Origin of the sequence: Rothia sp. HMSC065D02, assembly GCF_001815285.1 — a bacterium.
GTDB classification, from domain to species: Bacteria; Actinomycetota; Actinomycetes; order Actinomycetales; family Micrococcaceae; genus Rothia; species Rothia dentocariosa.
The window spans coordinates 68,777-115,648 of the sequence record NZ_KV820076.1; the positions used below are offsets into that span (position 1 = coordinate 68,777).

Annotated in this window: 38 protein-coding genes and 1 pseudogene; 21 read left to right on the forward strand and 18 right to left on the reverse strand. The window is 53.4% G+C overall.

Translation table 11 applies throughout. From position 1 onward, the window contains the following. From HMPREF3016_RS02770 to HMPREF3016_RS02780, 3 genes and pseudogenes are all read left to right on the forward strand, one after another. Positions 1-1,074: pseudogene (locus HMPREF3016_RS02770) on the forward strand (1,4-beta-xylanase); the annotation flags it as partial. A gap of 1 nt (position 1,075) precedes the next feature. Beyond that, complete coding sequence (locus HMPREF3016_RS02775) at positions 1,076-2,431, forward strand: ABC transporter substrate-binding protein (RefSeq protein WP_070740006.1); 1,356 nt, start codon at positions 1,076-1,078, stop codon at positions 2,429-2,431. Between the two features lie 79 nt (positions 2,432-2,510). Then, complete coding sequence (locus HMPREF3016_RS02780; protein ID WP_070740009.1) at positions 2,511-6,842, forward strand: FtsK/SpoIIIE domain-containing protein; 4,332 nt, start codon at positions 2,511-2,513, stop codon at positions 6,840-6,842. A 79-nt stretch (positions 6,843-6,921) separates the two neighbouring features. Here HMPREF3016_RS02780 and HMPREF3016_RS02785 read toward each other — a convergent pair whose 3' ends face one another. From HMPREF3016_RS02785 to HMPREF3016_RS02830, 10 genes are all read right to left on the reverse strand, one after another. Further along, positions 6,922-7,593 carry a hypothetical protein gene (locus HMPREF3016_RS02785; protein ID WP_070740012.1) on the reverse strand — a complete coding sequence of 224 codons (672 nt, stop codon included), beginning with the start codon at positions 7,591-7,593 and terminating at the stop codon, positions 6,922-6,924. A 236-nt stretch (positions 7,594-7,829) separates the two neighbouring features. After that, the gene (locus tag HMPREF3016_RS02790) at positions 7,830-15,098 is read right to left on the reverse strand and encodes a DUF6531 domain-containing protein (protein ID WP_246828432.1); all 7,269 of its coding nucleotides are present in this window, start codon (positions 15,096-15,098) and stop codon (positions 7,830-7,832) included. 212 nt (positions 15,099-15,310) lie between these two features. Continuing rightward, the gene (locus tag HMPREF3016_RS02795) at positions 15,311-15,595 is read right to left on the reverse strand and encodes a pyrophosphorylase (protein ID WP_070740015.1); all 285 of its coding nucleotides are present in this window, start codon (positions 15,593-15,595) and stop codon (positions 15,311-15,313) included. Between the two features lie 566 nt (positions 15,596-16,161). Next, the gene (locus tag HMPREF3016_RS02800; RefSeq protein ID WP_070740018.1) at positions 16,162-16,806 is read right to left on the reverse strand and encodes a hypothetical protein; all 645 of its coding nucleotides are present in this window, start codon (positions 16,804-16,806) and stop codon (positions 16,162-16,164) included. A gap of 108 nt (positions 16,807-16,914) precedes the next feature. Then, positions 16,915-17,166, reverse strand: coding sequence for a hypothetical protein (locus HMPREF3016_RS02805; protein WP_070740021.1), 252 nt, complete (start codon positions 17,164-17,166; stop codon positions 16,915-16,917). 36 nt (positions 17,167-17,202) lie between these two features. After that, positions 17,203-17,820, reverse strand: coding sequence for a hypothetical protein (locus tag HMPREF3016_RS02810; protein ID WP_246828433.1), 618 nt, complete (start codon positions 17,818-17,820; stop codon positions 17,203-17,205). Positions 17,821-17,865: 45 nt separating this feature from the next. Then, the gene (locus tag HMPREF3016_RS02815) at positions 17,866-18,279 is read right to left on the reverse strand and encodes a hypothetical protein (RefSeq protein WP_070740027.1); all 414 of its coding nucleotides are present in this window, start codon (positions 18,277-18,279) and stop codon (positions 17,866-17,868) included. A gap of 106 nt (positions 18,280-18,385) precedes the next feature. Further along, on the reverse strand, positions 18,386-18,658 hold the full coding sequence (locus tag HMPREF3016_RS02820; protein WP_070740030.1) for a hypothetical protein: 273 nt from the start codon (positions 18,656-18,658) through the stop codon (positions 18,386-18,388). Positions 18,659-18,776: 118 nt separating this feature from the next. After that, entirely contained in the window at positions 18,777-18,932 is a 156-nt protein-coding gene (locus HMPREF3016_RS11245) for a hypothetical protein (protein ID WP_246828434.1), read from the reverse strand. A 372-nt stretch (positions 18,933-19,304) separates the two neighbouring features. Continuing rightward, positions 19,305-19,577, reverse strand: a complete 273-nt coding sequence (locus HMPREF3016_RS02830) for a hypothetical protein (protein WP_070740036.1) — start codon at positions 19,575-19,577, stop codon at positions 19,305-19,307. 406 nt (positions 19,578-19,983) lie between these two features. On the opposite strand from HMPREF3016_RS02830, the gene HMPREF3016_RS02835 reads away from it, so the two are divergent. From HMPREF3016_RS02835 to HMPREF3016_RS02885, 10 genes are all read left to right on the forward strand, one after another. After that, complete coding sequence (locus tag HMPREF3016_RS02835) at positions 19,984-20,268, forward strand: pyrophosphorylase (protein ID WP_070740039.1); 285 nt, start codon at positions 19,984-19,986, stop codon at positions 20,266-20,268. A 212-nt stretch (positions 20,269-20,480) separates the two neighbouring features. Then, positions 20,481-26,645 (forward strand): DUF6531 domain-containing protein, encoded by a 6,165-nt coding sequence (locus tag HMPREF3016_RS02840; protein WP_246828435.1) that lies wholly within the window; start codon positions 20,481-20,483, stop codon positions 26,643-26,645. Between the two features lie 120 nt (positions 26,646-26,765). Beyond that, positions 26,766-27,389: a hypothetical protein gene (locus HMPREF3016_RS02845; protein WP_070740043.1), complete on the forward strand. Its 624-nt coding sequence runs from the start codon at positions 26,766-26,768 to the stop codon at positions 27,387-27,389. Positions 27,390-27,395: 6 nt separating this feature from the next. Continuing rightward, positions 27,396-27,695 (forward strand): hypothetical protein, encoded by a 300-nt coding sequence (locus HMPREF3016_RS02850; RefSeq protein ID WP_080972566.1) that lies wholly within the window; start codon positions 27,396-27,398, stop codon positions 27,693-27,695. 131 nt (positions 27,696-27,826) lie between these two features. Further along, positions 27,827-28,432: a hypothetical protein gene (locus HMPREF3016_RS02855; protein ID WP_048751569.1), complete on the forward strand. Its 606-nt coding sequence runs from the start codon at positions 27,827-27,829 to the stop codon at positions 28,430-28,432. 741 nt (positions 28,433-29,173) lie between these two features. Then, the gene (locus tag HMPREF3016_RS11250) at positions 29,174-29,329 is read left to right on the forward strand and encodes a hypothetical protein (RefSeq protein ID WP_239664722.1); all 156 of its coding nucleotides are present in this window, start codon (positions 29,174-29,176) and stop codon (positions 29,327-29,329) included. A 35-nt stretch (positions 29,330-29,364) separates the two neighbouring features. Next, complete coding sequence (locus tag HMPREF3016_RS02870; RefSeq protein ID WP_246828436.1) at positions 29,365-29,982, forward strand: hypothetical protein; 618 nt, start codon at positions 29,365-29,367, stop codon at positions 29,980-29,982. A 42-nt stretch (positions 29,983-30,024) separates the two neighbouring features. Then, positions 30,025-30,279, forward strand: a complete 255-nt coding sequence (locus HMPREF3016_RS02875) for a hypothetical protein (RefSeq protein WP_048774533.1) — start codon at positions 30,025-30,027, stop codon at positions 30,277-30,279. 139 nt (positions 30,280-30,418) lie between these two features. Continuing rightward, the gene (locus HMPREF3016_RS02880) at positions 30,419-31,084 is read left to right on the forward strand and encodes a hypothetical protein (protein WP_246828437.1); all 666 of its coding nucleotides are present in this window, start codon (positions 30,419-30,421) and stop codon (positions 31,082-31,084) included. A 129-nt stretch (positions 31,085-31,213) separates the two neighbouring features. Beyond that, positions 31,214-31,924 (forward strand): DUF6318 family protein, encoded by a 711-nt coding sequence (locus HMPREF3016_RS02885; protein WP_048752498.1) that lies wholly within the window; start codon positions 31,214-31,216, stop codon positions 31,922-31,924. A 165-nt stretch (positions 31,925-32,089) separates the two neighbouring features. Here HMPREF3016_RS02885 and adhP read toward each other — a convergent pair whose 3' ends face one another. Continuing rightward, positions 32,090-33,118 (reverse strand): alcohol dehydrogenase AdhP, encoded by a 1,029-nt coding sequence (gene adhP / locus HMPREF3016_RS02890; RefSeq protein WP_048752496.1) that lies wholly within the window; start codon positions 33,116-33,118, stop codon positions 32,090-32,092. 384 nt (positions 33,119-33,502) lie between these two features. On the opposite strand from adhP, the gene HMPREF3016_RS02895 reads away from it, so the two are divergent. From HMPREF3016_RS02895 to HMPREF3016_RS02905, 3 genes are all read left to right on the forward strand, one after another. After that, the gene (locus HMPREF3016_RS02895) at positions 33,503-34,267 is read left to right on the forward strand and encodes a DUF6318 family protein (protein WP_239661991.1); all 765 of its coding nucleotides are present in this window, start codon (positions 33,503-33,505) and stop codon (positions 34,265-34,267) included. Between the two features lie 95 nt (positions 34,268-34,362). Then, the gene (locus tag HMPREF3016_RS02900) at positions 34,363-35,085 is read left to right on the forward strand and encodes a DUF6318 family protein (RefSeq protein WP_048754659.1); all 723 of its coding nucleotides are present in this window, start codon (positions 34,363-34,365) and stop codon (positions 35,083-35,085) included. Positions 35,086-35,386: 301 nt separating this feature from the next. Further along, complete coding sequence (locus HMPREF3016_RS02905) at positions 35,387-36,142, forward strand: DUF6318 family protein (protein ID WP_070740049.1); 756 nt, start codon at positions 35,387-35,389, stop codon at positions 36,140-36,142. A 202-nt stretch (positions 36,143-36,344) separates the two neighbouring features. Here HMPREF3016_RS02905 and HMPREF3016_RS02910 read toward each other — a convergent pair whose 3' ends face one another. From HMPREF3016_RS02910 to HMPREF3016_RS02940, 7 genes are all read right to left on the reverse strand, one after another. Continuing rightward, positions 36,345-36,926, reverse strand: coding sequence for a TerD family protein (locus tag HMPREF3016_RS02910; protein ID WP_070740052.1), 582 nt, complete (start codon positions 36,924-36,926; stop codon positions 36,345-36,347). Between the two features lie 131 nt (positions 36,927-37,057). After that, entirely contained in the window at positions 37,058-38,155 is a 1,098-nt protein-coding gene (locus tag HMPREF3016_RS02915; RefSeq protein WP_070535756.1) for a DUF475 domain-containing protein, read from the reverse strand. A gap of 43 nt (positions 38,156-38,198) precedes the next feature. Continuing rightward, the gene (locus HMPREF3016_RS02920) at positions 38,199-38,777 is read right to left on the reverse strand and encodes a TerD family protein (RefSeq protein WP_070535753.1); all 579 of its coding nucleotides are present in this window, start codon (positions 38,775-38,777) and stop codon (positions 38,199-38,201) included. 13 nt (positions 38,778-38,790) lie between these two features. Further along, the gene (locus HMPREF3016_RS02925; RefSeq protein WP_246828438.1) at positions 38,791-39,573 is read right to left on the reverse strand and encodes a hypothetical protein; all 783 of its coding nucleotides are present in this window, start codon (positions 39,571-39,573) and stop codon (positions 38,791-38,793) included. After that, positions 39,570-40,100, reverse strand: coding sequence for a TerD family protein (locus tag HMPREF3016_RS02930; RefSeq protein ID WP_070740056.1), 531 nt, complete (start codon positions 40,098-40,100; stop codon positions 39,570-39,572). Before HMPREF3016_RS02930 ends, HMPREF3016_RS02925 begins: the two co-directional genes overlap by 4 nt. Further along, the gene (locus HMPREF3016_RS02935) at positions 40,101-40,616 is read right to left on the reverse strand and encodes a hypothetical protein (RefSeq protein WP_070740057.1); all 516 of its coding nucleotides are present in this window, start codon (positions 40,614-40,616) and stop codon (positions 40,101-40,103) included. It lies immediately after the preceding gene. Positions 40,617-40,624: 8 nt separating this feature from the next. Continuing rightward, complete coding sequence (locus HMPREF3016_RS02940) at positions 40,625-41,863, reverse strand: toxic anion resistance protein (RefSeq protein WP_070740059.1); 1,239 nt, start codon at positions 41,861-41,863, stop codon at positions 40,625-40,627. 359 nt (positions 41,864-42,222) lie between these two features. On the opposite strand from HMPREF3016_RS02940, the gene HMPREF3016_RS02945 reads away from it, so the two are divergent. The 5 genes from HMPREF3016_RS02945 to HMPREF3016_RS02965 all read left to right on the forward strand — a co-directional run bounded on the left by HMPREF3016_RS02945 (position 42,223) and on the right by HMPREF3016_RS02965 (position 46,503). Further along, complete coding sequence (locus HMPREF3016_RS02945) at positions 42,223-42,876, forward strand: DUF6318 family protein (RefSeq protein ID WP_246828439.1); 654 nt, start codon at positions 42,223-42,225, stop codon at positions 42,874-42,876. A 195-nt stretch (positions 42,877-43,071) separates the two neighbouring features. After that, positions 43,072-43,824, forward strand: coding sequence for a DUF6318 family protein (locus tag HMPREF3016_RS02950; protein WP_070740069.1), 753 nt, complete (start codon positions 43,072-43,074; stop codon positions 43,822-43,824). A gap of 53 nt (positions 43,825-43,877) precedes the next feature. Next, complete coding sequence (locus HMPREF3016_RS02955; protein WP_246828440.1) at positions 43,878-44,582, forward strand: DUF6318 family protein; 705 nt, start codon at positions 43,878-43,880, stop codon at positions 44,580-44,582. A gap of 124 nt (positions 44,583-44,706) precedes the next feature. Next, positions 44,707-45,507 carry a DUF6318 family protein gene (locus HMPREF3016_RS02960; protein ID WP_070740074.1) on the forward strand — a complete coding sequence of 267 codons (801 nt, stop codon included), beginning with the start codon at positions 44,707-44,709 and terminating at the stop codon, positions 45,505-45,507. Between the two features lie 228 nt (positions 45,508-45,735). Continuing rightward, positions 45,736-46,503: a DUF6318 family protein gene (locus HMPREF3016_RS02965; RefSeq protein ID WP_070740076.1), complete on the forward strand. Its 768-nt coding sequence runs from the start codon at positions 45,736-45,738 to the stop codon at positions 46,501-46,503. The last annotated feature ends 369 nt before the right edge of the window (positions 46,504-46,872 follow it).

Sequence of the window (46,872 nt, forward strand, 5' to 3'; positions counted from 1 at the left end):
AACACCCCGAACAATAACCAAAACGGGAACAACGCTAACCAGGGCGGCACCCCCGTAGTCCCGGCGGCACACCGATTTGCTGCCGACAAGCTCCAGGCACCCGAAGGTTACGGGCAGGCTATGGACGAGCGCCTGAACAACCAGGCACGTGCTTGGGACGAGGTTATCAAGGAAACCGACCTGCAGAACCCGACCACCCCTCTGGCGCAGAACGCCAAGGGATTCTCCGACCAGGTGAACTCCCTGGACTCCGCGCTCAGCTCGGTTGAGAAGGCATATGCGGGCGAAGGTGACGACCAAAACCGTGATCGTGATGATCGCCAGAACGACCCGAACTCCCTGGATGAAAAGCTCAAGTCGCTGACCAGCGCATCCGACGAATTGGGTAAGAATCTGGATGAACTTTCCAACCAGCACTCCGAACTTTCGGAAGCTCTCAAGAATGCATTCAAGGACTCTGCTGACGAAACCAGTAAGAACATCAACAACCTGATTTCGCAGGAGATCCGCCAGGTATCGGCTCAGGGGTCGGCAGGTGCCGATTCCATTCAGAATTCCTTCACCAGCTCGATCTACGGGCTGGCGGAAGCTTCGAATGTAATCGTGCGCGATGCCGGTAACTCTCTGGAGGCGCAGCGCCGTGACATCGCCGGTAAGGTTGAGAACCTCAAGGCATCCTTGGACGGGGTCACCCAGAGCTCCCTGGAGCAGCTGGATGCGCGCACCGGAAACGCCAGCCGCGACCTGGCGGGTGCATCCGTGCTTCTTGCCGACGACCTCAACAAGGTTATCCTCGATTTGGGCGATAGCCGAGTCGATGGTTCGGGTCTGCTGGGCGCGTTGAAGACGAACGCCGCGAAAGCTGGCGCCGCCGACTTCCAGCTGGCGCTTGCCTCGCAGAACGCGCAGGGTTACACCAGCGTTCGTGCCGAGGATATTGCGGCCGTGCAGCTGCGGCAGGCACAGTTCAAGGCGTCCTTGGAGAAGCTCAAGTCCCTGCCCTCCTTCCACCTGCCTGACGGTGGTAAGGCCGAAGTGAAGGTGGTTTACACCTTCCACATTGGGGACATGTAGCGTGACCCCAGAGCCTCAGCTTGAGGAAGAACAAACCTCCCGAAGGGTACCCCTGACCATCATTGGCTGGGGTGCCCTTCTGGGGGTCTTGTTGTTGGTTATCGTGGTGGCAGCTCATCTGCTGCGACCGGATATTCGGCCCCTGCGCGCACCCGGTGATACCGAGGCGATAGCCCCCGTTGTTCCGCAGGAAATTACGCTGCCGAACAACAATAATCGCGACGCCAAGATCGGGATTATTATGACCTACGGCGAGGATGCGGAAGGCTCCGAATGGGTGCTCCCTGCCCAGGGTGCTGCGGTGGCCGCGCATCGTCTGGATCTTGGTAAAACCCCCGTTCAGCTGACGGTCGCTAACGATAAGGGAACCCCTGACGGGGCTCGTGATGCCGTCGAAAAACTCAAATCTGAGGGCGTTCAGGGGATTATTATTTCTTCCTCGGGTGAGCATATTAAGGGTGCGACGAGTGCGGCACGTGAGAGCAGCATCCCGGTGATTGAGGTCTACGACAGCGTAGATACCGGGCGCGGAGTCTGGAGCCTGGCCCCCAACCCCGAGCAGCTTTCGCAGGCGTATGTGCAGGCTTCGCAGCCGAGTACCCAGAGCATTGTGATAGCACCTAAGGATACTGAGGTGAAGATTCCGCAGGTTGCCGCCAAGCATGCGTACGACCGCGATACCGATGTGCGTGAGCTGGCGCAAGACGTCAAGAAAGAGTCCCAGAGCTACGGGACTTCGGCGAATATCTTCGTTTCGGGCTCGGCAATTCGCCAGGCCAAAATCGTCAAAGAGCTGCAATACGCCGGGGTGACGACTCAGATTCTTTTGAGCCCGCAAGCCGTATCGCCCATTTTCGCGCGAACCCTTGTGGCTGAGGGTGGCACGGTCTCGGCAAACCTGACGACCGTCGGGTACAACATGTCAGACTCTTTGGCTTTGCAGTCCGATGACCCCGGGCGGGGGCTCGCCGCCTTCCTCGAAGCGGTGCGTGTTATGGGTCAGGATTCATCCTACATGACCCTGCAGGATGACCAAGCCTTCAAATCCGCCGCCCCCTATGCGGATGCGCGCTCCCACAACGCGGTGCTGGCGTTCGCCTATGCGATCGATAAGGTGCACGAACGCAAGCCGGAGGCGGTCACTCGCGTGCTGGAAAGCATGAGGCTCGATGCCGCTCAGGCGATTGCGGGCGACGCGCTCGATTTCACTCATGAAAACCCAACGACTGCGTCCGTGCAGACACTCCATGCCACGGAGCAGAGTCTGGGGCTGCGGCCCGAGCCGAGCAACGATCAGGAACCGCGCATCGTCTGGTTTGCAGAGCGTGGAACTAGAACGGAAACCTACAATGAATAGCGATTGACTAGTATATATTCCAAATAAAGAATATAAGATGCCGTCTTGTACAGGGCTGTGAGATCGTCAAAGGAACAGTATGCGAATCCAAATATCCCTCGAATCTTTTCAGAAAAGTATCGAACTCGATTCGTGGCAGGAGAACACCACGCTGCGGCAGATCGTCTACACGGCGGGCGGCCCAGAGATAGCCGCTGACGACCCGCTCTATGTAGACTCCCAGCCTGTCACCGGTGACACCACGATGGATACCGTCGTGCTGCTCGAAGGCAGCACCATCGGATACGCCCCCACGCCGGTTGCCGAACCCATTCACGGATGGTCCATCACCGTCGCGGGTGGGTTGCATGCGGGGCGCATCCTGCCCCTGCCAAGCGGTCGCGCCCTTGTGGCGGGGCGTTCACCCCAAGCCGATGTAGTGCTGGAAACCGAGAGCGCATCCTGGGAACACTTCACCGCCACCCAGACCGACAACGGGGTACTCATCAAAGACTCGGGATCCACCAACGGAACCTTTGTGAACGGCGCAAAACTGGGCGAAGATGGGGTAGAAGTAGACGACGAAGCCGTCATCTACGCCGGGGGAGTGGCACTGCTTGTGCGCCCGCAGCTCACTGAAACCCTGGCACCGCGCGCAGGGTCGCTTCCCAACCTGACCCCCAGCCGCACGGCACCCTTCAACCGTCCGCCGCGCGCGGCTCTTATGCCCGAATCAGATACCGTCAAAATACCGAAGCGGAAGAACGTTACTAAACCCTCAAAATTCAGTATCGCCACGGTACTTGCGCCACTGATTTTCGCCGGTGCCATGGTCGCCATGATGCGCGAAATCCGTTACGCGCTTTTCGCGCTGCTCAGCCCGGTAGCGGCTATCGGCATGTGGCTGGAACAGAAAATGCGCTTCAAACGTGAGAAGCGAGAAGAAGAAAACCGGTTCGAGAAAGAACTCGACAAGGTTAAAACCAAGTTCGACGACATCTACGACTATGAGCGTCTGCGTCTGCAGGAACTCGCACCCGACCCTGCCAGCGTGGCGCGGCGCATCGAACTTCCCAGCGTGGAAGTATGGCAGCGTCGCTTTAAAGCCTCTGACTTTATGACGCTGCATGTGGGGTACGGCAACTACGCCTGGATTCCCAAGAACGATTTGACCTCAAGCCAGGAACCCGAGAAAGAAATTAAAACTCTTCTCGACTCATCCAAGCTCATGGGAGCCCCCATGGTCGCCGACCTGACCGACGCCGGTGTTATCGGCATCGTGGGTGATAGGGAAGGTGCCCTCGCCCTAGCGCGCAGCCTCGTGATGCAGTCCGTGACCCACTGCGGGCCCGCAGACCTCACCCTAGGCGTCTTCTTCGACCGCGGAAAAGAAGACGAATGGTCGTGGACCTCGTGGCTGCCGCATACCCGACAGAGCGGATCTTCCACGGGTGGCCGATGGATTTCGCAGGATTACGAGCACTCCAACGCTATGCTCAAAAACCTGCAGCAAAGCATCGACGGGTTACTAACCCCCGGCCTGATGCTGGTGATCGACTCTGAGGTACTCACTGAAGGCCGTGATGCCCCAGCCCGTAAACTCTTAGGGTACGGTCGGGGTGAAAACCCGCACCTCCAGTCCAGCCGCGATAAAGTAGTGCATAAAGTGTTCGGCATTGTGATTGCCTCGTCCGAAGAGCAGCTTCCCGCCTCCTGTACCGTAGTTGTTACAGTGGATGAAGACGCCGCCGCAACCTTCTACGAACCCGAAAAACGCCGTACCGTCAACGACGTTATTATCGGCGGCATCGACCTTGACTACGTCACAAAACTGGCGCGAATGCTCGCAGAATTCGACGATCCCGAACTCATCATCCCCGGTGCGGGTCTGCCCGGGCTGGTGCGCCTGCCCGAACTCACCGGCATCGGCACGCCGCCCACCGCCCAAAAGATTATTAACACCTGGCAGAAATCCACCGGATACAGCACCGAAATCGGCGTTGGCGACCAAGGCGTATACACCCTCGACCTCGTCAAAGACGGTCCGCACGGTCTCGTCGGCGGTACCACGGGTTCGGGTAAGAGTGAATTCCTGCGATCCCTCGTCGCCGGTCTGGCGGCCCATAACGACCCCACGCGCCTCAACTTTATTCTGATCGACTTCAAGGGCGGTGCGGCGTTCAAAGCCTGTGAACGGCTGCCGCACACCATCGGCACCATCAGTAACCTCGATGAACAGCTCGCAAACCGTGCGCTGATCAGTCTCGAAGCCGAAATGGAGAGGCGGCAGCGGCTCTTCGCCTCCGTGGGGGAAGGCGTCGACAACATCATCGAATACCACGCCACCAACCCGCCAGAGCCCATGCCGCGCCTGCTTCTCGTCATTGACGAGTTCGCCATGCTCGCCAAAGATTTCCCTGACGTGCTCACCTCACTCGTGAGTATCGGTGCCGTGGGCCGTACCCTCGGTGTGCACATGATCCTGGCAACCCAGCGACCTGCCGGCGTGGTGAACAATGACATCCTGGCGAACACCAACCTGCGTGTTGCGCTGCGCGTGCAGTCCAAAGAAGACTCCTCCAACGTAATTGAGGTGCCGGACGCCGCATCCATCGAGCGCTCGCAGATGGGCCGCGCCTACATAAAACTGGGGCAAACCGACATCACCCCCATTCAGACCGCGCTGGTAACCGGGTTCAGCGGTGTCGTCGAACGCGACCCCATCGAAATGCGGTCGACAAGCGTTTTCGGCATTCCGTCGGCACCGCGTGCACTGCCGAAACCGAAGAAGACCGATGCGAATGACCTCGACAACCTGATCGACGCCATCGTCGAAGCCAACCACGAGCAGCACTATGCCCCGCCGCGCAAAGTCTGGCCCGAAGCGCTCGGTGATAACCTGCCGCTGAACGGATTCGATAAACCCCTCTACGGAATTGACGAACCCGCACCCGCAGATAGTGATACTCCGATCGTGGGAACCGTTCAGGGCAGCACCGTCTTCTTCGGTCTTGCCGATATACCCGAAGACCAGGTTCAGGTACCTGCCGGATGGAATATCCAGGTAAGTAATATGCTCCTGGTCGGAACCCCCGGCAGCGGCACCAGTACCGGGTTAGCCTCCATGGCGTTCACCCTATGCCTCAACACGCCCCCGGATCAGCTCGACATGCTCATCCTTGACATGGGTGCAGGAACCTTAGCACCCTTGAAAGACCTGCCGCATGTGAGCGCCTATGTAGGCCCCGGCGAAGGCTCTAAAGAAAGGCAAACAAGGTTCCTGCGGCACCTCATGAACGAATTGGATCGCCGCCGCTCCAATCCGCGCGGTAACCGTGACCTCATTATCCTTGTAGATGGCTACGGTACCCTGCGCGACGAATTCATGGACTATACCGGAACCGACTACCTGGGTGCGTTCCACCGCGTTTACGCAGACGGCCAGGCGCTGGGCATGCACATCATTATGGCAACAAGCCGTCTCAAAGGCATTCCCTCCGCCGTTGATGATGTAACCCAGCAGCGCTGGCTCTTCCACCTCTCCGATTCCTACGACTACTCCAACTACAAGATCAAGGGACCGGACATTCCCGCATCGGTTCCCGGACGATGCGTCGACAGCGTAAGCATCAGGCAGATCCAGGTTGCACACCCGCAGATGAGCCTCGAAGACGCCGTTCAGCAAGTCGTGCAGCGCTGGGGCACGGTCGATAAACCCGATGTTATCGGACAGCTGCCCTCTCTCGTGCGCCTATCACAGCTGGGCGTTGAACCCTCCATCGGCGGCGAAAACTGGATTATTCCGGTGGGTATCGCCGAGCACAACCTCAAGCCTGTTGCACTGGAACTCTACGAAGGCGAACACGCGCTCATCGGCGGGTCACCGCGTTCCGGCAAATCAACCCTGCTTCAGGCTATCGCTGACTCCGTCATGAAACAGCGCGACCGCGGCGAAACGAACGCCCAAGTATGGGTTATGTGTACCAGGCGCTCGCCGCTGGCGCATCGTGATTTTGATCGGAAGGCAACCACCGCCCAGGATATTGCTTCGCTTGCTGCCGAATTGGAGATTATCGAGGAGCCGGTGCTCCTGTTGATTGACGATGCAGAGCGCATTGAAGACGCTGAAGAGGGCATCGCCAATATTATCAAGGCGGAATCTCCGTATATACGCATTATTGCAGCGGGCAAGCCTGGTGATTTGCGTACCATGTATTCGCACTGGACGAAGGCGGTACGTAAGTCGCGGACCGGTGTGCTTTTGCAGCCGCACATTGACTACGACGGCGATATGTTCTCGCTGAACCTGCCGCGGCGTTCCCCGGTGGCACTTACCACGGGTCGCGGTTATGTGGCGGTGGGAGGAGCCCTTGCGCTGGCACAGACGGTATGCCCCGACGACCTTGAAATTCAGTCAAAGATGGCATCGTAGCGCAGAGCGTTTTCTCAGAAAAGATCCCTCACGATATGTGTTATCGTGAGGGATCTTTTCTGTATTGGTCAGCATGTGCCTAGTTGAGTTTTGGTTCTATGTTTCCTGTGGCCATGCCGGTGATGCGGGGGTTTGCGGTGAGGAAGTCGATGACGCGGGGGTAGTGTTCGATGGCCCAGGTGATTTCTTGCATGTCTTGGGGGTTGTTGGGGTCTGCCCAGCGGTCTTGGGTGCAGCGGAAGTATAGGTGTGCGGGGATGGTGTATTCTTTCATGCCGCGTGGGGAGTAGGCGGCGATGGTGTAGCCTTTGTCGTTCCAGAGCCAGATGCTGTCGGGGTTGGTGCCGTCGTTGTCGGGACGGTTGGATTCTGGGGTGTATTGGTATTCGTTGATGGCGGTGATGGGGGTGGTGCGGAGTTTTCCGGTGAGTCCTCGGTAGGTGATGGTGTTGTCGGGGTTGAACCTGAGGTATTTGGTTTCGTAGTAGTACATACCAATCAAACCGAAAAGGACGGCCCCAACAGAAAAAACCACAAGGATTGTTTGGAATTCTGCAAGATGGGTGAGCATGTATATACTCATTCCGGTGAACACTGGGATGTAGATGCTCCAGACCCAGGGCTCGGAGCGGGGGAGCCTTTTGACGAGGGCTCCGCTGCGTTTGTCCCGGGCGCGGCGTATTTCGTCCCGGGTGATGTAGAAGATGATAAAGAGGAATGAGCAGATGAAATATATTAGGAATGCAGACATTATTTTTTATCTCATACATACGGGGCGACCACGAAGCATCACAACCACCTTAAGTTTTCGGTCTGTACACACCCACAATACAGGGTATATACAGACCGAAAACTCTATACATGGAATTCGTACCTTACGAACGAATATCCCAGGAAACTAACTTAGAACCGGTAACGGGTTAGACCACGTGAGTAAGGTACCTTTCCTCTATTTAGCTGGACCCTCTGCACGGTGCTTAGGACCATCTACTTCTTCTGATGCCGTGGAGTATTTGAGGTTTCGGCATCTTTATATCCGGTGGTCGGGTAGCCTTCTGCACGATGTGAAGTTGCTGGGGGATTTTTGGTTGCTTCGTCATGAGTGTTCTTAGCCAAAGAAGCACCATCCTTCCAACTAAAATCGGTAGCAGTCTTTTGAACGCTGCCGGACCAGCTCTTCTGGGCATCGCTTCCACCGTAATGGTTTCCTGCGGCGTCGCTTTTAACTTTATCCTGAACGATCTGGTCGAAAGGTTTAGTCACCATGTTGGATGCGCGAGTTCCTACTTCCTCCACACCAACTTTTAGCGCGGCACGTGTGTACGAATTCTCGGTGTTACCAAGATATGGCATTCGTTTAACAACATCACCTTTAAACTTTTCCTGTAAACCAGCTGTAGCGGCTCCACTCACCATGCCAGAAGTTCCCGTTGCCAGCGCTCCCTTGACCGTCCAATTCCCATTAGAGTTGGTCACGTAGTCTGTCACGTTTTGTACGCCGCCGCTTAGACCTCCGTTAAGAATTCCAGGGGCGTATTTCGAGCCAGCGAATTTAGTTACTGCATTAACTGAGCCGCTGGGAACCAGTTTTGAAGCCATGGCCTCCACCCTGGCGCCGGTGAAAACCTTCCCTGCCCCAGCTGTTAGGGCACCGGTAACGCCTCCCTTAAGAGCGCCCTTACCTGCTGCCCCCCAGTCAATACCGCTACCATCTGCTTTCATCTTCATGGAGCTTGCGGCTCCACCAGCTGCCCCAGCTAAAGCGCCAAGAGCTATGAGACCTACAGGACCTGTCACGAAGATACTAGCGACAGTCGCAACGGTGGCAACCACAGTGAGTGCCGTTTTCCAGTTTTCCATGCGTTGTTCGCGGGTGTATTTTTTGAACTCGTTCTGGCTGACGGGTTGTGTTCCCCAGGGGTCGATCATGCCGATAGGATCATGACCCAGGAAAGAGTACGAGTCCGCGAACCAGCCTGCACCCACGATGGGCGGCAGCGGGTCTTGGGAGAGGAATTTTTTCGACGAGGGGTCAAACACTCGTGCGCCCATCAGCGCAAGCCCGCCCACCGCGAGCGTGCCGGAGCCGGTGAATGATACACCTTCTGGCAGTCCCACGCTGGTAAGCAGCGCGGACGCACCCGAAATACCAGGAGCGCCGAGCGCGCTGGGCAGACCTTGGGTCTGCGGCGCAGCAGCACCGGTAGCACTTATGGTTCCTAAGCCGGGGGCGCTTAGGGCACCAAAACCGACCCCGGTGTTGGGTACCCCGGGGACGCTCCAGGGGTCAAACCCGCCCGGTACTCCCGCCTGAGAGAACCCGCCATCAGCGCCGGCAGCCGGGATGGCTCCGGCCCCCAGCAGATGCGGGGCAGAGGAGATCGGATCCCACAGCAGTGGCACCGTCACCTGATCGTTACCAGTGATCGCGGTGGCAACCCCGGTAGCGTCGGCGTGTATCCGAAGACGTGAGCACAGCCCTGGAACCTCGGCACCGAGAGCGTCGGTAGTTGTATCGCTGACGGTAGTCAGAGCACCGGTAATACCCCAGGTGTAGCTGCGTTCTTGGATAACACCATCCGAGGTGACGCTTTTCTGCCCGGTGCGTTGCCCGGCTGCGTTATAGGTGTAGGACACTTCGGTACTCACCCACGCGGCAGAAACACCCTCACCCACCGTGTAAGGTCGTTCAATCGTGGTGCAGTGCAGCAGCTGGTTGAGCCCGTTATAGATGAACTGACGCTCACCAAGCAGAGCCCTGCCCTGAGTGGTCTCATCCTCGGCGGTGCCATGGTGATAGAGGCGCTCGGCAACCATGAGTCCATCCTCATACACCCAGGTGAGTTCATACCCGTCAGCGCGAGCACCGGTCAGCTGTCCGGCCTCGTCGTAGGAGTACATCACCAACCCGGTCGCAGTGGAATCAAGCCCGATAATCCGACCGGTATGATCCCGGATCACCTGCACACCCTCAGCAGTGTTTTCATCACCCTGCTCGCTGGTGTGTTCATAGGAGGACACCAACCCGTCCTGATCGAAATCCCAGGTCGAGATCGTCTCACCGATCTGAGCACGCACCAGGTGCCCCATCACATCGTAGGAGAATTCCCCAATGACCGACTCGCGCTCACGCACGCCAGGGTCAGCGATTGAGGCGGTGTTGATTGAGCGGATCGGGTGTCCGGCACCATCAAGCACCCACTGGGAAGACCCGTAGGGGGTGAGCATCATCGTGCGGAACCCATCGGCATCATACGCATAGGTGAGCGTATACGAGTCTGTACTGGTGAACGTCTCCAGGGCCTCAGCCGTACCAGGCTCACTGGTATTCTCGGTCCCATCGACCTGGCGGGTGTACTCGACCAGGTTCCCGGTGGCATCAAAGACACGCCGGTACGTCACCGGAGCATCCCCGGTGTGATCCTTCATCCACGTGATCGTCGATCCCGGCAGCGCGGGTGTACCCGTGCCGTACTCAGCAGCTAAGGAGCCGTCGATGAGCGTGCGGGTCAGATCCCCCGTGCGGGCATCGTACTCGAAGGAGCGGGTACGAACCCCGTCATCCTCAGACAGCAGGCGCCCGGCGGCATCCCACGTATAGGTGGTGCGGATAGCCGGAGCCGTAACGGTGCTGTCCGGGTGAGGCTTCTTCGCAACCTCAAGGATGCGCCCGGCGGCATCGTACTCGTACTCGGTGATAGCCCCAGTCGGATCCGTCACCGAAGTCAGCAGCCCGTCCGCGTCGTAGACGAAGAATGTCCTATTTCCCAACCCGTCGGTAACCCGCACCAGCTGACCGAGCTCATTATAGGAGTAGCGGCGGGTACCAAAAGTGGAATCCTGCACCCGCACCAGCTGGTTGCACGCATCCCACGCATAGGTGGCAACGCGGCGGCCTGCTTGAACCTTGGTTAGACGCCCAGCGGCATCATAAGTCATCTTTTCCACAAGCCCGTCGGGGGTATGCCGCTCGATCACCTGCGAGGCAGCATCATACACCAGCGTCGTTACAGCCCACCGGGTTGGTTCCTCCCACGAGGACGCCCCGGTGACGGGATCGGTCACCCGCACAGGCTCATTGAGCCCCACGCTCTCGGTGACAAGACGACCGCAGGTATCGTAGGTGTAGGCGATAAAACGACCTGCAGGACTGATAATGCGGGTGACACGTCCGGCGGCGTCGCGCACATACTGCGTGAGCCCACCATTGGCGTCCAGGGCTTCAACGATATTCCCAGCAGCATCATACGTAAACATCTGCCGACCTGTTGGCTGTGAGGGGGCACCGGCAGTCTCAGCAGCGGCGATGGACTCAACAGAAGAGGATACTCCATGCGGGATGCCCGTCCCAGCAGTACCGGCAACCCCCGCACCGGCAGCACCAGCTCCCGTAGGCACCCCAGAAGCACCGTGTGAGGAGGACGCAGATGTGGTGGAGGCACCATCCTGCTGGCTGATTTCGGTCACGCGCCCGAGCACATCCACTTTGAAGAACGCCGACGAGAAAAGACCTTCACCGGTACCGGTAACGGACTCAACACCCTCATGCCGTTCGATTGACCGATGCGAAATAACTCCCGTCGCGTCGGTAACCTGAGTAATTTCCCCGGCGCGATCATACTCGAACTGCGTGATGGCACCGGTAGGATCGGTCAGACCGACCAACTGGGACAGGCCATCCCACGAGTACTCCCACACCCGGTTCCCGGCGGTGATCATCTTCACCAGGTTCCCGAAAGTATCGTACTCATGCCGGGTTGTGCCCCCGACCGCGTTCGTGACGGTCGCGATATCCCCACCGGCTGTATAGGTGAATGCGGTGGTATTTCCCGCCGGGTCGGTAACGGCCTCAGGCAGAGCACCGACTGAGGCATCACGGGCTTGGCCGCCCTGCTGATGTGCACGCACCATATATGGCGCACCGTCGCCGACCGGCTGCTGCGGGTAGGTGAGCGTCCAGCGTGCCCCCAGCGGGTTCGTGAAACTTGTCAGAACACCAGCGGCATTGTATTCAAGCGTGGTGGTAGCCCCCAGCGGGTTCGAGACGCTTGTGACCTGCCCGGCGGCATCGCGCGTGAAACGGATTGCCTCACCGGCAGGGTTGAGCATCGCCACAATATCGTGGTGTTCATCGTACTCAAAAGCCGTAAACACGCCGGTCGGATCGGTAATCTTCAGGATATCGCCCTCGGGAGAATACTCCCACGTTGTGGCTTCCCCGGCACCATCAAGAACAGCTACCGGGTTCGGATTCACTACTAAGGAGCTTTCCTCGTAGTGGTACGAGTTCACCGGCATAGGATCGCTGAGGTTTTTCACATCTCGAGCATCACGCACACTTACCGAGAGCAGCCGATCCTGCTCATCCCAGATGTACGTGTAATCGGCACCCTCAGGGGTACGCTCACGCTTAATATGGCCACGCGCATCGGAGGTGCGCACCAAGCGCGATCCGTCACGCTCGGTAATGCTGATCCGGTTGCTGAACCGGTCATAGCTCATCGACATGCGCGTACCGTCAGTCGCCGTGATGCTTACCAGGCGACCTTTCGAGTCGGAGACCCACAGGTTCTCATTCTCACCGGTACCAGCATCGGCAATAATCGTGGTCAGTGAGGGAGTATATGTATAAGAAATATCCCGCCCGTACTCGCTGATCTGCGCGATCACACGACCGGAATCATCGTAGGTGTTCGTGACCTCAAGATCGCCGCGCGAGTTAATCACCCGGTGAATCAAACCCCGCTCCGTATGCGTATACGTACGCGTTCCGGTACCGGTCGTTACTCCGGTGAGCAAACCAGATACCTGCACCGAGGCACTGGATTCAGCAGCTTCGGTATAGGAATAGGCAACGTTCTGCACCGGCTCTCCGGCACGCTCACCAATGGCGTTGTATGTGAATGCCGCCGCCGGGCGCACACCACCGGTTTCCTCGGCAGGCTCATAGTTCACATGAATACCGCGATGCGCCACCGGATGCACCAGATCCGTCACGGTACCATCCTCAGCCAGAATAAACACTGTCAGGCTGCTCAGGTGCCCCTGTCGGCGCGCCACCGGCGCACCAGAGGGCGCATAGAAATACGCCTCGTGCTGGTTATTGTGCGCCATCCACACAAACGGAACCTCAGGAACCACAGCAGAACCACCCGTGACTTTAGCCTGCTCGTAGGCGTGCACCTGCGCATCGCGCACCCGGGTAAACAGTTCATCCGTGGCGGGAACCTTCGTCAGCCACCACGGCTCCCGGGCGGCGCGGGCGAACCCTTCGCCTTCCCGATCAAAGAGTACTTCACGCCCGTCAGGCATAAACCACGAGGCCTGCTCGTCCCCAAAGCTCAGGTGGGTATCCAAGGTCGAGAACCAGCCAAGCCCGAACACGCCCGACGGTACCTCATCCGCATGGGTGACCGCCAGACTGTTATACATACGCGTTAGGGACAGCGTAGACTCACTCACCGTCCCAGCAAAGATAAGGTCGGTTTCCGGCTCGATAAAGTTACCTGTTGCCACGTTCACCGGATCATTCGCAAACCCGGACGACGGCACCTCACCAGAAACCTCGGCGTAGTTAACCTCAATGGGCTGAATATTGGGTTTCCCTTGCCCACGCGCCTGCATCTGTTGATCGAGGTAAGCGTTAGAAAGTGGGACTGGGTTTCCAGAGCGTGCTCCTGCATCCCGGAAATCTTGAGCGACCCCTGATAGCCATGTTGTAACTTGTTGGCTTTGCTGAATCCAGGTGTTAAGGCTACTGACGGTAGCGCTAATGTCTAATTGGCCGTGTTTGCAGGAACCTTGGTATGCAGCAAGAGCATTGGTAATGGCATTATATTTACCGGTTGCGTCAGATTCACAGGTTGTAGCGTTATCTGTGTATGTCTTTAGATTTTCTGGCATAGCTGAAGACATACCTTCACCATTGCCGATGATTACGGAGGTTGTGGGAGTATCAGCTGTGGTAGCAGGAGCAGCGGGAGCTGCCGGCTTGTCAGGGTTTTTCTCGTAGTCAGGTGAATCTTTGTCGTTCCACCAGTCTTGAACTCCCTGCCACCAGCTCTTATCGTCCCATTCGCGTGCCTTATCGCAGTTACGGTTCTCAACGTGCGCACACTCTTTGACGTAGTCTACGAGTTTCGCCGCATAACGCAGCATACTAGCGACATTCGTGGCGTTGGTTTTGAGTTGGTTATGAATGGTCGCGAAGTCTTCTGAATATTTACCGGTGAAATTTGTTGTTGCGGTATAAAAATCACCGGTTCGCTTGCTTTGTTGCGTTTCTAAATGCTCCGCTGCCGCGTCGAGGGCGCTGCGAAGTGTGTCGGAGTCAGCATCACTGAACTGCACTTTTTCTTTAACGTGCATTGTGGCATCACCATTTGCAGTGGGGGTGCCCCCAGCATTCTGCGCGGTAGTAGGCGCCGGGTCACCTGCATGGCACTGGAGATCCTGATTTGATGCTCCTCCAGCAGCTCCTGCCGCAGTGGCGGCACCTATGCTGGCTCCAGCCCCATTGAAACCGGAAAGCGGGGCTGAACCGGAAGCGTCTCCGCTAGATTGGGGATATCCCTCTGTTGAAGAGGAAGAGCCGTCAAAGGAGCTTGAGGACCCGCTCCCTTGGAAATCTCCAGAATACCCTTGAGTGGACGAAGAATCGTCAAAGGAACTTGAAGAGCCACTTCCCTGAAATCCCCCGGAGTCGCCTCCAGCAGAACTTGTGCTTCCTGTGGAGACGGGCGCACTGGCAGAACTCTGCGGCGCGGCGTTGCCTGATGTTTCCTCAATAGGAGTACCGCTGCCCCCATAAACGGCGTTGCTCGCGGTTGGTGGTGCGGCAGAGTCAGGGTGAGAACCTACAATAGGTGAAGACTGTGACGCCGTTCCACCAGAACCTTCGCTGGTTATAGGGCTGCTCGCTGTTGTTGATGCATCGGAGCCCTGCTGCGGGTTCGGGAAAGTATGCTGAGGCTGGTTTGCCCAGGGTTCTTGCTGTGCTAGATCTGGGCTGTGCTGGCCTGAAGGCGCGAAGGTATCTTGCTGCACGTTTCCGTTTGCAGACCCTCCGGAGGCATCACCAGAAATCGTGCCCGAGGCATGAGAATGTTGGTTTTGGAATGTATCACTGACTTTATGGTGGTCTCCCACGATTGGTGATGACTGCGAGGTAGTGCCAGAGGAAGGGGTATGTGGGTCATCGGGCGATATCCAATAACTCGGTGAGCTTGAACTGGGTATCGGTGAGGGAATAGGCATGGCAAAAACCTCGTCTCAAAAGAATATTTTTGTATCGGTGAAGAGTGAGTGAGTTTAACAGTAGAAAAGAAATAAAGAATGTACTTATGCAGATTTTCTGCAAAGTTTCATGGGATATAAAGCTTCCCCCGGCTATGAGACGGGTGTATACGTCTGTACCAGGGGAAGCTTTGTGTATGTGGGTGTGTGAAAACTTGGTTGTTTTCTGTGTCTTATGCGCCGCCGCCTGCTTGGAAGATGTCGGTAGCGATCTTCTGCAGCTGCTTGTTCAACTCAGTAAGATCCTGAGATGCTTTCTGCAGGGACTGGTGAGTGTGAGGCCAAGTCTCATTACGGAAGGTAGACGCTAGAGGACCGTCCCAGTTATTGGGATCAGAAAGCTGCTGGCCTTCGTTATTGAGAGCGTTGATCTGCTCGGTGAGTCCACCGTTGATGATGCTCTGAATTTTCTGGATGGCATCTTTGGCGGCTTGGGAACTAAGGACGCGATCGCTCATGGGCGTTTCCTTTCACGTGGTTGGGTTCCGCCTCTGTGCGGCGGGAACTCTACTGGGTAGTTTATGTTTGCTTTTTAGTGAGGGTCAAGGATATTAAAGCCTTGTTATTAAATTGTTATTTAAATAAAGCTATGTTCAAATATATAGTTGAACATAGTTATTATCATGAATTACAAGATAAGAATCAGCGTTCATTATTTTTGGGCACGCTAAAACCTTTGCATGCATAAATTTTCCTACGTGTCGTAACATTACAGCGTTCTCGGTAATATATAAATGTAAAATTTTCAAATATTATTTGCTAATAAATTATATATATCTAATTATTATAAATATGTAATATATTTTTATATAGTTTTACTATTATTGTCGGATGCACCAAATCGTCATGGTCTGCTACGACATTATGGTGATAGAGGCCGTACCAGCGTTGCACGTTGTGGCACCTGGTATAGGAGCATAGACGGACTCCTGCGATGTTGAATCATGGTGCGCTTGAGCGAAGTGCCTTCTTAGTAGCAAGACTAGCCAACAACCCCGTTAGGGCAGGACTTGCCGTACTTAAGTTAACTTTTACTCTCGAAAGTCTGGTCGGACTCACGGGGGATTTCGAGGGGTTTAACCCAAGCATGATCCTGTAAAAACCGTACCCCCGGCCTACCGGAGAGGATTTGTTGGAATCGTTCATCCTCCCACTGCTGGACCCAATGTCCCATCTCCAGGCGGTACTGTAGTTGGGCATAAAGAATGGTTGCATCGAACTGATTCGTATCAAACCCCAACTTGATGTGCTTGGGCAGTTGGGTGCTTCTGATCTTCACCCACCCGTTCTTACTGGTTTGTTCATAGGTGACTTTGTAGATGCTGTGGTAGTCGAAGTACCGGACTTTCCGTCGCCAGTTACGCCAGCGGATCCCAGATTCCGTGAAACAGTGGTAGTAGTTGTGACAATGAGCCACAAAAATAAAACCGGCAGGACTGACCATCACCACAGAAATAAGATATTGACCCACCGGATCATAACTATTTCTAACCCAGAAATAGATGGGCAGTCCAATGAACGCGATGAAGAGTATCCCGTAGCTGATGATATAGGCAATCGGTGGGCGATGCTGCTCTACATTTAGGGTTTCTAGTCCTTGTTTGCGTTTGGCCCCGGGCATGATGTTCACGAGGAACCCGCCGAGCAGACCGTAGAACGCAGAACCCATACTCACTACCCCTCATTACACTACACTTTTTATCGCTGGCAGAAAGCAGCAGAGGATACACTCACGCAGAATTACATGACCATATCCCTCACCAATATTAGACGCTAGTTATGATTCTTCATGATGCTCTGCATCAGTGGTTTCTTGGTCTTCAGGTTCTTGCTCTTCCGGTCGGTTCCGGCCTGTATCCCAACCGGTATAGAAGGTACCCGCACCCATTAGAGAACAAAACAGCATCAGAGCTGCGCCTATCCAAATACCCGCAAGAACCATCAGTATCATGAATACAAAAGATCCCACAGCGATGATTCCCCCTAGAATCATGAGGAACCATTTATAGAGAAGAACATCAAGATCCACTAAAGTCACCTTTATCTTAAAACGAAACAGCGTAGGCTAGTCTAGTTTGAGTTTTCTCTCATACGCCAACCGCTCAATACACCCAAACATCTTCTCATACGACCCAAACCCAGCCACCAACTCCTCAACCTGCTGCGCGTTCAGGTTCTGCGGCCACTCCTTATGCTCCACCCGAGACAAAACCATCGCAAACAACACAGAAGCATCAAACTGCCACGGATCAAAACTCAGCTGCACCCTCCTAATGTTGCGGCTGCGTACCCTCAGGTACCCGTTCTTCCCATTACTTTGCAACAGTACTTCGCTAATACTCTCATACGGCATATACCGAATCTTCCACCGCCAGTTGCGCCAGTAGACCCCCGAGACGGTTTGCTGGATATAAAACGCATGACAATGATTCACAAACGGAATTACCAGGGGTCCGCCAAGAACAAACATGATAATAAAGCAAGCGCCTAAATCACCAAACATGACCCCACAAAATATAGGGGTAAGGACTAGCGTTACTACCAACAGAGCATAGCCAGCGATATAGGCTATCCGAGGCCTGTGTTGTTTGACCCCGAGCACGGGCTGACCCATCGTACGTTTCAGCGAGGGAACATTCCGAACGAAAAGACCCGCCAACAGCCCGATCAACGCAGGAGGCACCACAACCTACTTTCTCCTAGAGCCCAAAGAATCCTCCCCACCCTTTTATAAAGGGCGCTCCGCTTTCTCTAACCGAGTCACCGATGTCAGCCCCGGAGAGTTCAACTGTACATTTGTCATATACACCTTGTAATACCCTCCCGATTCAATGGAAGCCATATAATCATCCATTGATTGATCCTTATTCGGAGACTCTGAAAGCGCCAATTTTCCACACTCCCGAGTCTCTATACGACCGACTCGAGTATAGTCATTGTTACCTCCAGTATCACCGCCAGCACGGTATTCTGCCCAGGCTTTCTCGACCGTGCAGTACTTGTACTTCCCCTCACTATCATCACCAAAAATACGTGCCAAATATCCCGGAAGAAACAAAAGTAAAAAGGCTGCAATAATTAATAAAACAGTGCTAACCATCCCTTTCCGCCTTTTAGTACGTTGGGTACCTTGCTGTGCCATGACAACTCCTAGAGCTTCTACCGCAGTATTGTGGGAGTAAACAACTGGCTATAATCATAATTCTGCACCTTAATCGCCGCGATCTGCTGAGAATCAGCAACCAGGACTATTTCTCCTTCTGAGGTTTGAGAGCCTTATAACCGCTCAAAAACAGTAAAACAGCAAGCGCAGTGTTAAAAGCACCGACTCCTATCATGGAAAGACTACTGACCGAGTTATTCTTGGTATCCGCTACCAAAAGTACAAGCCCTAAAATGGCTGCCGCACACGACGGTATTCCTAACAGCAACCCAAACACAAGGTACTGACGTGCGCTAGAGCGATCCATGACAGAAGGATCATTGATGTTTTCATTGCCCGTATCATCAGAGTATTGCATATGCCTCTCCTAAAACCCTTAGGCATCTTTGAAACCACTCTTTCAGCAATTTAGCTAACAACCCAATCAATGCAGGAGGCACCACAACCTACCTTCCCTCAAATCCCTGCTCCCTTTTTTATGAAGGACGTTCTGCCTTCTCAAACCTTGTCACAGAAACAGTCTTAGCATCCGGCATCTGAATATTAAGAAGAGTCACCTTATAGTACCCACCAACCTCCAAAGACCCCACATAATCATCCATTGACCGACCAGGATCCGGGGAATCTGTCATATACAAATTCCCGCACTCTTTTGTCTTAAAATCTGCTACACGCTTATAATCCGTATTCCCCGAGACCAGACCACCCCGATCGTGCACATCAACATGCTCGAGGGTGCAGTACTTATAATTCCCCGCACTATCATCACGCGAAAGAAAATAATATAAAGACCACACAACACCAAAAACTACAGCAAAAAATAAGAACGATACTATAGTGTCTTTAATATCCTTTTTTCTCTTATCTCCCATTCCCAACTATTCCTTCCTGCAGACACTATTGGCCAATGAACCCAATTCATAAAACTCCATGCACGGCATCAGAAACATATCTATTCCTTTGAAACCATAGATGCCCCCTCTAGGAATATTCGTGTTTGGTGTCTATCGCAGGATGGGAGGCGTATACAGGTTCCGTATCCCAGTCTGAATACCATCCTTAGCCTTCGTCATGGCAGCCTGCGTAGTCTGCACAGAATTAACCAAACGTGCACGGTTAAGAGCGGCAGTAGACTCATCCATCTTAGTCCCACTTCTCACCCCAGACTTCACCATATCTTTACCGAACCCCGACAGCGCTTTCTCGCCCATATCGCTCGCTTTGAACTCCTTCTGGTACGCGACAGTCTCAGCAGTGTATCTGGTAGCCTCACGCACACTACCACCAGCATTATTGGCAAGAGGTGAAACACTGGCAGCGCCCAACAGTGGGTAAAGAACGACCCGCCGCCTGCACATGCGATACGTGGTACTTATTTCGACAGGTAACTATAAAAATTTTGAAATGCTAGTGTATAGAAATACTTTACAGGTGTAATATGCGACATATTTTAGATATTTTCATCACATTCAATTACCTAGGATTTTTGTGTGAATGACCTGTTCTCGCTATATAAACAGCGGGGTCTTGACTTATTTTGGCTCTGCAGGCGGCGCGACACGAAAAATAAAGATTTGATAAAGGCGCGACAGTGTCCTTGACCACCTGCAAAAAGTAAACCTAAACTACACCATGTAGTTCTGTTACCGAAGACAGAACCCAACCACGTGAAAGGAAACGCCCATGAGCGATCGCGTCCTTAGTTCCCAAGCCGCCAAAGATGCCATCCAGAAAATTCAGAGCATCATCAACGGTGGACTCACCGAGCAGATCAACGCTCTCAATAACGAAGGCCAGCAGCTTTCTGATCCCAATAACTGGGATGGACCCCTAGCATCAACTTTCCGTGAGACCACTTGGCCTCACACTCACCAGTCTCTGCAGAAGGCTTCCGACGATCTCACTGAGTTGAATAAGAACCTGCAGCAGATCGCTAATAACATTTTCCAAGCAGGCGGCGGCGCATAAGAAAACTCTGTTTTTCACACGCACGCAAAGCTTCCCCTGGTACAGGCGTATACACCCGTCTCATAGCCGGGGGGAGCTTTTCGTCTCTAACAACTCTCTAAAGTGTACCCGTGCTGCATATACGCCTAACCTGTATGCGCGGTGCTGCGCATCCCATCTCCCATTACCGACATTCCTTTACCCTAATTTTCTTCCGTGAAAGAGCCTAAGCCATGTTTGAACGCGCTGATATTGACCACAGTACCGTAGACCTTAAATTTGATGATGCAACAGCTGATGCCTTGATGAAGGTCTGCCGTGACGCAGCTTCTGCTCTTGAAGAAAAGATTCCAGCTCAAAAAACTGCAGCCGATACTGCTCTGCAAGAATTCAAGGGGCACTTCTCCGAAGTTTATAAGCGCAATATTGAGGTGGCTGTCGATAACGGTACGGCAATTGCCGGTCGTTTAAGGCAATTTGCGGATGGCGTACAGAAGCTCAAAGACTCTGCCGCTCGTGAGCGTGAAAACCGCCGCAAGATGCGCGATTACGAAGAGAACACTCCGGAGGTTGTTAAGGGAGCCATTGAATGGGCAGGATGGGGACCTAAAGTTGATCATGAAGAAGCTCCAACTTTTAACACTGACGCGCCAGAAGCTGCAAAACGTGAACACCCTGCTCCTGCAGCAAATGCTGGAAACCCTTCTGATACCTCATCAGCGAGGCCATCAGACTTAAGGTCAAGCTCTACAGTCTCTCAAAGTCTTCATGATGATTTTCAAACTACTCCCAACAGTATCCGAGCTAAAGCTGCCGATTTTAAGGATAAATGTCAGTGGGGTACTGCAGACTGCGAACCAATCCTACAGCCCTTTGAAGCCTGGGTTACTGCCAACGAAAGCGAAGCTAAATGGGCTCAGGTTGTTGCCGATGCTTTTGCTACGGCAGGTTCTGAGCATGAAATCAACAAGCTTAGTAACCAAACTATTCAGCAATATCTAGAGAGCCATGGAGTGGCAAATTACAATCGTGAAGATTTGAAAGTTCCTGCCGCTTCGTTGGAAGGTCGCGCAACCTCCAGCGGCTATGCGAATGACCCGGTCAACGTTGCGACCGGTAACTTTATCGAAGAGGAAATCGATATTGCGTTTAGCAACCTCGCTTCCTCGTGTGCCGTCACGCGCATGTACAACAGTTTGGCTGTGCACGGTAATGGCGATGATTTACCGCCGCTGGCTGGGGTTTTCGGCCCGGGCTGGTCTTCTAACCTTGATACGGTTCTGAATTTCTCTGATGAAGGCGCTACCTGGATTATGCCGGACGGCCGTCACCTGTTCTTTGCCCGCGCTGGTGAAGGTTTTGCGCGGGTTGAGACCGATCCCTACTGGCTTACTCGCACTGGTGCCAGCGAAATCGCCACCACACCTATGGGGCGGTTCATCCTGGAGACCTGTGCTTTGAGCACTGAAGCTGACCTGTATATCATCTCTGATAACCAAGGTCACCAGTGGTTCTTCACTCTCACCGGCGCATGGCTTGGCTCCACGGGCGGAGAAGGCACCACTTTGGCGGTCACGCGCGTTGCTGACGGGCTTATCTCATCCCTGGTGCATGAGTTGAACCGTTCCATCACGTTCGACTATGTGGATGGGCTCGTCGCGGTAGCACGAACCTCGGCAGGGGAACGTATCGAATACGCCTACGCCCCCGCAGGCAGTACCGCTGCCGGGCACCTGGTATCCGTAACCAGCGGTGCAGGAACACGCACCTACGAACACGATGACAACGCGCTAATCCACCGCGTGATTGCTGCAGACGGTACCGTCGAGGTGACCAACACCTATGATGAGTCTGCCCGAATTGCACATCAGCACACTGAGTACGGTCGCGATGTGCGGTACCTGTACCTTGACGGCGGAGTGACCGAAGTTGCTGATGAAGACGGATCCCAAGCCAATGTGTGGATTAGTGATGACAGCGGCCGCCTAACCGCAATTATTGACGCTGACGGTGGGCGCACATCCTTCGGGTATGACCGGTTCAGCAACCGTATTCGGGTGATTGACCGTGATGGTTCTCGTACAACCCGCATCAGCGACAGCCGCGGACGTATTACCCGCGATGTTACCCCAGAGGGCCAAGATACCCGCTACGCTTACGATGAGTACGATCGCGTGACAGCGGTATCTATATCGGCGTTTGAAACGGACCCGAAGAAACGCTATGCAGCCACCCAGGCGCGCCGCAATGCAGCGGATGCTGAGGCTGATAACGGTGAGGTCACTCCGATCTCAACGATTACTTACGAGTACGCTAACGCTTGGGATCACAATCCCTCCCGCGTTGTCGATGCCCTGGGCGGGGTCACCGAACTAAATTGGGAGGGCGGCTTGCTGACCTCCCTGACCGGCCCTGAAGGGGTCAGCATGACTCTGAATTATGACGAGTTTGGTAACCTGACCAGCTTTGCCGACCAAGAGGGCAACACAACCTCGTTCACCTATACCGCTGCCGGGCACCTCGCTCAGGTTATTACTCCGCTAGGGCTCACAACCTCGTTCACCCATGACGCGGCTGGCAATATTACCGGGCGGCAAGACCCTGACGGTTCCCGCTGGAAGTTCGAGTACACCGCTGGTCGTCGTTTGGTCGCAGTCATTGACCCCTCTGGTGCACGCACGGGCTATGAGTACGGGCCCAGCGGTGATATGACTGCGGTTATCGATCCACTCGGTCGCCGCACCGAACGCACCTTTGATGAAAACGGAAACGTCGCCACAGTAACCCTGCCCAATGGGGGCGTGTTCTCGTATGTGTGGGATGGACTCTCACGGCTTATTCGTACGGTCGATCCTGCCGGTGGTCACTGGGAGAACACCTATGACGCCGCCAGCGTGCTCACGAAGATGACGGACCCAACTGGGGTACGCGTGCGTACTCAGGCAGATCGCAAGAGCGGTAGTGTTACCAGCTGGGACGGCACCGACGGCGTACGGGTTAAGTTTGACCATCTTGGCCGCCCCGTCGCGCGTGAAGAAATCTTCTCCCCGACTGAGGCAGCCCAGGAAGCTCCTAAAGCACGGGCAGAAAAAACCGATACCCCCGAGTCAGCCGCCGAGCTGGTAGTTTACGATCCGGCCGGTAACCCGGTGGAAATCCTGGATGCCGAAGGTGGTCTGACCCGGTACGAATACAACCTCGCCTCCCAGCTTGTGCGTCAGGTTTCGCCTGTGGGGCGTATTACCGCATACACGTATAACAGCTGTGGGCGTTTGGATTCTGTTACTGAGGGCGCTGAAACCGCCGAGGCTGTTACGACTCGGTATTCCTATGATGCCGACGGGCGTCTGACCGAGCGGAACCTGCCCGGTATGAGCGAGAAGATTACGTATGACGCAAACTCGCGGGTTGTCTCGGTTATTGGCGGTTCTGGCGGGGACGTGTTCTACACGTATGATGCGTGTGGACGTGTGCGCAGCATTCGAGACGCTGCCTGGGGTACCCGCAAGTTTAGCTATGATGCCGCCGGGCAGGTTACCGAAGTCACCAATGGTCTTGGCGGTGTTACCCGGTATACCTACGATGAGGCTGGCAATGTCACGAAGGTGACGGATCCTGCTGGGCGTATCACCACCTATGAGTACGATGTGCTCGGGAACATGGTGAAGACGATGGATCCTGCCGGCGCTATAACCTTGTATGAGTACGATGCTGCTGGTCGTGTATTGCGTGTGGTCGATGCAGCCCAGAAGGTGCATGCGTGGGGCTACGACAGCTCTGGCGTGGCATGTACGTATTCGGTGGATGGTAACGAACAGCTGCGGGTAGATCGTGATAACCGTACTCGGTCGGTGACGGTCACTGATTATGCCGCCGGTATTCCCGCCGATGACCGTGACGAAAACCTGCCGTGGGTATCTCGGTATGAGTTGGATCGGCTCGGACGTATCACCGCGGTAGCACGCTCGTGGGGCGGGGCCCAGTCTGCCGCTTCCGGTAGTGGCGCGTATGAGCTGTCGTATGCATATGATGCCGACGGTTACCGCACTGGGTTTACCAGTCCGTACGGTGCACTGGCCTATACGCGGAACGCGGTGGGGAATATTAGTGCTATCACGAATACTGATACGGGTGAGCAGTCTTCGCTTGGTTATGATGCCGCCGGTGCGCTTATCCGGGCGCAGGTAGCCGATACGGTGCGCTCGTGGACCTATGACGGTCACGGCGCGATAACGGGGTACTCAGAAACCGCTGCGGATGCTGATAACTCTGCCGATGTGCGGGTTGAGGTTATTCGTGATGAAGCTGGCCGGATTGTGGGAGTAGATTCTGCCGCCGGGCTTATTACGTATTCCTATGATGGCGCCGGTCAGTTAGTATCTGCCCGCCGCGGAAACGAGCGGATGTCTTGGGTGTGGGATGCCGCTGGGTGCCTAATCCGCGAAGAATACACCCAAAACACTGCTGCTGGTGAAGACGCTACCGATGAGGCTGCTGGTTGGGTGCGTGTGCTGGTGTATGATGATGCGGCACAGGTGCGTGCGATCGGCACCTACACCGCCGCTAGTGTTGCGGATAATGCCGATTCTGATTCTGGTGCTGAGCAGGTGCGAGAGTTCCTCTCCGGTGGGAACGCTAGCGAGTTTACAGCCCAGTTGCCTGAGCATGTGGATCTGAATTTTGCCAGTGATGGGCGCACGGTCGAGGGGCTGCCGCTGACCTTGGTGCGGTTGTATTCCTATGATGCTGTTGGTCGTCGTTCGGGTGAGGTTGCCTCGGATGGGTCTTCGGTGACGATGGGGTATAGCCTGGCGGGTAGTATTGCCTCGATGACCACAGCGGATAGCGGTTCGTGTGCTCGGGTGCAGGTGGCTGTCGGAGTAGCAGGTGACGTTGCCGGTATTTCTTCTCTTGCTTCGGGGTGGGCTCCGGTGGTAATGGACCCGACGGCGGAGGTGCCGACTGTGGTGGGTGTGGGCGAGATGCCTGTGCCGACCCCGGGTGTGAGCATGCTGGGTGCCTCTGCTTCTGGTGGTTCCGGCGTGCGTGGTACTTCGTCGTCGGTGCTTGCCGGTGGTGCCGGTGTTCTGGGTGGTTTCACCTCGAATGCTGGGGTGTCTTCTGTGCCTGGGCTGGCTTCTTCGGCGGGGTTGTTGGATCCGTTCCAGTTACCGACCACGCCTCTGATGGGTTCTGATGCTGCCGTTGCTGGTGCCGTGCCGGGTGTGGGTATTAATGCTTCCGGTGCACTCACGGTTGGTGGGTTTGCGCTGATGGGCGCTCGAGTGGCTGACCCGGTGAGTAGGTCGTTTACATCTCGGGATCCGCTTCTGCCGGTACCTGGTGCTGGTTGGGTGGGTAACCCGTACTCGCTAATCGGGAATAATCCGGTGGGACTAGTAGACCCGTGGGGCTTGTCGCCGATTTCTCGTGAGGAATTGGATAAGGCCCGGTACGAGAAGAGCGCTGCTAAATGGCTCGACGACCACTCAGAGGGTATCAAAACCTTCTTAACTGTAGTCGGCACTGTTCTTGCGATTGGGGCTGTTTTTGTTACTGGTGGTGCCGCCCTTATTGTGCTGGGTGCAGTATCAGGTGGCATGCTGGCTGCTGCCGATGCGATGGATAAGAATAAAGGCCCTGATGGGCGCATTAACTGGGGCAATGTGGCTATTGCTGGTGGAATTGGTGCTGCCTTTGGTGCGGCTGGTGGTGCTATCGGTAAATATGGTGGGAAATATCTTGCTAAAGGTGTGGGCAAGTTTAAAGCCCCCGCTAAGGCAGCCACTGAATATGGACAGAGGTTAACTCGAGGAGTACGTACTAATATTGCTGTGAACGCGGGTAATGGTGCTATGGCAGGTTTTGTGTACGGGTTTAAAGACCCTGTGATTGGGTTTGCCACGGGCAACGATAAGTATAAGTACGATCTTAGGGCACATATTGCTTCTACTGTTGCTGGTGGTGTTGCTGGTGGTTTAGGTGGCCTTAGTGGTCCTGCCGCTGGTAGTACGATTAAAGCTTATAATTCGAATTTAACTACCACTGGTCCTGCCCAGAAAGCTATTCAGGCTACCTATAATGGTCTCATTGGTGCTGGTTCATCGGTGTTAGAAGATGCTATGGCGGGTAAAGAGATATCACCTGCTAAGGCATTGTACTCAGGCGTAACAGGTGCTGGTACAACGTTTAACCCGTCATTATCAGGAACGAATGAACCGCATACTATACGGCAGATGGGTGTTAATCAGCCTCGGTCGCTCCATGGGGTAGGTAACTCTAAGACGGGTGTCGGTCTGATGAATGCATCGGCTGCTGGTACGGCTCATGGAACGGTGTCAGGCAATGGTAAGGACGGCTTTTCTCAGCTGACCGAGCAGTGGTTTGGCATGAAGTAATTAAAAATTATAGTCTTGGGGGTGTGACATGCAGATATGTGTAGTACACCCCAAGGCGTATGTTTTGGTAACTTATTTTGCTAGAAGATTTAAAAGCTACGGTGAAGAGGGGTGTTGGGTATGGGTCCTGCGTTTTATGGTCTGCTCGGTGGGTTCTTGGTGAACATCATGCCCGGGGCCAAACGTAAACAAGGACTAGAAACCCTAAATGTGGAACAGCATCGCCCACCGATTGCCTATATCATCAGCTATGGGTTTCTCTTTATCGCGTTTATTGGACTCCCCGTATACTTCTGGATGAGATATAGATATGACCCCATAGGATACGCCCTTATATCCATTATTGGGTTTGGTCCTATCGCCCTGATATTTACGGCTCATTGTCATAACTATTACCACTGTTTCACGGAAACTGGGATCCGCTGGCGTAACTGGCGACGGAAAGTGCGGTACTTCGACTACCACAGCATCTACAAAGTCTCCTATGAACAGACGAGGAAGAACGGGTGGGTGAAGATTAGAAGTACCCAGCTGCCTAAACGTATCAAGTTGGGGTTTGATACGAATCAGTTTGATGCCACGATTCTTTATGCTCAACTACAGTATCGTGTGGAGACTGGTGCTTGGGTGCAGGTGTGGGAGGATGAACGATTCCAGCAAATCCTCTCTGGTAGGCCGGGGGTACGGTTTTTACAGGATCATGCTTGGGTTAAACCCCTCGAAATCCCCCGTGAGAATGGGTAGGGTTCTTTGAGTTCTGACGCTTCTGTGTTGTTTGCGATGGTTTTGTCTCGGGTGGAGCATAAGGAGTGGCCGCAGAACCTGAACGCGCAGCAGGTTGAGGAGTTGGTGGCTGGGTTTGGGTCGTATGAGAAGATGTTTGGGCGTATTGAGCAGTTGGCGTATGAGAAAAAACTCAAACTAGACTGCGCCTATGACCCCGTTTTGTTTGGGGCGAGGTGGCAGATATTAATTGTGCGGGCACTCCGGTCTTGTCTCGGAGCGCCCGCATATGTCATGTACGATGAGATCCGGTGTGGGTTTTCGTAGGAAGGTAAAATCAGCCCTGATAGGTTCCGTCAGAAATATATCTCTGTGATAGCTCCCGTTTAGTAGATAATTTTTAAATAGGGTTTTACATGATATGGGTTATATCAGGATAGAAAGATAGGTAAAATATCATGCTTGATAAGATTCTTATCGGTGCAGCAGCTGGGGCAGCTACCCAGGCGATGCCTGGTGTGAATAATCAAACAGGAACCCTGCCTCTAAATAGAATACAGGGCAGGCCCACCCTTCTTGGTGTATTCGGGTGGGCGGGTATAGCTTTATCCCTTGTCATCCTGCCGTTGTATTTTGATATCACCACAAAGTTTGATATTGCAAATCATGTTATTAGCCTTTTTGTGGGCATAATACCTGCTATTGCTCTTATTAATTATTATATTTTCTTTATATGCTACCAGAAAGATCGTATAATTTGGAGAAATTGGAGGGGTAAGAAGCGTTTTATTCGGTATGACAGTATCAAATATTTTAGTTTTGCAGATACTAATAAAGGAGGATGGGTACGCTTCAAAAGCTACGAGCATCGTGTGCTGTTTCGGTATCTAGTTTTTAAGTTTTCCCATGCTCAGTTTGATAGTGATGTTCTGTACGGACATATTATGTACAGGTCAAAGTGTGGACGATGGCCTATGTCATGGGAAGAACTCGAAGAAAGCGGATTTCTTGCGCCTGGGGTTGCTTGTGATTATGTGCGGTCACAGTTATATTTCAAATTCTAAAAAATCTATGTGCAAAAAGGTAGCGGGAAAGGAAATAGGTTATACCTGCGGCACATATAAATATATATGGTACTATTTATAATAGAATAAAAAATTTAAGAAGGTGATTACACAATGATAAAACTATTAAAGTCAAATCTTTCATGGTTCCGACAGAAATATATTATTGTGTTTGTGCCGTTGGGATTTTTATTATTTTTTGGTATATATTTTGGGGTTTCGGCTCACAATAAGAATAATCCAATCATTAAGGAATGCACTGTTACCAAAACCGAGGTCAAAAGACAGGATTCGGTATTAGCCAACTCTCCAGAAACCACGTATAGCCTGTATATAGACTCATCGAACTGCCCTCAGATGGTATGGTCCGATATTGGTGAGAAAGACGCAAACTATTATCATAATCTACTAAAAGAAGGGAAGAGCTACAAATTTGGGCTTCCCAGGATTGTCCTCTTTCCTGGTACTGAAAATAGTATTGTGAGGATCTATGGCAACGGATCTTAGAGATTTATGAGAAGTAAGAATGTTAAAGAAACATTGGTAACATGCATCATTGTTGTCGTTGCTGTAAGCTTTTATGCGTTTTTATATTTTCTTTCACGTAATGATAGTGCAGGGACTTACAAGTACTGCACCCTCGAGCATGTTGATGTGCACGATCGGGGTGGTCTGGTCTCGGGGAATACGGATTATAAGCGTGTAGCAGATTTTAAGACAAAAGAGTGCGGGAATTTACATATGTCGGATTCTCCTGATCCAAAGAAGTCTATGGACGAGTATGCGGGATCTTTGGAGGTCGGCGGGTACTATAAGGTGACACTGCTGGATTTTCAGGTTTTTAACTCTGGGTCTACGTCTGTGACGAAGTTTGAGAAGGCAGAACGTCCTTCATAAAAAGGGAGCAGGGATTTGAGGGAAGGTAGGTTGTGGTGCCTCCTGCGTTGATTGGGTTATTGGCGGGTCTTTTCGTTCGGAATGTTCCCTCGCTGAAACGTACGATGGGTCAGCCCGTGCTCGGGGTCAAACAGCACCGCCCAAAGCTTGCTTTCATGATTAGCTATGTGCTTTTAATGGGAGGATTAATTGCGATGCCTTTATATGTAACCATCATGCATGGCAAGCCCTTAGCTTCTTTTATTCTTGCATTTGTTATATGTGGTCCCGTTGTGATCCCAATGGTGAATCATTGTCATACGTTTTATATCCAGCAAACCCTCTCGGGGGTGTACTGGCGTAATTGGCGGTGGAAGATTCGGTATATGCCATATGAGAGCATCAGCGAAATCCTGCTGCAAAGTAATGGGAAGAACGGGTACCTGAGGGTACGCAGCCGCAATATCAAGCGAGTGCGGCTGAGTTTTGATCCGTGGCAGTTTGATGCATCTATCTTATTTGCGATGGTTTTGTCTCGGGTGGAGCACAAGGAATGGCCACAAAACCTGAACGCCCAGCGGGTTGAGGAGTTGGTGGCTGGGTTTGGGTCGTATGAGAAGATGTTTGAGCGTATTAAGCGGTTGTGTTATGAGAGGAAACTCAAACTAGACTAGCCTTAGCCTAAGCTGTTTCGTCTTAAGATAAAGGTGACTTTAGTGGATCTCGATGTTCTTCTCTATAAATGGTTCCTCATGATTACAGGTGCGGTGCTTACTGTCTTATTTTTCGTCTGTACCATATTTTGCACCTTTATGGGGCCAGGGATAGGCTGGGGCGCGTTGATGTTTGTGAGTATGTTGATCAGCATTGGGGTGTTCTATACCGGTTGGGATACGGGCCGGAACCGACCGGAAGAGCAAGAACCTCAGAGCCAAGAGGCCGCTGATGTAGAGCATCATGAAGAATCATAACCAGTGTCTAATATTGGCTAGGGGTGTGTTCGTGTATTCTGCGTGAGCACACCCCTCTTGCTCTATTTATGCCCTGATGAGGCCACCAAAGCTCTCTGAAAGTACATGATGAGCATATAAGGAAAATACAGTTGAAAAGATGTATCAGCAGATATGGCGGGTTAGAGAGGGCTATGAGATGGAAAACGGTATCTTAGGTGGGCTGCTCGGCGGCCTACTCGTCGGAGCTATGCCCGGCATCCAACGTAAAGGTTCACATGTCTCCGTCGGGGTGAGGCAACACCGCCCGCGCTTTGTCCTCTACCTCGGATGGGGAATTTTTCTCTTCTTTCTGATTCCATTCCCCATATTTCTAGATATTATGTACGGTTTCGATATCGGGATGCATATTTTTGTATTTATAGTAGGTTGCCCTCTGGGCTTGGTTGCAATCATTAACTATTACATGCTCTATATCCGGTTTGATGAGCACTCGGCCACTTGGCGTAACTCCCTCGGACGCACCTATACCGCACCGTATACCTCGATTGATAGGTTCACGTATCTGGATAACAACCGCAACGGGTGGATTCGTATTATTTTCCGGGATCAGGGCAAGCGTAAGCGGCTGAGTTTTGATCCGGGGCAGTTCGATGGCACGGTGATTTTTGGTCATATTTTGTATAAGGTGCGTACGGGGGAGTGGGCTTCTTCGGTGCAGCAGTTGTCGGAGTCTGGGTTTTTAGAGGGTCGGGAGTCGTTTGAGGCGTTACGAGAGATCCGATTCGTACGCAACTTACAAGCCTCAGCACCTCATACCGCGTAATCCCCAAGCGCATCAGCAAAACCTGTAATCTCCCCGCACCCGTGGGAACATAGCTTGCCCTAAATGGGTTCTTCCGGTGTATGCACTCTATAATAAATAGGCAATAATCACCGACTGAAAGATAACAACATGCTGACTACTTCTGTATCCCGCCGCGGCGCTCTAGGCATCTTGGGTCTTGGTTCTGCCGCGTTCTTGGCGGCGTGCTCCTCCTCTAACTCGAACGGCAACGGCGGGGACTCCGGCACATCGGCTTCCTCGACGAGCACCCGCAGCGACTACAGCGGCGAGGCTAAAATCGATAAGTTTGATACCTCAGCTGGCACCTACGAGCCCGCAACTCGTGAGACTCCCGCAAAGAATGTTCCCAAGCCCATCAAGCCGGAGAATATGAACGAAAACTCCGTCGCGGGTCTGTACTCTTCGATCGCATTCATTGGCGCGGCTTTGCAGTACGCACTGCAGACCGGCGATGTATCTCTGATCAAAGAAAGCGCTATGAGCGATGAGGATAAAGAAACCACATTGTCGAGCTCTCTGTTTACGGCTATCCAGAATGAAAAGAACTGGCTTGCAGACCCTAAACTTGTGATGAACTTTGTGGACGCTCAGCCTAAGGAAGAGAACGGCACTTACACGTGGCCAGTAAACGTGAGCATGTCTCAGGGGGAGTATGCCGTGCACGATGGTGAGACTGTAGACCTTCCTGAAGATCGTCGGAAATATACTCAGAAGATTAACTTCACGGGTAAATACGACAATAACAAATGGAGTGTTGGGGGTTTCTACGGAACTGGTGGATCTGACAGCTCCGCATCCCACGATACCCAGGACAGCTAATCCTTAGCTCCGCATATAGAGCGGTGTCCCCGGAATTTCCATATTTTCCAGGGGACACCGCTTTTTGCATTAGGGGTTCAGAACCCTATGTGTAGAAACGGGCGGCAACCCGCGCTACCGCAAAGATTCAGTACCTAACGCACCCGTGTGAGAAGCCTTCTTGCCTTACCACAGGCTTGCGAAATCGAGCACCATACGCCCGTTGATCTTGCCTGCGTTCATCTCCTCGAAGATCTGCGGGGCCTCATCAACCTTGCGCAGCTGCACTACGGGAACCACCAGCCCGTCTGCGCCGAACTGGAACGCTTCGGCAAGATCCTGGCGGGTGCCAACCAACGAGCCGAGCACGCGAATACCGTCAAGAACGACCTTTGTAATAGACAGTTCCATCTTCTCGGGCGGAAGGCCCACAGCCACCACGCTACCCCCGGCACGCACGCTCTCAACCGCCTGGTTAAAAGCAACCCTCGATACTGCGGTCACCACGGCGGCTTGCGCCCCGCCGTCGGTTACCTCACGAACCTTCGCCGGTACATCCTCAACCTCACGACCGTTAATCGTGACGTCGGCGCCGGTTTCGGCGGCAAGTTGCAGCTTGTCATCGTTAATATCGACGGCAATAACCTTGGCACCGAAAACCTTCTTGGCGTACTGCACCGCCAGGTTGCCCAGCCCGCCAGCGCCGTAGGCGACCAGCCACTGACCGGGGCGTATCTGCGATTCCTTAATCGCCTTATAGGTGGTTACGCCCGCGCAGGTAATCGAGCTTGCCTGCGCCGCATCCAGACCTTCGGGAACCTTTACGGCATAGTCTGCCGTGACAAGGGCATACTCACTCATGGCACCGTCCACGGTGTAGCCCGCATTCTTGACGGTACGGCATAGGGTCTCCCTGCCGGAGGTGCAGTATTCGCAGTGCCCGCATCCCTGGAAGAACCACGCAATAGAGACTCGATCGCCGGGCTTGAGAGATTCAACGCCTTCACCAACTTCGGTGACAATACCAATACCCTCATGCCCCAGGATGCGCCCCGGAACCTCACCGAAATCACCAGCCGCAACGTGCAGGTCGGTGTGGCAGACGCCGGAGTACTCTAGCTTCACGAGCGCCTGACCGTGCCCCACCTCGGGCACGGGAACATCGGTGACATTTATCGAGCCATCAACAACGTCAGGGACAACTACAGCCTTCATGGGAACCTCCCGTGTACTAGCTCACTAACAATGTTCGTTTAATCGTAAAGCTCGTATAGAGACTTTTCTACAGTCCGGTGATATATTCAACCGCTAATACGGAATGGTACTCATGAGCGATTTTATGCCGTGCCGCAGCGCCTCTCTAGGAAGTCCACATAGAGAGCAAATAGATAACGAAATGATGAAGACGTGTCCAGGAGTCCGGGGTTCAACAAAGCTCTAAGATACAATCGACGTAATGTCTCTGGTATGGAGCAACAAACTGGGAAGTTGAGGCTTATCTTCCGCCCCTGACTGCGCAGTTTTGGGCAAAAAGATGTGCTGAGACCCGGAACCTCGCTCGTAACCGCATCCCTTGAGAGCACCGATGAAAGGGCAAACATGCCAACCCGTTTACCCCACCATATCTCCCGCCGCGCCGCCTTGGGTGTGCTGGGCGCAGGATCTGCCGCCGTCGTTGTCGGATGCGCCCCCGCCGTCAAACCCGCGGACCTCGGGCAGGGGAGCTCGTCCTCCGCGAGCTCATCGTCGTCAAGTGCTTCATCCTCCAGCTCATCATCGAGCGCATCTACTCTGCCCGGCAACTCGAAAAACACGGGCGATGTAAAACTCGAAAAGTACGACACATCCGCTGGCGAGCACCAGCCCGCAACCCGTACCGAGAAGCCGAAGAACGTTCCCAAACCCCTGCTCTCTGATAAAGCCAACGAGAAAACCATAGACGGACTTTACGAGAACATCGCCTATATCGCGGCCTCTATGCAGTACCTCTTCCAGACCGGCGATATGGAGCCTTTCGAGAAATGCGCTCTGGTGTCATCCGAAAAGTCGAGTCTGTCCAGTAACACTACTGCTTCAGAGATGTTCAAGATGATCAAAGAGGGGAATGCCTGGATGGACAACCCGACCGTTGTGTTCTCGCTGAACACCTCCACCCCGAGCAGCAGCGGCAGCTCTTACTCGTGGGGCGGCACGATGAAGATGAATATGGGTTCCTACATCGTTGTGAACTCCATGAGTAAAGATGTGGAGTCCAGTAAACAACACGTTGATACGGATATCACCTTCGAGGCCCTCTATTCGGGCAGTTCGTGGACTATTCGCAGCAGTGGGGGTGCTGCTGGAAGCGGCGGATTCTCCATCTAAAACATTGTTGTTTTAGCGGCTGGGGTTTCTTAGCCTCACTAGATTTATGCCTTATTCGCTTTGAATGAGGCACATATGAAAGGAAAAAGAATACTATGTCATCGTTGATCGTGACTCGCCGTAACGCAGCGCTGGGTGTGCTGGGTGCTGGCACCGCGGCCGCGCTCGCAGCATGTTCTTCGTCGAACTCAAACTCAAACTCCAGTGGCGGCTCGTCAAGCTCCAGTAAGTCGGAACCCGCTAAGGATTACAAAGGCGAGGTCAAGTTCGACAGCTTCGATACGTCGGCGGGGGAGTACGTGCCCGCGACCCGTACCGAGCCCGCGAAGAACGTTCCTGTTCCGAAGCTGCCGGAGAACGCTAACGAAAAGTCCGTTGAGGCTTTCTACGCGCATATCGGTTACTACGCTGCATGCATGCAGTATTTGTTCGTTACGGGTGACGACGGGCCTTTCCGTAAAGGGGCTTATAAGGAAGATGAAGTCCAACTTATATATCAAGATCCCACTTGGTCTCAGGTTCTTCCGAAGGTTAAAAACAAGGAGATGTGGTTGGGTAATCCTACAGTTACGATCGAGACTCTCACCGCACAGCCAGAAATTAACGGGGATCGTTATAAGTGGTCTCTTCAACTGAGCATGAACATAGGCGAATTTACGGCTACTCCTGAGGAAGTGAACGATATTCCGCCTGGGGAAGGATATGTGAAAGTCCCAGGGGCATTTATTGGTACTTACTCTGATAACAAGTGGAGCGTTGCTACCACTCAAACTGGTAATACCGAAACCGTTAGTCCGAAAGCCAAGTCAAACGGCTAACTTTGAAGCCCCGCAAGATTTCTACAATCTTGCGGGGCTTTTGTAATCTCAACCACCGCTCCCGGAACTTGACCGATTCACAAATAGTCGGAAAGTAACCGGTGAAATTCTTTGGCGCATTATGCGGAAACATACCGTATTCTAAATTCTAAGACCCTAGAACGGCAGATATACGGGCTCCCGCAGTCCCGATACACTAGAGTAGAGAGAAACACCCATGGCGAGTTCATGCGCTCGCCACCCGTGCTTCCCGCAGTCGCCTGCCCTGCGGCGTTACGGAAGCCCCGAAAGGAACAACACCATGTCACCTCATGATGTAACCCGCCGTGCCGCACTAGGCATCGTTGGCGCTGGCTCTGTCATTGCTCTTGCCGGATGCGCCGCCTCCGTAAAACCCGTCGATGCCGCCGCTAGCGGCTCTTCAAGCTCTTCATCGTCCGCGTCAAGCTCATCGTCCTCATCCTCTGCTTCCGCCTCAGCCTCGTCTTCCGCTTCGTCCTCTGGAAGCTCGAAGAATTACAGCGGAGTCGTCAAACACGAAAAGTTTGATAAATCAGCGGGCGAGTTTGAGCCCGCAACGCGCGAACAGCCGGCGAAGAATGTCCCAATTCCGCAGATGGACGATCAAGCAAAAGAAAATTCGGTCGATGGGTTTTACGCCAATATTTCGTTTATCTCTGCGTCAGTTCAGTACTTGCTTGAAACAGGGGATGATGGGCCTTTACAGAAGACTGCGCTATCAGACAGCGATAAAGAGTCCTTTTTCAAAGATAATGAAGGCAATAATGTTATGGACGCTATTAAATTGAAAGAAATGTGGTTTGGTAACCCAACCGTAACCATTACTCTAGATACTCCTCAGCCAACAAAAAGCGGTGACTCGTATCGGTGGCAAGGTAAGACGGATATATCCTACGGTGAGTATGTTGCCGCTAGTTCAGGTTTCGCTGAGGACACTCCTGCCTCAGAACAGCACATCAAAGCTTCTTCCATGCTCAGAGGAACGTACACAAACGGCAGTTGGCAGATAAATTACCTTGTAGGATCTTCGAAATAGCTTTCTAGAGTTGAGTTAACCACAATAATATAGCTGGTCCCGCACGCATCGTATTGATGCATGCGGGACCAGCTTTTGCTATTAGTACTATGCGCACAGAAGCATTCCAAAGACAGCTCTTACCGCCATAAAGAAGAATAAAACCGCCGCTATGTACACCTTGACGTGCCGCTATTGAATACGTGCACAGCACGCCAAATTTTTAGATAAGGTACCTTTTTACAGGGTCGATAACATCGCGCGGGGTGCGTGCCGCACCGGGCAGCGGGTCTCCAATAGCCCGAAGCTCCCAGCCGCGACCTACGCGTGCCAGCAGGGCTACCATGAGCCCCGTATGCGAGCCCTTTTCCGTCATCGAAAAACGTGCCATCTCCTGGCGGGTAGCAACGTTTTCAACGCGCACAAAGGCGTTGTCAACGTTGCTAAATTGGTCCCCGGAATATGAGGTAATCACCAGTGCCAAGAAAGCAACGCGCGCATCCACGCCCGGGAGGTTAATATCAATAACCTCGTCGTCGCCTTCGCCTGCACCCGTCAGGTTATCTCCGTGGTGAATAATAGAACCATTGACCGAGCGTAACGACCCGTAGAAAACGACCTCAAGCAGGTTACCGGCTGCATCATAGCCGATCACGGAAGCATCCAGATCGACCGCTTTCTCTTTGATACGCCCAAAGAGCCCCTTGGTTTTAATGGGATCCCAGCCTAAGCCCAAACGAACCTGGGTGAGCGAGCTGTCTTTCGAGAGATCTAGTTTCTGGCCTTTTGACAGGTTAATAGCCACAGTGCCTGTACCCTTCGTTAGTTATGTAGTTATGTGGTAATAAAAATACGGTGGGCGGATGCGCGGCGCACGCTGCGTCCGCATCGTCGCCCACCGCGTTGCTTGAGGGCTATGTGCCCTTGATCCTGCGGTTATGTGCTCTGCACCGGAGCGTCAGGTTCTGCAGTCTTTTCCGCGAGTGCTGCCTCCGCATGGTTTGCCTTGCGGGAGGAGATAATCGACCCGGCGATAAAGACGATGCCGGAAAGGCCGATCACGTAGTCGGGAATATCCCACTTGAGGGTTGCCAGAAGCATAAGCGCGAGAACGCCGATAGCCCAGTGCGCGCCGTGGTCCAGGTAGCGCAGCTCTTGAAGGGTTCCCTTTTCGACCAGGTAAATGGTCATCGACCGCACGAAGAGCGCGCCCACGCCCAAACCGATAGCAATAATAATGGGGTCTGAGGTTACCGCGAATGCGCCGAGAACGCCATCGAAGCTGAAGGAGGCATCAAGAACTTCTAGGAAGATAAACATGGAGAATGCTGCTTTACCGGTAAGTACGGCAACATTCGCCAGGGATTCTTCTTGAGATTCGTTTCGGTCTTCCATAAAGGTTGCCAGGCCGTTGGTCGCCAAGAAGGTGAGCATGCCCAGAAGCCCCGAGAGCAGAATGGTGTACTGTTCATGATGCTCGGCACCGAAAAGCTGAGAAGCCGTCACTAAGATAACCCCGGAAACCAATACAGGCATGGAATCAAAGTGCCCGGCTTTGGCGAGCGGTTTCTCGATCACGGATAGCCAGTGGACATCCTTACCCGCCTCGAAGAGGAAGGAAAGGAAGAGCATGAGCAGGAACATGCCGCCGAAGGAAGCGATGGTGTGGTGGGCGGATTCCAAAATGTACCCGTAGGTTCCGGGCGTATGCGGGTCGCCGCGTTCCATTGCAAGGTTCCAAGCTTCAACCGGACCTACGTTGCCTGCCAGGCAGACGATCAGGAAGGGGAAGATAAGACGCATACCAAAAACAGCGACTAGCACACCGACTGTCAAGAAGATATTGCGCCATGCATGCGACATTTTGTCTAGGTATTTTGCGTTCACACCCGCGTTGTCGAATGAGAAAACGATCTCAAGGACAATCAGGATCGCGGCGGATACCATGCCGACAATACCACCATAAAAGGCGGCACCTATAAGTGCCGCAAGGGTAATCAAGAGGTCGTATTTGAAGAATTTTAATAAAGCCATGAGGGCAGAAGGCTCTCCTTCGCGTTAGAGATAAGGCAGGTTGTTAAACGGTGAAACCGTAGGAGGTCAGCAGATGCGGCAGACCACCGGTGAATGGATCTTCTACGGCTTTGAAACGCCATTCGCCGTTGTGGCGGTACACCATCGCGAAGAGTACAGCGGGCGCTGCCGAGCAGTCTTCGGAAAGGTCGTAACGAGCGATTTCTTCATTCGTGTCGTCGTTTATTAGACGTACATAAGCGTTACGTACTACACCGAAATTCTTACCGGTTTTTTCGCCTTCGTAGATGGAGGCGAGGATGTGAAGGCGCTGTACCTTTGGGTCTACTTTATCGAGGTTCACGATAATGGTCTCATCGTCACCTTCAGCATCGCCAGTGCGGTTGTCACCGGTGTGGACGACCGCGCCGTCAAGGCTGGTGGGATTGTTAAAGAAGATGAGGGATGCATCGTCAAAAAGGATCCTGTCATTTTCGTCGGTGATCATGACGGATGCGTCAAGGTCATAGGCTTCACCCGCGAGGGATAGGTCCCAACCCAGGCCGATGGTGAGGTTTTTCAGGCCCGGTGCCTCTTTGGTGAGATTGATGGGGTTTCCTTTGGTGAGCTTAATAGCAGCCACTATATTTTCCTTTCTATTTATGGTGTTGATATTCGCTGAGAAGGGCGATGGCACAGGTAACGTAACCATCCTCACTTAATATTAGCGTACCCTTCCCTAAATCCCGGGTTATGCGCATATCGGGATTAGTGAGCTGAAGATTCCTGCCGATCAGTTTTAAAGATCGCAGTAGCGTCAAAGATTTAGGGGGAATTGTCAAAACTGTGCCTGCTGCGTTGAGCGATATTCGGGTCATCCGAGAGGCAGCATCAGTTGGGGGAGCGGATGAACCCGACAGCATAACACTCTCACCATCCCAGTTCAGCAGGAATGCAGTCATATCGGTTCCAGTAATACGCAGTTCTCCTACGGCGGCTTGTACCGCATCAAGCATAAAGAGACGTTCGCTCGGGTGAGCGTCGGCGATATTGGGGATATGACCCCACCAGTGCGGTTCACGCAGGTGTTCGGATGGAGGAGTTATGGTTTTTGCCGTGTCTGCAGGTTGAGAATGCTGCCAAGATTCAGCCGATTCCGGGGTGTAGGTTGCCGTCCCGCGAGATTTGCTCATATTTGGGGGCTTAATCTGCCGGTGCTGCATCGGCTGCGCTGTCCCGGATGCGCTCGGCGTTTGGTTCGCCTGGCGGCTTATACTCCGCTGAGTATGCTGCGCCCTCTGGTGCCCTTGCTGGTCAGAGGGAATATCTGCAGACTGCGGCCCCCGGTTTGCTACTGCAGCAGCAGAGGGGGATGCTTGAGGATGCGCCTGCGGCTCAGGGTCCGCTATGTAGGCAGTGATAAAACTGTAGCGACTCATAACCCGAACCCTTGAAGCATGGCGGATACACTATGCCATTCATCGCACACAGCTCGCACTTTCCATTCACCGCGGTGCCGGTACACCTGCATCAGCCGTACCGCTGTGCTGCGACCTACCTGCACGAGTGGGGCACGGAACATTGTTTTTCCGGTGGCAGGGTTTATCATGCGTGCTCGAATCCCGCTGGCACGGTTGAGCCGCACGGTACTTTCCCCGTTTGTGAAGAGCACAACCTCCAGGGAATCTACGTCTTGGGGCACAGTGGGAAGGTGCAGATCGAACTGCACCTGATCGTCGCCCATGAGCTCGCGGCGGCGAACACTGCCCGCACGGTCTAAGACCTGGTGAGCAAATACAAAGTCTTGCCGCGAAACTAGTTTGCCGTTCGAGGTGAGAAGTACCCCTGCCTCCAGAGATTCACGTAAAAGCGGTTCGTCGGTGCGCCACCGCAACCCTACCAGCACGTGGTCGAGATCGGGTGCTTCCTGGGTAAGATTGACGTTCTGACCAATACTCAGTTCCATTTATACCGCCATTCTCTTGCGCATGAACAGGGTGTGCGTTTCAAGTTCAAGGCTGTTATCTGCCCGCACAAGGTTAAGCGCTGTGACGAATTCCTGATTTGCATCAGTAAGAGCCTGCACCAGCTCGGAGGTTTGCTCCGGGGTGGGGTTGTGCGTGCGGGTATAGACAGTCAACAGATTCGGTACATAGGTGGTTAGCGCCGTCTGGAGTGTGTATTCCGTCGTTGAGGGCAGGGTCGCGCGGGTATCACTGCCCGTTTCTGCCGTTATTTTGCGGTAGGTTTCGACCATCTCGAAGGCGGGTACGAGTGCGCGCGGGGGCACAGACACGGCAAAATCCGCCAAATAATGCGAGGCATCATCCAACACATGCTGGGACTGGCGCAGGTACGCGGGCTCCGGGGCAGAAGAATGAGTCGGGGCATACTCCTGCGCCGGGGCATCCGTGACGCTTTCTTGTTGGGAGCGGACCGGGGAATCGTCCGGCACACCGAAAAACCGTTTGATAACGCCCACGGGTGCCTCTAATTCTGGGTGAGCGCGCGGTTTGTGGGAGTTCCGCTGGCGTGTGCAGAGGATTCGGGGGCATTATTCCTTCGTGCAACGCGTTCAAGGGAATCCGCCGTCAGTTCGCGCAGCATCTGGTTCGACTGGGCGAATGCTTCTACCGCCCCCTGACGGAATGCGGAAACTTCGTCGAGTGCTTGAAGTACTTTTCCATGTGCCTGCGCCAAAACCTGCGGGTCGATTGCGGGTTGGGACGCCATCTGCTGGATGCGCGTAGCCTGCGAAGACAACATATCGGCATTGCGCATAATAGCGTTCTCGGTGGTCTGCTTCAGAGCGCCAAGCTGCTGCAGAACCGCTTCCTGCATGCCTAAGGAACGGGCGATATAGGCGGTCATTTTGTATGCCCATAAGGTGGTGTCTTCGGCGCGGCGGATACCGCGAATGAGCTCTTTGCCGTTGCTGGAGACAACATCGCTTGTCAGGTACGCCTGCCCAGCAATTTCAAGTTTAGTGAGCAGATCGCTGATGCGCTGTTCGGTCACATACAGAACCTTCTCGGTGTAGATGCGCGCGGTTTCTTCATCTCCTTCAAGACGAGTTTCTTCGGCGGCGGCACGCACCATATCGGAGAACTGTTGAAGAACTGCGATCTTCTCGTTCAAATCCGTCATGCCTTCCTGAAGTTTCTCGCGCAGTTTCACAAGTTCCGCCTGCTGCATGACGAGCGCATCGGTGGATTTTTTCAGTTTTTTGCTGATGCCTTCAATATTTCTGTTGACGCTGGCGTACTGGTAGAAGAATTTCTCGATTTTGCTTTTGCCGCGCCCTATCAGGCGTTTTGCGATGCCGCGTTTACCGGGGGTACCGTCAATCGCGCTGTAATCCAGCGAGTTGATTTGTGCACGCAGTTCCGCCAGGTTTTGAGATGCTTTGGTTTGTGGGGAGTCCGGCGCAAGCTCAAGCTCCTGCATATTGAGCAGGCGCTGGGTAACCATGTCGATGCCGTTGAAGGTATCGGAACCGTAGCTTGAAATCGTATTTTCGAGGGTATCGAGAAGTGAAGGCGACTTCAGATCGGTGTTGTTGAGAGTGATAGCCAGTTCGTCTGCTTCATGACTGATAGTTGCAACCTCAGGGGCACGCGTTTCCCGTTTTACAAGGTCGATAGCTCCCGCTTGGTTAAGTTTAGGCGGTGCTTGAGTTACGACCGGCGGGGCACCAACTTGGGGTTCGGAAGTAGGGATTTCAGCCATGAGATATCCTCTCGTCATGTCGGAACATACTCTTCTATGGTACTCAGCGCAGTGTGCAGAAGAACGTCCTTTCGTTAGAAAGCAATAAAAGTTGCATAAAAAAAGTACCGGTATGCCTGTGGATAACTTCTCCAGTTTCTTCGTTGCGGAACGTAAAAACCTCGTTGTTTTATGGGTTATCTATAAAAATACGTGGAGGTCAAGATCGGTCTGCGAAGCACCGCTCCCGCTTTATCCTCTGGCAGAATCGAGCGAAATCTCACAGAGCGCATACCGCTGAAATCTGCTATAAACCTCTACTTAAGGTGGATAATGAAGGGACTTCCCGCATTTTGATGCCGCGCGAAAGGGGATTCACGGTGGAATATGTGCTAACACGTCGTTCCGCGCTGGGTGCTGCGGGTGCCGGTGCGGTGCTTTTTACGGTTGCTTCATGCTCGAATGAACGCAGTGACTATGCCGGAGAAGTCAAACTCGAAAAATATGATAATTCTGTCGGCAGTTTTGAAGCCGCCACACGAGATACCCCTCCCAAGAACGTCCCCAAACCTATCAAACCTGAGAATGCAGATGAAAAGTCCGTTGCCGGATTTTACGCGAGCCTAGCCTATATCGCCGCCGCTATGCAGTATATGTTCGCCACCGGTGACACCGGTCCTTACGATGACAGTGCGCTCACCGAGGACGAGAAACACTATGTTCATAATTCCTCAAATGAGCAAATACTGGCGCGTATGAGGGAGGGGCAAAACTGGTATGAGAACCCGCGCGTCACTATCTCCCTGAATACCGCGCAGCCCGCGATGGAAGGTGATACATATACGTGGGAGGGGAAGTTTTCTATGGAATTCGGGAACTACCGTGTCGATCGTGGGCAGGTAAACGACCTAACGGAACGGCAAAAAAGTAATAGCGAAGACATGGTTTTCAAAGGAACATATACCAACGGGCGCTGGAGCATTGAAACTCGGTCAAAGACCGTAGCCTCACAGAGCTCTACAGCTACACCATAGCGTTGTACCGTGCTTGGAAGGGATGCGCTCGGTGCTGGTTCTTGGGTGTGTGCAGGGACGATGAGAAAAATATAACAGCTTATGATGACGTCATATAACGCATGTTCGCACGGGTTAACGGCACAATAGTAAGGTACCCAGCCACATCACAGGGGTTTTAATCGTTGACGATTAAGACGCCGAAAGGAATGAAATATGTCAGAAAGATCCTATGATTTTTCGCGCCGAACCGCTCTTGCGGCAGCCGGTGCGGTGGGCTCGGCGATGGTGCTGAGCGCCTGCGCCCCGAAAGTGAGAGGAATCGCATCCGAGCAGCAGAGTGCGGGGGCAACCGCATCCAGCTCTAGTTCCAGCTCTCCATCTAGTTCCAGTTCAAGTTCTTCGTCCAGTTCCAGCAATTATGCAGGCGAGGTTCGCTTCACGAGTTTCGATACCTCTGCGGGCGCCTATGAGCCTGCCACGAAAGATCACCCGTCAAAGAATGTGCCTAAACCGACGAAACCCTCAGATATAAACGATAAGTCGGCAGCAGGATTTTATGCGGCGATTGGCTATACGACGGCAGCCATGCAGTACGCCATGGAAACACTGGACTTTAGCCTTGTAGCGGATGCGTTTCCACCAGAATACAAAGATGTCCTGGAATCTAAATTTAACCAGCTGAAACAACAAACCACGAGCAGTAAATCATGGTTTGGCGGCCCCAAATTTAAGGCGATTCTCAAGAGTCCGGAACCGACGATGAACGGTACGAGTGCCACCTGGGAGGGAACAATATCGTTTTCGTTGGGTACCTTTTACGGGCCGAGTGGAGTAAGCCGAGAGTCTGAGACAGAGACATCAGATACCCTCTACCGCGGAACCTATACGGAAGGGCGCTGGTGGGCTATCTACGGCAGCTCCTCGGGTTCGTCAGGATCTGGATCGTCTCAAGAATTTTCACTCTAGAAACACCACACAGATATTCGGGCTAAGAAGTCCGCACCATGAAAGGAAAAAGAATGTCCGCTCTACATGTCTCACGTCGCACCGCGTTTGGTTTGGCGGGTGCTGCCTCTGCGACCGTGGCGCTTGCTGCGTGCTCTGGAGGCGTCAACGGTGTCAGCTCCCAGAGCGAGCGCACCGACTTTAGCGGTGAGATCAAGTTCGATAACTTTGATACTTCTGCGGGAGAATACAAACCCGCGACCAAGGATCATCCCGCCGAAAATGTGCCGAAGCCGAAGAAGCCGGATAACGCTAACGATAAGTCGGCGGCAGGTTTTTACTCGTCTATTGGCTACCTTTTCGCATCCGTGCAGTACTTCCTCGAGTCTTTTGACCCCGAGCCCATGATGGAGGTTATTGCAGACAACACTGGGCAGAAGATGCCTGCATCACAATTTGAGCAGCTCAAGCAGATGGGCGCCGGGGGAGTCGTGTGGTTTTATGACATAAAAATTACCGGCAGCCTCAAGACCCCGCAGCCGAAGATGGACGGCGACACCTACACCTGGGATGGAAGCGTTACCATGAAAGCTGGCGGTATGGGTGGTCGTGGGGGCATGAGCCGGGAACTGAACCAGGAACAGAACAAAGATGTTACGTTCAAGGGAGTTTATAAGGACGGTAAATGGATGATTACGAACCCAAATCAGGATTCGACCGCCTCCGGTAGCGCTAGCCCGTCAAGCTCCAGCAGCTCCGGTTCGCTGTTTGGCATCTAGCGAAATTTTACGGCGAGAGTATTCATTTCTCGTTATCGTGATGGATAGCGGGTATATGCGTATGCTGTACCTCCGATGATCGATACCACCCGAGTGTCAGGGCTTGGGTTCCGAAAGGACTAGCATGTCTTCATTGAATATCTCTCGCCGTTCCGCGCTTGGGTTCCTTGGCGCCGGTTCTGCGGCGGTGGTTCTTGCTGCCTGTTCAGGGGCAAATAATGCCGGCGGGTCAGGCTCCTCCGCATCCGGTGGCCAAGACCAAAAGGACTACAGCGGTGAGGTGAAATTCGACAACTACGACACCTCTGCGGGTAAGTACGAGCCCGGCACCAAGGAACAGCCCCCGAAGAACTTCCCCAAGCCCCTCAAACCAGAGCAGATGGGTGAGAAATCCGTTGCTGGTTTCTATGCGGCTATCGGGTACATGGTTGCGGCATGGCAGTATTTTAATAACGCCAATGATCCTGCCCCATTTATGGAAGTTGCTCTCGATCCTCAGGGGAATAAGCTCCCTGCCGATCAGGTTCAGCAAGCTGTTGAAGAACGGAAAAAGCAAAAAACCTGGGCTGAGGACCATAAGCTGACTGCTATTCTGGATTCCCCGCAACCCAAGACTGACGGTGACACCTATACCTGGAACGGAAAGATGAAGGCTACCAACGGCTCCTTCGTCGTGATAGGTGGTCAGGCAATGGATATCCCCGAAGAGCAGCGGACAGAAGAAGTGCCTGCGGTCTTCAAAGGAATCTATAAAGACGGTACCTGGTGGTTGTCCTATCCTCAACAAAACAGCGGAGGTTCTTCAGACGCTCAGGGTGGCTCCCAGAATCAGCAGCAGGGACAGAACCAGGGGCAAACCCCGCAGCAGCAGGCTCCGCAGGAAGGAGCCGGGGAAGGCACATCTGGAAACGGCGGGGCACAGTAGCAATACCGCACAAGCTTGTCTAGGAGAACCGAGTGTAGGTTCCTACTTAAAGAAAACCCGCAGGAAGCACGATGTTCTTGCGGGTTTTCCGCGCTCTTAGCTGAATCTTTGTTCAGGGAACACTTAAACCTCGCATGAATTTCTACATCATGTACACAATGGGAATACATCCAACCACAGTTTGCGCCTTGATGCACGGGTAAAAGGCGCTGAAAGGACACCATTTCGATGCCCTCCCACACCTCCCGTCGTTTTCCCCGCCGTTCCGCGCTCGCGTTGTTGGGCATAGGCTCAGCGGGATTTATTGCCTCCTGCCTATCAAGAAACCAAGGATCTGCCACAAACTCTGACGAAACCCGCACCGACTTTGCGGGTGAGGTCAAATTCGATACATATGATGAATCTGCGGGAGCCTTTAAACCAGCAACTCGTGATCACCCGGCTCAGAACGTGCCTGTGCCCATCAGACCCGAGCATATGAACGATAAATCGGTCCGGGGGCTTTACAATACGATCGCCTATATTTCCGCCGCCCTCCAATATATGAACACCACCGGCAACACCCGACTTTATGATGAAAGCGCCGCCGCAGAGCCGGGACATAGTGTCATGCGTGGCGAAAAAGACGAAAAAGCGTTCTCTTTAATGCGTGAAGGGCGCGTCTGGTTCGATAACCCCGCGGCCACAGTAACCCTCAAAACCTCCGAACCGACTATTAAGGGCGATACCTACACCTGGGAAGGAAAGACCACCCTCGATTACGGAACCTTTCAGGTGGGCGAGAAAGAGACCGTGAACCTTTCTCTCGCGAAACGGTACGAAGTTGCCCAGACCACCTTCACCGCGGTGCATCGTGACGGCCGCTGGTGGTGTAAGGTGAGCGTTCCCGAAAAGATCGTGGGAGCCCCCGAAAGAACTGATCTTTTCTCGCATTTTAGGATGCGTGTAGAAGACCTAACCCCCACGCCTGTGCCTACACCGGAGGCAAAGAAATAAAGGCGCTAAGGGGTTTCACGATTACGAATGTGCGTACACAGCAAATATTCAGCTGGACGACCTCAACCTGAGAATATGCAGAAATACCTGCGGCAATCCCAAGTATAAATCATGACGCATGGCAGGATAATTAGAGGTAACCCAACCACAAGGAGCGCCGTTCATGCTTTCTGCCCTAAACACGGATACCCTATTTTATCTGGGCATAAGCAAGGCGCCGAAAGGAATACTATGAACATCCCAGCACATTATCCGACCCGCCGTTCCGCTCTTGGTGTGATCGGCGCCGGTTCTGCGGCGGTGGCTCTTGCCGCGTGCTCAACCAGTAATTCTAATGGCGGCGGCGGTTCTGATTCGTCGAAGCGTGAC

Excerpts from the sequence above, each read along its gene's own strand:
- HMPREF3016_RS02900 (WP_048754659.1), top strand. The coding sequence starts at position 34,363 with ATGTCATCGTTGATCGTGACTCGCCGTAACGCAGCGCTGGGTGTGCTG.
- HMPREF3016_RS02835 (WP_070740039.1), top strand. The coding sequence starts at position 19,984 with ATGAGCGATCGCGTCCTTAGTTCCCAAGCCGCCAAAGATGCCATCCAG.
- HMPREF3016_RS11250 (WP_239664722.1), top strand. The coding sequence starts at position 29,174 with ATGTCGGATTCTCCTGATCCAAAGAAGTCTATGGACGAGTATGCGGGA.
- HMPREF3016_RS02955 (WP_246828440.1), top strand. The coding sequence starts at position 43,878 with ATGTCCGCTCTACATGTCTCACGTCGCACCGCGTTTGGTTTGGCGGGT.
- HMPREF3016_RS02815 (WP_070740027.1), bottom strand. The coding sequence starts at position 18,279 with ATGGCACAGCAAGGTACCCAACGTACTAAAAGGCGGAAAGGGATGGTT.
- HMPREF3016_RS02930 (WP_070740056.1), bottom strand. The coding sequence starts at position 40,100 with ATGGAACTGAGTATTGGTCAGAACGTCAATCTTACCCAGGAAGCACCC.
- HMPREF3016_RS02895 (WP_239661991.1), top strand. The coding sequence starts at position 33,503 with ATGCCAACCCGTTTACCCCACCATATCTCCCGCCGCGCCGCCTTGGGT.
- HMPREF3016_RS02905 (WP_070740049.1), top strand. The coding sequence starts at position 35,387 with ATGTCACCTCATGATGTAACCCGCCGTGCCGCACTAGGCATCGTTGGC.
- HMPREF3016_RS11245 (WP_246828434.1), bottom strand. The coding sequence starts at position 18,932 with ATGACAGATTCCCCGGATCCTGGTCGGTCAATGGATGATTATGTGGGG.
- HMPREF3016_RS02885 (WP_048752498.1), top strand. The coding sequence starts at position 31,214 with ATGCTGACTACTTCTGTATCCCGCCGCGGCGCTCTAGGCATCTTGGGT.
- HMPREF3016_RS02940 (WP_070740059.1), bottom strand. The coding sequence starts at position 41,863 with ATGGCTGAAATCCCTACTTCCGAACCCCAAGTTGGTGCCCCGCCGGTC.
- adhP (WP_048752496.1), bottom strand. The coding sequence starts at position 33,118 with ATGAAGGCTGTAGTTGTCCCTGACGTTGTTGATGGCTCGATAAATGTC.
- HMPREF3016_RS02965 (WP_070740076.1), top strand. The coding sequence starts at position 45,736 with ATGCCCTCCCACACCTCCCGTCGTTTTCCCCGCCGTTCCGCGCTCGCG.
- HMPREF3016_RS02925 (WP_246828438.1), bottom strand. The coding sequence starts at position 39,573 with ATGAGTCGCTACAGTTTTATCACTGCCTACATAGCGGACCCTGAGCCG.
- HMPREF3016_RS02950 (WP_070740069.1), top strand. The coding sequence starts at position 43,072 with ATGTCAGAAAGATCCTATGATTTTTCGCGCCGAACCGCTCTTGCGGCA.
- HMPREF3016_RS02800 (WP_070740018.1), bottom strand. The coding sequence starts at position 16,806 with ATGGGTTCTGCGTTCTACGGTCTGCTCGGCGGGTTCCTCGTGAACATC.
- HMPREF3016_RS02820 (WP_070740030.1), bottom strand. The coding sequence starts at position 18,658 with ATGCAATACTCTGATGATACGGGCAATGAAAACATCAATGATCCTTCT.
- HMPREF3016_RS02840 (WP_246828435.1), top strand. The coding sequence starts at position 20,481 with ATGTTTGAACGCGCTGATATTGACCACAGTACCGTAGACCTTAAATTT.
- HMPREF3016_RS02790 (WP_246828432.1), bottom strand. The coding sequence starts at position 15,098 with ATGCCTATTCCCTCACCGATACCCAGTTCAAGCTCACCGAGTTATTGG.
- HMPREF3016_RS02780 (WP_070740009.1), top strand. The coding sequence starts at position 2,511 with ATGCGAATCCAAATATCCCTCGAATCTTTTCAGAAAAGTATCGAACTC.
- HMPREF3016_RS02795 (WP_070740015.1), bottom strand. The coding sequence starts at position 15,595 with ATGAGCGATCGCGTCCTTAGTTCCCAAGCCGCCAAAGATGCCATCCAG.
- HMPREF3016_RS02855 (WP_048751569.1), top strand. The coding sequence starts at position 27,827 with ATGCTTGATAAGATTCTTATCGGTGCAGCAGCTGGGGCAGCTACCCAG.
- HMPREF3016_RS02915 (WP_070535756.1), bottom strand. The coding sequence starts at position 38,155 with ATGGCTTTATTAAAATTCTTCAAATACGACCTCTTGATTACCCTTGCG.
- HMPREF3016_RS02880 (WP_246828437.1), top strand. The coding sequence starts at position 30,419 with ATGTATCAGCAGATATGGCGGGTTAGAGAGGGCTATGAGATGGAAAAC.
- HMPREF3016_RS02785 (WP_070740012.1), bottom strand. The coding sequence starts at position 7,593 with ATGTCTGCATTCCTAATATATTTCATCTGCTCATTCCTCTTTATCATC.
- HMPREF3016_RS02960 (WP_070740074.1), top strand. The coding sequence starts at position 44,707 with ATGTCTTCATTGAATATCTCTCGCCGTTCCGCGCTTGGGTTCCTTGGC.
- HMPREF3016_RS02845 (WP_070740043.1), top strand. The coding sequence starts at position 26,766 with ATGGGTCCTGCGTTTTATGGTCTGCTCGGTGGGTTCTTGGTGAACATC.